This window comes from Halorientalis pallida (genome assembly GCF_004118325.1).
In the GTDB taxonomy this organism is placed as follows: domain Archaea; phylum Halobacteriota; class Halobacteria; order Halobacteriales; family Haloarculaceae; genus Halorientalis; species Halorientalis pallida.
Genome location: NZ_RDFA01000001.1, coordinates 9994 through 64247, shown reverse-complemented (window position 1 = coordinate 64247; position 54254 = coordinate 9994). Strand labels below are relative to the sequence as shown.

Sequence of the window (54254 nt, the reverse complement as noted above, 5' to 3'; positions counted from 1 at the left end):
GTCCGCTATCCTTACCGACTGCGGCGGAGCGACTCCCGCTCCCGGCGTCGCCGGAACGGCTCCGGGACGCCGCCAGGTCGGGTGGCCCGTCCAAAGACGGGATTCCCTCGATCGACGATCCCGAGTTCGTGGCCTCGGACCGGGCCGGGTTCCTCGCCGACGGCGATCCGGTGTTCGGCGTCGTTCGCGACGGCGTCGCGAAGGCCTACCCCCAGAAGATACTCGCCCAGCACGAGATCGTCAACGACGAGCTCGCCGGCGCGCCGGTCAGTGTCACCTACTGCCCGCTCACGGGAACCGTCCAGGGGTTCGAGCGGGGAAACACCACCTTCGGCGTCTCCGGACGGCTGATCAACAGCAACCTGGTCATGTACGACCGCCACACAGAGACCTGGTGGCCGCAGATACTCGCCACGTCGATTCCCGGTCCCTGGAACGGTGACCCCGAGATCCGGTCGCTCCGGGAGTTCCGGCTGATCTGGACGACCTGGACCCAGTGGACCGACCAGCACCCGGACACGCGAGTCCTCTCGACCGATACCGGACACGCGAAAAACTACGGCCGTGATCCCTACGGTTCGTACAACCCCCGCGGCGGCTACTACGCCAACGACAACCTCCTGTTCGGGGCGCTCAACGAGAGCGACCGGTTCGCGCCCAAACGCGTCGTCATGGGACTGCGGACGCCCGACGGCGCGGCGGCGTTCCCGAAGGACACGCTACGGCAGGCGGGGCAACTGGACGGGACCGTCGGCGGAACACCCGTCCTCGCCGTCTACGACGACCGATACGACACCGGATTCGCTTACCTGAACCCGGACGGGCAGTCGTTCGACCGGGATGGCACCCAGTTCGTCGACGCGACCGGCACGAGCCACGATCCGGACGCGCTCCCGCTGACGAGCGTCCACACCTTCGACGCGATGTGGTTCGCGTGGGCGGGCTACTACCCCGAGACCGATGTCTTCCAGTGAGTTGTGCCCGCGTGACCGCGTCCGGCGCGCGCTCGGCCGGACACGGTCGGCGACGAGACTCGTCTTCCGACGCCGGGACAGCCAGGTCGCGTTCGTCACCGTCACCGCCATCTATCTCCTCCTGTATCTCTGGGCAATCGGGCACCTCTCGGCGGGACTCGGCGGGTTCGATCTGCTGGTCGTGTCCGACCCGCTCTCGAAACTTCTGCGGCCGGAACTCGGGCCGTTCTCGTTCACGCCGGTCGCCCGGTTGGCCCTCGGCCCCGTGACGTACCTGTTCTCGCTGAACAGCGTCCTGGGGCTCGTGCTGGCCGGGCTGGTGGGTGTCAACGGCGCACTGACGTACCTCGTGTGGCGACAGCCCAGGGCCTGTGGGATCGGTCGCTCCTCGACCGGCCTGCTGGCGAGCATCCCAGCACTGCTGTCGGGGACGGCCTGCTGTGGCCCGGTCGTTTTGCTCGTCGTCGGCGTGCAGGCCTCCGGCGTCCTCCTGACCGGGTTCCAGTTGCTCCTCCCGGTCGCGGTCACGGTGTTGCTCGGGAGTCTGGTCCTGGTCGGCCGGCAGGTCACAGTGCCCGAGTAAAAAGACGCGAGCGTGCGGTCGTCGTCAGTCCGACCTGAACAGCGCGTAGCCGACGGCGACCGGCACGGCGTAAACGACGTGGCCGAGGAGGCTCACGACTGTCCCCGGGATCGCGATGTTGGGGAAGGGTGGCGCGCCGGCGAAGCCGACCGCCGAGAGCCACAGCGGCATGACGAACACCGGCAGTGCCGTCGTCACGATTCCGTAGCCGACGCCGAGTCCGATACTACCGCCGATGCGACCCGCCGTCTCGCGCAACGGTCCGAACTGGACGAGCGCGACGTAGACGACGCCGAGGACGATTCCGTGGAACAGGTGGAGTAGCCAGCCGGCGAGCAGTGCGGGTCCCTGGATCCCGTACATCGCCGGGATCGCCATTTCGAGCACCGGTTGTGGCATGACGAACTGCATCACGAGCCCGAACAGCACACTGCCGATCAGTCCACCCACGATTCCGGATATCCACTCGCCGCCGTGGACCGTCCGGAGTGCGGGGCGAGCTTCAGTTTTCGTTGTCATTGATTGCACCCGTGTCGAACGGACCCCAGCGGCAGGAATAACGGTATTCGAACCCCGACGTAAGACGGTTACCTGCGGGAAATCGTCACTGGCTTCGTTTCGTAGACGACTCGGTCCGGTATCGTTCGGGATGGGTTCCAGATCAGTTCTCGTGGCCGATCTCGACAGGGCTGGATCGTCGCAGTGACTCCCGCCCACTTCGGCTCCTGGGACAGACACCGTGAATCGCCGTCCTCACTCGTCACCCGGGCGGGGCCACTCACGAGCGTCTGCTTCGACGAGACCGAGGAGTCGCTGTCGTCGGCTCGTCACTTCGGTGAGCGACCGGGAAAATGCGTCGTCGGAGACCGTGGGCACGTCTGCTGCACGGAGACGGTGCAGGTCGGGAGTCGGCGGTTCCTGCGTGGAGACGCGAGCGAACGAGGCGGTCACCGTGTCGAGGTAGCTCTCGACACTCGCTCGGGCGGCTCCGAGAACGGATTTGCTCGGTCGTTGTTCCGCTCGAACGCCGAACCGCAACAGCGTCAGCGCATCGTCGAAAGCGACCACGGCGACTACTGCCGCGTACCGCCGCTGACCGGCGTAGAAGTAGTGGAGGATCGGATAGGCCTGGTGGTTCGTCGTCAGTTCGTTGATCTCGGTCGTGAGCGAGTCGAACTGGAGCGCCAGCCCGTCGAAGGAGTTCCCGTCCCACGCGGTCCGGACGATTCGCTCACCGCTCTGACCGAGCCCGCTAACGCTACTGGCGAGGGCTCGTTTCTGCGTGACGGCGTCGAGGACCGAGACGACGTAACTGACGATCAAGGTCACGAAGAGCATCCCGCTCGCGGTCGTGAGCGCGGTCGCGACCTGCCACACGCCGTCTTTCGGAGTGAAATCACCGTTGCCCATCGTGAAAAGCGAGTATCCGACGAAGTAGAACCGTTCAGTCCACGAGATCGGGCCGGTATCGCGCGTATCGACCAGTGAATCCTCCACGCCGGCGAAGACGAACGTCCACCCCGCCCAGAGCAGGCCGATCCACGCCGCGAGACCGAGCAGGAAGACGGCGGGTCCGGTGACCCGCAGGATCCGCTGACGATCCCCACTCAGTCGCCGCAGCAGTCGCCACGTCCACGCCATCATCTGACTCGTCAGCGGTCCCGCGCCGCCCTCGACCCACAGCGTCGTCCAGAGGATGTCGACGATCGCGACACCGAGACACAGGACACCCAGGAGTACCAGCAGTACGCTCACGGAGTCCCTCCGTGGAACCTGTCGGTAGAGCGCCACGCATTGCTGTGGCCGGTCGACCAGTGTCTGCTCTCGGCGCCCGCTCCTGTCACGCCACCGTTCGTAGCGGGGGGACGTCCCACTCCACAGCAGCGGCCGTGGGCCGTCTGTCGGTCCCTGTGACGACCCGCAATGTGTTTGACAGTCATCTGTGGCGTGACTCTCAAAACGGGAGCCACCCGGAAAGACTCTGTTCGAGTGCGAAGACTGGTAGGAACCGGGCTCGACGGTCGTTCGATCCAGTCGGCGTCCGGCCGAAGTACGTGAGGCCGGGCTCGGGAGTCGAGCGAAGCGAGTCTGCCGGCGTCCGGTCGAACTGCGTGAAGCCGGGCTCGGGAGTCGAGCGAAGCGAGTCTGCCGGCGTCCCGTCGGGGTGCGTTTCACGACGCGATAGTGCCCGGTGGCCAATCCGGGGTCACACCCTGCCTCAGCCGTGATGGCCGTCCTGGGTGTCGTGATGGTCGGCTTCCGTCCCGTGATCGGACCCATCACTCGATTCGCTGTGTCCAATGGCATCTATTACCGTACCGTTCAGGCTTCGGATCTTCTCGTGGGTCGTTGCGGGGACTTCGGTCGGCTCGGACAGTCCCGGCTGATCGCTCGGCTCGGGTTGGCCCACGATGACGCTTCCGATCATGCCGCTGGATTCGTGCGGGATACAGTAGTAGTCGTAGACGCCCGGCGTGTCGAGCGTGACTTCCTGGGTGCTCCCCTGTGTGTTCATCACGCCGCTGTCGAAGGCGCGTCCGCCGGCCGGGATCCGCCGGGGTCGGTCGTTGCTTGGCGCGTAGGCCGTCGCGGAGTGGCGCCCGGAGGCGTTGACGAGCGTGACGGTCCCGCCCCTTCGACCCAGACGACGTGGGGATCGAAGTGGGTGGACCCGTCTGCCGTTCGCGTCCGCACTTCGGCCGATGGCGACGGCGAGTCCGGAACACCGCCGTGCCCGTGTCCCGCGCTGGCTGGACCGGCCGTCGGTTCCGGGCTGGTCCTCTCCGTGGACGTCCCGTTCTGTTGGCTACAACCGGCGAGTGTAACAGCCGTCACGCCGACGACCGCGTGGAGGAGTCGCCGCCGCGTCGCGTGATTCGCGCTCATCGACTCCTTTCTACGGCAACGATCGGCGAAATAACGTGGGCGGTTCCGGTTCCCGATGTCGGCCACGCGACTGGTTCGGCGAGTGGCTTTGGTATCCACAGTATCGCCGCCCAAACTCTTTCGATTATTAGTGATAATTGCATTGAAGCAGGCCGGAGTAGGGACGACCGAACCGAGTGCTCGGGCACTCCGGGAGTGTGATACACATGGTTCGGAACAACGCGGACAGTCAGCTACTCAGAATCGGGCTCCTCATCGTGGTCGCGCTGGTCGTCGTCCCGGTCCTTTTCATGGGCTTCGGAATGATGGGCGGCGGGTACATGATGGACGGAATGTGGCGGAACGGCTGGGCCGGCGGGGCCGCCCCGGCGTGGCTCTGGATCGTCGCACTCGCGTTGCGACTGCTCTTTCTCCTCGTGATCGTCGGCGCGGTGTATCTCCTCTACCGGTCGCTCTCCGGGTCCGGGGACGAGGCAGACCGTGCCCTCGAAGAACTCCGCCTCGCGTACGCCCGCGGCGAGTTGAGCGACGACGAGTACGAACGTCGGCGGGAGACGCTCGAACGGGACCGGTGAACTGAGAGGATGACCCCCTCACTCACACCGCAGGTGATCGAGGCACTCCGCATCGGTGTCGGCTTCCTGTGGACCGCCGCCTGGGCGATCATCATGGGGCTGGTGATCACGAGCCTCGTGCAGGTCTACGTCTCGAAAGAGCGGATGGCTGCGGTCCTCGGCGAGGGGGATTTCGAGGGGCTGGCGAAGGCGACGCTGTTCGGCGCGGCCAGTAGCGGCTGTAGTTTCGGTGCGGTCGCGATCGGCAAAGGCCTCTTCAAGAAGGGCGCGCACGTCGTCAACTTCCTCGCGTTCATGTTCGCGTCGACGAACCTCATCGTCGAACTGGGATTGATGATCCTGATCCTGCTGGGGTGGGAGTTCCTCGTCGCGGAACTGCTCGGCGGGCTCGTCCTCATCGCCGTGATGGCGGTCCTCGTCCATCTGACCCTCCCCGAGAGCCTCTTCGAGGAGGTCCGAGCGGCGCTCGAGGAACGCGACCGGGAAGGCGGGGTTTCCGAGGACCCGACCTGTGGCATGGAGGGGATGGAGAAGTACTCCCTCGTGACCGACGGCGGTGAGACCCTGACCTTCTGCTCGGAGGGGTGTCTGGAGACCTACCGACAGGACATCGCCGGCGCCGGCGGCTGGCAGGAGGAGTTGCGCTCGTGGGGCGGCTGGTACCGCATCGGCAACCAGTACCGCAAAGAGTGGGCGATGATCTGGACGGACGTGATCGCGGGCTTTCTGATCTCCGGGTTCGTCATCGTGTTCGTGCCACAGTGGGTGTGGAACGCCCTCTTCCTCCGCGGGGACGGCCTGCTGGTCAGTGCCGAGAACGCGGTCATGGGCGTGACCATCGCCGTCGTCAGTTTCGTCGGGAGCATGGGCAACGTCCCCTTCGCCGTCGCGCTGTGGGGCGGTGGCATCAGCTTCGCCGGCGTCATCGCGTTCGTCTATGCCGATCTGATCACCGTTCCCGTTTTGAACGTCTACCGGAAGTACTACGGCTGGAAGGTGACGGGATACATCCTCGCCGTCTTCTTCGTGACGATGGCCTTCACCGGATTTCTCATGGAGCAACTGTTCGACACCCTCGGTATCGTCCCGAACCTCGCCGGCGGCGAGACGGCGACCGAACAGACGTACTTCGAGTTGAACTACACGTTCTACCTCAACCTCGTCGCGTTCGCGCTCTCGGGGTTCCTGCTGTACGTCTACCGGCGCGGACTTGGGGCCCCCGGGCAGTATCGCGATCCCGTCTGCGGGATGCGGACCGACGACGAAGGCCCGAGCGCGAGCCACGACGGCGACAGCTACTACTTTTGTTCGGACACCTGTCGCCGGGCGTTCCGCGAAACGCCCGCGGCGTACACCGACCGCTCACCGACCGTCTCCTCGGGGCACGGAGCGGGTCACGAGCATCACTGACCCGTCTCGGCAGTCGTGTCCGTGACCGTCGCTGCCGAAATTGGATCACCGCGACGCGAGGAATTCCTCTGCCCGCCCCCGTCCCAGTTCCATCAGCTCCGCGATGAAATCCGGATCGCGGTCGACTTTCGTCGCGTAGCCGTACCGTCGCCCCATCTCGATGCGGTGGATCTCCGTGTGGGAGAACTCGGATTCGGGGAGATACCCGGCCTCGATCCAGTCGTTCACCCGCTCGACGAAGTGTAACTCCTGGTTGAGGGAGATGTTCCCCGACAGCTCGTTGCGCCGGTCCGCGATGGCCTCGACGGTCGCCGGCACGCCTTCGAACTCCTGGGGATTGATCTGGATCACCCAGAGTTCGTCGGGCTTTTGAACCCCGTCGCCGGACATCAGGTCGTTGATCGGCGGGTTCTGGGAGAACAGGCCGTCCCAGTGGTAGTGGCCGTCGATTTCGACACCCTCGAACACCAGCGGGACGGCCGCCGACGCCAGCACCGCCTCGGGTGTCACGGCCTCGTTCGTGAACGTCTCGAAACAGCCGTCGTTCACGTCGACCGTCCCGACCACCAGTTCCGGGGCCGTCCGCGTACAGAGATCCGGGAGGGAACCGAAGTCGACGTGGCGTTCCAGAATCTCGACGATCCGCCGTTTCCCCAGGTCCGCCCCCGGAATCTGGTACGGACTGACCATCGGTAACGGGAGGCCGGTGCTCTCGAGTCGGTTGAGCGCGGTCACCCACTCGTTCGTCCAGCGGTCGGACCACTCGTTGGCGGCGATGTCCGCCCAGATCCGGTCGAGCAACGCCACGGATTTCGACTCGTCGCCGGTCACCAGCCCGTACCACGTCACCAGCGCGTTGAACGCGCCGCCGGAGGTGCCGCTGATTCCCACGAGCCGGTGATCGTCGTCCCACTCCTCGAGGAGGTGCTGGAGGACGCCCGCCGTGAAGGCGGTGTGGCTGCCCCCGCCCTGGCAGGCGATGGCCACGTTCGTGGTGTCGGGCGTCTCGGTGTCGCTGGCTCCCGTGTCGGACTCACTCATACTATGTATATCGATTCCAGCGAACAAGAGCGTCGGGTCGGTGAACTGGTCGAAACGCCGTTCGATGTCCGCCCGTCACGGCGGATGCTAGAAATCTTGCCGCAACCTGTGTCGCCGCCGATAGGGGAGTTCGCCCACCCTGGCGGTCCAGAGCGCCCAGATGCATCGGTTCGGCCGACGTGGGCGCTCACGGACTGGGACCCGTTCTTACTGGCAAGTACAGATGAAAACGGCCGGGGCGGTTACACCGGACAACCGACGAGCCGATCTCGCTCGTCAGTCTCTGCATGGGTACGAGCAACACGCACCTCGACGTGGCACAGTTCCTCGCGAATCTGCGGGCCTTCCGCTACCGCGAGGTGATGATGGTATTCGCGACCGCGATGGTCGTCGCCGGGTCGGTCGTCTTCTTCCCGGGCGTCGACAACGTCACGAAGGGGCTCCAGTCGGACGTGTCGGGCGGCTTGCTCGCTGCGTTCGTCCTCGTCGCGGTCGTCGCGGGCGCTGTCAAGGGGATGATCGGCTTCGGGTACGCGCTGCTCACGACGCCGATCTTCGCGTCTGTCATCGACCCGACGCTAGCGGTCGTCGTCCTCGCGATCCCGCCGTGGATGCTCAACATGTTCCAGATCGGCGAGACGGACACCGGACTGGCATTCGTGCGTGAGGAGTGGGCGCTCCTGGCGCTCGCCGTGATCGGATCGGTCGTCGGCGTGGTCTTTCTCGCCGAGTATAGTGCCGGTCCGATCGTCCCGTTCCTGATCGGCCTGATCATCTTCGGCTACGTCGGCTTCCAGGTCGTCCAGAACTTCGTGACGGTCCAGGAGGCGCATCACCCGGTGGCGCTCGGGACAGCCGGGTTCCTCGAGGGGTTCTTGCTCGCGGTGGCCAACCTCGGTCCGCTCCTGCCGGCGTACTTCCACACCTTCGAGCGTGACGTGGAGCGGTACATCGGCGGGCTCTCGATGGTGCTGGCGACCATCTTCACGGTCCGGATCGTCCAGATGACGCTCTTTACGGACCTCATGACGACCTACCGACTGTGGCTCGGATCGGTCATCGCAGTCGTCACCGTCGTCGGCCTGCTCATCGGGACCTACCTCCGGCGACTGGAGATCGACGAGGCGAAGTTCAACTGGTTCGTCGTCGCCCTGCTGTTCGTGATCTCGCTCAACATCTTCCGGAACACGATCCCGGCGCTGTTTCTCTGACCGTCAGGCCCGGGGCTCACTCGCCACGCGTCGCCAGCCACTCCTCGATACGCTCGTCCAGCGCACCGACCATATCGTTGAGATGAGCTGTGCCCCAGGTCGCGACGATCACCGCGCCCACCGAGTCGAACACCAGATCGAGCATCGTGTCCTCCAGCCCGTACTGGGTGAGGAAGGTTCCGATGCCGAACGCGGCCGTGGTCTCGGTCAGCAGGAACTCCAGGACTTCCCAGAGGACGCCGAAGGCCAGGACGAACAGCAGGATGAACACGAACATGAACTTCGGCGGGAGGACGACGCCGTCGGCGTGCTCGTCGAACGACCGGGCGGTCGCGTAGCCCACGGCGGCGACGACCGAGGCCGACAGGCCATGCGTGAGGTGATCCCACCACCAGATGGACTGGTAGAACGAGAGGTCGGACCAGGGCAGGCCGAGTGTCCCCAGGGCGTGCAGGAAGACGGCCGTCGTGATCCACAGCGTCAGCGCCGGGTCCATCGGGATCTCGAAGTCCCGTTCGAGCAGCGGCGGGAGCTGGGTGACCGCCAGCGCGATGGCCGTGTTGACGACGACGCCCGGGCCGCCGCGGTAGAGGCCGACCAGCAGGATCCCGACCAGCGTCACCTCCATCGCCCAGGAGAGGCGGGCTTGTGTGCGCGTCGAGATGCCCACGATGTCGCGGAGTCTCACGACAGATCGACCTCCTCGGGGACGCGTTCGCCGGGTCGGATCCGCCGTCGCAGGTAGAAGACGTACACGAGACCGGCGACGGTCCCGACGGTGGCCGAGCCAACGAATTCGAGCATCAGTGCGTGTTCGGAGGCCAGGAAGCCGGTGGCGAACAGGCCGTCGGCAGTCCAGCGGACGACCGCCCAGACGCCGGCCGTCGCGAGCGTCGTGACGACGACGAACAGCGCGCCGAACCCCTCGTTCATCTCGACGGCGGTGAACCCGTCGAGGTCGACCGCGACGAGCAGGGCCAGCGCCGCGACCGAGACGTACCGGCCGGTGTTCCCTGCCTGTCCCGTCAACAACTCGATCGCGAACAGGTGCGCGAGGACCGGCGCGGTCGCGAGGAAGACGATCTCCCACGGCGGCATCACCCAGACCGAGCGCAACTGCAGGGGCGGCAGGAGCGCGATGGCGGCCACGACGACTGTGAAGGCGGTCCAGAGCAGGTTCCCGGTCGCCACGCTCGCCAGACTCGTGATCAGTACCAGACCGACCAGCGCCCACGCCAGCACCGCGTTCCCGCGACGGCTCCGGAGGAGCCGGCTCACTCCCACCTCGTCCATACCACCGACGTATGGCGCCCTGCTGTGAAACGTTACCGGCTCAGACCACGAGGTAGGCGAGCGTGTAGCCCGCGGCGGCCAGCGTCACGGCAGTCAGCCCAGTCACCAGCGCCGTCGGCCAGTCCGAGACGGTCGGCCGGAATCGGCGGAACGGGGACCGCCCCATCCGTCCGCGTGTGGCCCCCAGGACGCCGACGGATGCCAGCGGCAGGATCGAGAACACGAACGGGTACGACGTGGACAGAGTCGGCGCCGGGATCGCCAGCGCCGCCGCGGCGTACCCCGCCCCGATACCGGCCCGGGGACTGAGGTGGTCGCGAAAGCGCCGGTCTGTGAGCGTGAAGAGCGCGTACGCGGCCAACCAGATCGTCGCCAGCTCGACCGCGAACGCGCCGAGCAGGTGCAGCGTCGGGTCGGGGTGGAGCGTCACGCGCTCGGCGAAAATCGTCACGTCGAACGGGTAGAGCATCGCCGGTGGCTCGCCGGTGAACAGGTCGCCAAACGGGTGGGTCGCGAGTCCCAGCACCGCCGTCGTACCGACGAGGCGGGGGGCGACACCGCGCCTGGCGGCGACGAGCGTCACTGCGAGCCCCGCGAGACAGAACAGCGCGACGACGACGGCCGCGAGGCCGCCGCTGACGGCGGCTGCGGTGACCACGAGTCCGACGAGCAGTGTGCCGCCGGCAGTCACGGCGGCCAACCGAGAGCGGCCCGGAACCGTCGAGCGATACCGGACGGCGACCAGGCCGTACGCGAGCGCCGCGACGACACCGAGGGCCAGCGAGTGGGTCACCGTGCGGTGGACGACGGCGCTGGCGTTCCAGAACGCCTCGGAGGCGTCGAGGAGGCCGTTCGCGCCGCCGAGCAACCCGATCGGGGCGTACAGCATGTCCACGTCGGGGACGGTTGCGAAGGCACCGGCGAGGACACCGAGCCACAGCGCACGCTCGCTGGACCACCCGACCGCGTTGCCGAGCAGGGCGACGAGAGCGAACGCGAACAGTCCGTGGCCCAGAAACATCAGCGGTGCTTCGAGACGCGCGTATATAAGCGACACGTGGGACACCCTCACTCGGCGCTCTCTACTGGTCGTTCGGCACTGCCTACCGATCTTTCGGCACTGCCCCATGACAACTGTTCTCTCACACTACTTTTGGTGGTGTCTCTCACAACGACCAGGTATGGACCGACCGAGGGTTGGGGAACTGTCGCCGCCGGACAGGCTCTTGATGGGCCCCGGGCCCAGTGACGTACACCCCCGCGTGTTGCGGTCGATGAGTACGCCGCTCGTGGGCCATCTCGACCCGTCGTTCGTCGAGATCATGGACGACGTGCAGGACCTGTTGCGGTACGTCTTCCGGACGGACAACCAGTGGACCATCCCGGTGAGCGGGACCGGCTCCGCGTCGATGGAGGCCGCCGTCGCCAACCTCACCGAACCCGGCGACACGGTACTGGTCCCGGGCAACGGCTACTTCGGACAGCGCATGGCCGCGATGGTCGAGCGTGCCGGCGGGGAAGCAGTCTTCGTCGACGCGCCGTGGGGCGAACCGCTCGACCCGGCCGCGGTCGCGGACGCCTTCGACCGCTATCAACCCGACGTGTTCGGGTTCGTCCACGCCGAGACGAGTACCGGGACCCTCCAGCCGAACGTGCCCGAACTGACGGCCATTGCCCACGAACACGACGCGCTGGTGATCGCCGACACGGTCACGTCGCTGGGTGGCGTCGAGTTGCGCGTCGACGAGTGGGGGATCGACGTGGCCTACTCCGCGAACCAGAAGTGTCTCTCCTCTCCACCGGGTGCCAGCCCGCTCACGCTCAACGACCGGGCGATGGACAAAGTGTTGTCCCGCGAGACACCCGTACGGTCGTGGTACCTCGACCTCTCCCTGCTCCAGGAGTACTGGGGCGACGAGCGGGCGTATCACCACACCGCGCCGATCACGAACGTCTACGCCCTCCGGGAGGCGCTCAGGCTGGTCGCCGAGGAGGGCATCGAGAATCGCTGGGCGCGCCATCGACGTGTGGCCGGCGCGCTCAAGACCGGCGTCGAGGCGATGGGTCTGGAACTCAATCCCGACGAGGACTGGTGGCTCCCGAGTCTGAACGCCGTGCGCCTGCCCGCAGGCGTGGACGACGGGACGATCATCGACGCCCTCCTCGAGGAGTACGGTATCGAGATCGCCGGCGGCCTCGGCGACCTCTCGGGTGACATCCTCCGCATCGGCTGTATGGGCCACAGCGCTCGTGAGGAGAACGTGCTGGCGCTGGTGAGCGCGCTCGGCAACACGCTCGAAGTGCTGGACGCTGACGTGGACGCGGACGCAGGTGCGAGTGCGGCCCGCCGGGCGCTCAAGCGCTGACGTTCGCGTCCGGTGCGTGACAGACCTCGTACTCGCCGTTCTCTTCGATCCCGATGACCGCCCACTCGTAGTCCGGGTCGCGCCGCTGTAACCGGTCCCGGACCTCCGGCGCCTTCTCGTGCCAGGTGACGAGACAGTGGAAATCGCCGGATTCCCGCGGTGTCGCCGGCTCGTCGACCGGTGTGACGTTTACGACCCGCCACTTTCGCTGTGCGCGTAATTCGCGTCCATCGCGTTCGACGACGTATCCCAGGTCGGTGAAAATGGCCTCTGCCTTCTCGGCTAGTGGCGTGGTAACAGTCGCCATCCACCTTGCGGTACAACTCGCGCTTGCTTAAGTGTATTCACTTGACAGTAATCCAACAGATGCTGTGGCTGGGCGTCGAGATCGGGTGGGACGGCGGCGTGAGTGTCGGTTTCGACGCCGGGTTACTCGTGAGCGGCGTCCCACTCGTCGGCTTTGCGGATGTTACTGCAGACGTTACACTGGATGCGCCCCATCGAGTCCATCGCGTTGTCGAAGGTCTCGCAGTTCGAACAGAAGTAGCCCCAGCGGTTCTCACGGTCGGGGTCGGTGTAGACGGCGAAGAAGGGGCCTTTCGAGCCGGTTTCGGCCTCGTTGCGGGCAACGTAGCGCTGTTCTCCGTCCTCGGTCGTCCGGGTTTCCATGGAGCACACTGGACGTTCCGGCCCTAAATCCCTGCCTCCTCGGGACGGGCCGAAGGGGATTTGCCGACCGACGGCGTACTGAATACCGAATGCCGCCCCGCCTCCTCCACTACTCGGACGTGGAGAACGCCTACGACGAACCCGATCGGATCGGCCGCCTCGCCGGGCTCGTCCGGTCGCTCCGCGACGACGACGCGCTGGTCCTCGGCACCGGTGACGACACCGCGCCGGGCGTCCTCTCGATGGTGTACGAGGGTCGTCAGGCACTGGACTTCTTCGGGGCCGTCGCGCCCGACGCGGACACTTTTGGCAACCACGACTTCGACTACGGACCCGACGCGATCACCGACATCGTCCGCGAGTCGCCCCAGACGTGGGTGAGTGCCAACGTCGAGTGGGGCAGTTCGGCCGCCGACCACGACGCGGGCGACCGCTTCGCCGCCGAAGCGGGCGTCGTCCCGTCGACGGTGGCCGAGATCGACGGAACCACCGTCGGGCTGACCGCCGTCACGGAACCGAAGACCGGGTCGATGTGTCCCGGTGCGACCGGGCTGGAATTCACCGATCCGGTCGCCGCGGTCCGTCGGGAAAGCGCCCGGCTCCGCGATCGGGGGGCCGACGCCGTCGTCGTCCTCTCGCACCTGGGGAGTGGCGACGACGACCTCGCACGCGAGACCGACGTGGACGTGATCCTCGGCGGGCACGTCCACTCCAGACGGCTGGACTGCGTTGCCGACACACTCCTCACCCGTCCTGGCGCGAACGCTCGCGGCCTGCTAGAGATCGACCTCGCCAACGCGCCGGCGACCGACGCCGTCACCGTCCACGAGGTCGCGGACGGTCCGCTGGACGAGTCCGTCGCGGACGCGATGGAGACACGCCGCGCAGAGGCCGGGCTGGACGAGGTGGTCGGTCACGTCGACGAGCCGATCACGCGCGACCGGGCGGTGAAACACACCGGCGAGTGCCGGATCGGTAACTTCATCGCCGACGCCTACCGGTGGGCCGCCGACGCGGACGTGGGCCTGCAGAACTCCGGCGGCATCCGCGAGGGACCGCCACTCGCCGGCGACGTGACAGTCGCGGACCTCGTGAGTGTGGTCCCGTTCGACGAACCGGTGACCGTCGCGGAACTGTCGGGTCGGGAGCTCCGACAGCTCTGTCGGGAAGCCGACGGGGAACACGTGCAGGCAGTGGCCGACCGCTGGCACGCACACGTCAGTCGCGGGCTCACCGTCCGGCGCAACGGCAGCGGCATCGAGGCGGTCCACCTGAACGGCACGCCGCTCTCCGCCGACGAGACTTACACCGTCGCGACGACCGACTACCTCTTTCACACCGACCACGAGTTCCCGGTGCTGTCGGATCACCACCGGGTCGACCGCCTGTCGACCCAGTACGAGGTCCTGGCCGCGTACGCCCGCGAACGGGGCATCGACCCGACCGTCGAGGGACGGATTCGACACGTCGACGGCTGACGGGACCGTCCCGGACGACCCAGTACGGCGAGTCTCCTTGCACCTGAGAGGGAAAGGTTGACACTACGGGCGAGCGTCCCCCCGCACGATGACGCAGGTCGTCGTGCCGGTGCGCTACCCGCTCACCGAGCACTCCAGAGCCACGCTCGGTCGGGCGATCGATATCGCGCGGGAAGAAGCCGCCAGTCTGACAGTGCTTCACGTCAACCTCTACCACAATTCCCGGCGCATCTCCCGGAGCGAACTAAAGGGCGCCGTCGAAGACGCGTTCGACGACCTGCCGGACGTGCGCTACGTCGTGCGGACGGGACTGCTGGTCGAAGAGACGATCCTCGAGGAGGTGGCCGACTCGCGGGCCGACATCGTCGTCATCGGCCGGAAACAGGCCAGCCGGTGGCGACAGATGATCCGGCGGGTCGCCGACGACCCCGACATCGAGCAGTTCCTACAGAACGAACTCGACGCCAAAATCGTCACGGTCTAACCGGCCGGACCGGACCCGCCCGGTTCGTCGGGATCCGTACTCTCGCCGTTCAGCGCGTCCCCAGAGGGGTCTCGCTGGCGTGTGCCGGGTCCGGTCCGTCGCCGCGGGGGACTGACTGCCACGTCCATCTGCCCGCTGGTCTCGTCGAAGACCACGTGCTGGTGGGGATAGGCGATCTCCACGTCCGCGTCTTCGAGCCGCCGCCACACGTTCGTCTGCACCTCCGACTTGGTCGCCAGCAGTTTGTACGGCTCCGCGAGCCAGTACCGGAGCCGCAGGTGGACCCCGTGATCGCCGAACGTCTCGATGTAACAGGTCGGCGCGGCCGGGTACCGGGCGCTTCCCACGCGGATGTCCGGTCCCCCCTCGATCACGCGGTCGACCTCCTTGGCCGCCCGCTCGATCAGGTCCCGGGCCTCGGAGAGGTCACCTTCGTAGGTGACGATCACGTCGAGCGTCTGACGAGTTCGGGGATCCTCTGCGGAGTAGTTGATCACGTCACGGGATCGGATCTCGCCGTTCGGCACCACCACGAACGTGTTGTCCAGCGTCATGATCTTGGTGTACCGGAGGGTGATGTCGTCGACGAACCCGCGTTGCTGGGTGTCGACGATCTCGATCATGTCGCCGATCTCGTAGGGCTGGTCGGCCAGCAGAAAGAACCCGCTGATGATACTTCCCACGATCGGGGCTAGAACGACACCGATGGCCGCCGAGATCACGGCCACGGAGAGCGTGATGTCGCCGAGGCTCACGCCGTAGATCGGGAGGATGGCCAGGACCGCGAAGACGAAGATCGCGATCCGAATCCCACGCAGGACCATCCGGGTGATACTCGGCCGTCTGAACCGTCTGGAGATGCGGCGGCCGAAGACCGCCACCACCAGCCGCGAACCGGCCCAAGCCAGCCCCAGGATCAGCAGGGTCGCGACGACGTCCAGGGCCCACCCCGGGACCGGAAACGGGAGCCACGACGTCGGGAGGAGGTTCTCGACAGACTGGGTCGCTGCCGGGGTCGTCGCGTTCGCGGCCGCTCGCGTCACCTCGACTGTCGTCGCGCCGTCCGGCGCCCCCGTCGGCACCTGTGTCGACGCCTGGGCCACGGCGTCCCCACCCGCTGCTCCGGCATCCAGTGGCCCGCTCATATCTCCCCATCCGGTCCTGCTGACTTAAGTACAGGGTTGTCGTTGGCGCTCGAAAAACAGGTGCAACGGTCGACAACGTGCCCACTGTATGTCACGATTATTCAGTATGCCAACAGGATTTTAGCCGTTCGGCGCGTACCTGTCAGTGATGAGCTCTCCCGACCTTCGTGGGTCGCAGTTACCGGCAGACGGCGGCCGGACGCCCGGCCGCAGAAAGGCCGTGTTGTTCTGCCCGAGCTGCGGCCACGAGAGCCTCGTCGGCGGCGACTGGATCGCCGCCGACGATTATCTGACACGCACCCGACACGTGCGCTGTCCGGAGTGCTCGACGACGATCACGGACCGCCCGCTTCCGACCGACAGTGCCGCCAGCGACACCCCACGGGCCGACACCGTAGTGGCTGGCCCGTTCAGCCGGACGGTCGAGACCGTCGCGCGCCTCTGGCAGCACTCGATGCAACACTGGATGGAGTGGTCACGCCGTGCCGACGCCTAGAACTCCCGGACGCCCTCGTCGGTGACGACCGTATCGAGGAGTCGCGTCGGGGTCGCGTCGTAGGCCGGGTTCTCGACGGTGAACCCCTCCGCCGGTTCCCGCATCACCTCGCTGGGTGAGCGAATCTCGTTCTCGAAGGCGAACCCACCCTCGATGATCTTCGCGCCCGACCCGACGACCGTCATCGGGACGCCGACGTCGCCGGCCGCGGCGGCGATGGGGTAGGTGCCGACTCGGTTGTACAGCGTCTCCTCGACGATGCAGGACATCCCTGTGACCACCCGGTCACAGTCGGCGAGGAAGTGGCCGGCCGCCCCGTCGACGATCAGGTGGGGATCGACGCGGTCGACGCCCGCGAGCACGCGCGCCGTCTTCCGGCCGAGGTACCGTGGTCGCGCCTCGGTGACGTACACGTCCAGATGCTTCCCCTCCTGTGCGGCGAGTTCGATCGCCTCGAGTACCGTCGAGGAGTAGTCGTGGGTGAGGACTGTCATGCCGTCCTCGAAGACTTCCGCGCCGTTTTTCGCCGCCTCGCTCTTGGCGTTCTCGATGCGGTCGACCACGCGGTCGATGGCGTGGGCGAGGATGTCCTGTGCCGCCGTGACCGAATCGGCGTCGGCGTCTTTGACCGCGGCGACGATCTCGCGCTGTGCGTTCTGGAGCGAGGCGTGGGACGGGTTGGCTCGCTTGAGCGCGCTCGCGTTGCGCTCCAGGGTCACGACGAACTCCTCGACCGTCGGGTACTCACCCTCGGTCAACTCCCGGAGGGCGGCGGCAGCCTTCACGGCCACGACCGACGAGGAGTGGGTTTGCATCTGCTCGATCTCCTCGACCGTCTCGTCTATCATACTGGATCCGTCGGTTCCTCGGGGCAAGTACCTTTGCCATCGTGCACGTCTTCGGGTCGACCGTCGTACCCTCGAGCCGGCTACAGCGACCCGGGTCCCGTCACCGAGACGAACCAGCCACCGCGGCCGAGGAACACGGTCGACAGAACCGCACTCGCCAGGAGCGCGACGGCGACCCGACGATCGAACCCGGACCAGAACGCGAGGGTCAGACGGCCCGTGGCCACCCCGTTCGTCGTCCCCAGAAACACGTACTCGACCCCGACCGTGCGCAGCCACTCGGCCGGTTTCTCCCCGCGAACCGCGCCGACGCCGCCCCTCGCCACGAGCCCGGCACCGATCCGCGGAATCCAGGTCCCGACGAGAAGCAGGTTGCTCCCGGTCTGGACCACCCCCACGACCGACCCCAGAACGGGGAGTAGCGCCGCTATCGCGAGTTCCACCCGCGTCACCTTCCAGCCGGGGTACCGTCCAGCAAACTCGCCTGCCGACACGTTCGACGCATCAGCGGACGCTCTCGAATTAGTGTCGGATAGCTAATTCGTTTCGCGGACAGGGTGTGGCCTATATCCTTCCGGCCCCTACGGAGGATATGGTCGACGTGACGTATCACTGCCCGTACTGCGGGGCGGTGACCGGTGTCGAGCGCGAGGGGTATCTCGACGACGACTGTGTGACCCGGGAACCCCTCGACGGCTGGGAGTACGGGAGCACGACCGACGACGTGGCCGACCGGGAGGCCGCGGACGGCATCGAGTTCGTCTGTCTCGGCGACGCGGGCGAGGGAACAGCGGTCGGCCCTGGGGGTGCGAACGACCCCGATCCCGAAAAGGACGGCTGTGGCCGAACCTTCTACCTCAGCTTCCGCAAGTCCGAGGGCGGCGAGCGCGTGGAACACCGCACGCCCGACATCGACCCGCCGCGGTTCGACTTCCGCCCCTGATCAGGTCGAGTCGGCCGACTGACCGGCCCCGTCGCCGCCTGCGCTCGCACGCGCCAGCGCCCGATCCGCGTACCAGACGACGGCGAAATCCTGCGGGCTGGGAAGCGCACAGCCGAGCCAGCCGATCAGCGCCGCCTGCACGGCGAGCGGGCCACTCTCGTAGGGGTCCGGGAGCAGTCCCGCCAACGCGAGTGCCAGCGGCGTCGCCAGGGTCAGCGGTGCGAGCGCGGCACATCTGAGCGCCATCGGCGAGGCAGTCCCGTCGACCTGTGGTGTCACGGAGGCGAAGGCACTGCGGGGTCGCAACCAACCGCGTCCTCGGTTCGGCCACCACCGTATCTCACAGCGGTACCCACCAGCCCACAGGGCGATTGCGTGTGACAGTTCGTGTGCGGCCGTGCCGACCGCGACCGACCCACTCAGCGCCAGCGCGGCGACGATCAGTTCGACGGGCGTCATGCTCGACTCTACGACTCGCCTCGCCCCTGCCAGTATCAACTTACTGGTCGCTCGGATTTCCGAAAAGCACCACGCACACGCAGGCCGCAGTCTCACCGTCGCCGACCGACTACCCGAGGAGTGCTATGTCGAAGAGCCTGACACCACTCGTGATCGACACCCGACAGAACCGATCCCGCGTTCCCGGAGGCCGGTAGCCGTGGCGATACTCGAACTCGCGATCGGGTTTTTCGTCCTGGCGCTGGTAGCCGGTATCCTCGGTGCCGGTGGCGTCGCCGGCCTCTCCATGGACATCGCGAAGTGGCTGATCGTCGCGTTCGTCGTCCTCGCGATCCTGTCGCTGGTCTGGCCCGGCTGACCGGCCGGGCGTCCCCGCGAGCCGCCGGACTGAAACCCGCCGGCACAGTATCGTGGGTATGACCGACGACACCGACGACTGGGTCGAGCGTCTCCGGGCCAACCGCGAGGAGAAAGACCGATTCTTCGCCGAGCATCGCCAGTCACCGATCCCGCCCGCGGAGCGGGACGGGTTCGACGGCCTCGAGTACTACCCGCCCGACCCCGACTACCGGGTCACGGCGACGGTCACCGTCCACGACGAACCGGAACCGGTCGAGATGGACACGACCGAGGGCCGGACGGTCCGGTACCTGCGGATCGTCACCTTCGCGTTCGATCTTGACGGCGAGACCTACACACTCCACGGCTACCGACAGGAGCACGAGGACGGGGGGATCTTCGTCCCGATCCGCGACAAGACGACGGGGCAGTCGAGCTACGAGCACGGCCGGTACATGGAACTGGAACCCGACCGCGCGCTGACAGACGGTGACGAGGTCACGCTCGATTTCAACCTGGCGTACTCCCCGTTCTGTGCGTTCAGCGAGACGTTCGATTGCCCGCTCCCACCAGAAGAGAACTGGCTCGAGACGACCGTCGAGGCCGGCGAGCGCGCCCCCTGAACTACTCCTCGACGGTCAGGTCGCCTTCCTCGACGTGATACCTGAAGATTTCCACCCGCTGTGCGGCCTCCCTGATGTGATATTTGGCGGACTCCTCGTCCGCCTCCGACAGGGCCTCGTCCAGTGAATTTTTGATACGTTCGAGCTCCCGCGATGCTGAGACCATCGTGCCGACTGAAGTTACTCTCAGACAACACATAACTTCTCCGTTTCCAGCAGTTTATCCTTCGGGTGGCCGGATTCCCGGAGGGACGGGGCCGACCCGTCGCCGTCTCCGGACGGACTTCACGGAAGTCGCGTCGTGTCTGACCACCGTCCGGTCCGATCGGCCCCGGACTCGGCCTGGCCATCGTCGAGAGTATCGCCGACGCCCACGGCTGCTCGATCCGCGTCGCGGACCCTATCGGGTCCGGTGGCACTCGCTTCGAGGTGGCCGGCAGCGAGACCGTTCGATCCCCCGAAGTCCGCCACTGTCGGTGACTACCCCTTGATGTTACAGACCGGGTAGGTGCGAGCCACTTTGTCGCCGATGCCCAGCGCGTCAGACACCCGGACCACTTCGTCGACGTCCTTGTAGACGCCCGGTGCCTCCTCGGCGATGGTCGCGCCCGACTGGGCCTTGACGTAGATCTCGTTCTGTTCGCGGAGGTCGTCGCGCACGTCCTCGCCCCAGAACTCGTTTTTCGCCTGCGTGCGGCTCATCAGCCGACCCGCGCCGTGGGCCGTCGAGCCGAACGTCTCCTCGAGGGAGCGCTCGCCGCCACGGAGGACGTAACTGCCCGCGCCCATGCTCCCGGGGATGATGATCGGCTGACCCACGTCACCGTAGGCCGCCGGGACTTCCGGCCGGCCCGCCGGGAACGCCCGCGTCGCGCCCTTCCGGTGGACGAACAGTTCGCGCTCCTCCCCGCCCTCCACCGTGTGGACCTCCTTCTTGCCGATGTTGTGGGCCACGTCGTACAGCAGGTCCATCTCCATCGCCTGCCAGTCCCGGTCGAAGACGCGCTCGAACACCTGCCGCGTCCGGTGCATGATGAGCTGGCGGTTGACCCACGCGAAGTTGATCGCCGCACACATCGCCTCGTAGTAGTCCTCGGCCAACTGGGACCCGGCGGGCGCGGCCGCGAGTTCCTTGTCGGGCAACTGGTTCAGCATGCCCTGGTGGGCCTGCTCGATGTCGCGCAGGTAGTCCGTACAGACTTGGTGGCCCAGGCCGCGCGACCCACAGTGGATGAGGACGACGATCTGGTCCTCCTCCAGGCCGAACGCCTCGCCCACGTCCTCCCGGAACACGTCGGTGACTCGCTGGACTTCGAGGAAGTGGTTGCCCGACCCCAGCGAGCCGACCTGGTTGGCCCCGCGGTCCTTGGCCTTCTTCGAGACCTTCTGGGCGTTGGCTTCCGGTCTGTAGCCTTCGTCCTCGCAGTGAGCCAGGTCGTCCTCGACGGCCCAGCCCTCTTCGAGCGCCCAGTCCATCCCGCGTTCGAGGATCGCCTCGATCCCGTCGCCGTCGACCTGCACGACGCCACCCCCACCGAGACCCGACGGAACGTTGCTGAACAGGTTCTCGACGAGTTCTTCCTCGCGGCCCTGGAGGTCAGTGTACGACAGATTAGTTGTCATCATTCTGACGCCGCAATTGATGTCGTAGCCGATCGCTCCCGGGGAAATACAGCCGTCCTCGGCGTCGATGCCCGCGACGCCGCCGACGGGGAAGCCGTACCCCTGGTGGCCGTCGGGCATGCAGATGGCGTGTTTGCGGACGCCGGGGAGGTGCGCGGAGTTCTTCAACTGCTGGAGGGCCTTGTCCTGCTGGATCTCCTCCAGCAGGGCCTCGCTGGCCAGGACGCGCGCGGGGGCGTTCATCCCGCCTTCCTGTGGGATCTCCCAGACGTAGTCCCGTACCTTTTCGAGGGTGATGCCGTCGGCGTCGAAGGTAGTCATGTGTGAGGGTGCGACGCCGACGGCGGAATATATTTCGACTGTCCCGCGTCAGTCGTCCGCGACCTCCCGCTCGCCCAGCGAGGGACGGCCGGCCTCCGAGTCGGCGTCGGCCAGCACGCGGTCGAGTGCGAGCGGCCCGCTCCCCATCGTGAACACGGCCGAGGCCAGGCCGAACATCGTGATGTGGGCGAGGATCGGGTCGTCCGGGATGCCGAAGAGGGTGAGGGTGAAGACGACGAACGCGGCCGCGGCGACGCCCCGGGTCAACAGCCCGGCGATCAGGAGGACGCCGAGTGCGATCTCCGCGAGGCCAGCACCCAGGACCCACGCGCCCGGATCGACCGGGATCACGGCCGTCAGGTCGTACTTCGCCACGACGCCGAGGGTGCGCGCCGGCTGGAGGAGCTTCTCGACCAGCCCCAGGTAGACGAACACGACGCCGAGTCCGACCCGGATCACCGTCGGCGCGTAGCGGGTGTACGGTTCGATCGAAGCCCGGAACCGGCCGGCGATCCGGTGGACGGGATCGATCCGGCCGTAGTAAGTCCCCGACGCGCTCGCGATGGCACCCAGCATGTGGTCGGCGCTAGGTCGCCCGCCGCCGACGAGGACGATGGCCAGCAGTCCCGGTACGTACTCCATGGCCAGCAGGAGTTCGGGCCAGCGGGCCAGGCCCGCGAGGTAGGCCACGAGTCCGAGGGCCGCCACCGCGCGCGTCGCCAGGCCGAACAGCAACAGGAAGCCAAGGCCGAGCAGGAGGAGGCGGGGCTGGCCGTCGACGGCCGGACTGAAGTAGTAGCCCGCGAAGCCCGCACCGACCAGCGGCAGGCCCATGCTGAGCCGGAGCATCCACGGGACCAGGTCGTCGTACTCCGCGAGCGTCTGACGGAGCACGTCCAGGTCGGGGATCGTCGGTCGCGCCCAGACGTAGCCTACGAGGGCCACCGTACCGAGCAGTGCCGTCCCACCGAACAGGACGGCGTTGGCCGGTTCCGAGAGGACCTGCACCGCGAACTCGACGGGATCGGTCGGGCGACCGTCCCCCTCGGCCACGTACCTGACGTGCGCCCGGGCAGGGCGGCTCGCGAGGACTGTCAGACAGAGCGCGCTACAGAACGCGAGCGTCCCGGACAGGAGCGGGGAGCGTGTTCCGGAGGTCACACCAGCCCTAGGGGATCGGACGTGGTAAACCTCGCCATCGGCTTAGACGTCGAAGACTACGTAGGCACGCCAGCCGTCGGCCGTCGCTTCGAGAGCCATCTCGGAGTAGGTGACGGCCTTCACGTCGCGGGCGTCGACCGCCGACAGCCGGACGCCACGGGCCGACGCCTCGCAGGTCCACGTTCCGTCTCCCGTCTCCGCCACAGTCGCCTGGTGTTCGACCGGGAGGACGCCGCGCACGTCGCGCTCGTATATCAACTCGTCCAGATAGTCGAACAACAGTGCCTCCCGGTTCTCGGCCCGCACGTCGAGGTCGAACCGCTCGCCGTCGTCGGGGATCTCGTCACACATCGCGGCGGCGAGGCCGTCGGCGACGGCCCCGAACACGGCATCGAGGGTGGCACCGGTCGCCTCGACGGCCACGTCCGCAGTGTGTTCGCGGAGTTCGTACCCCATCACTCGGCCCCCGTCGCGGTCCCCATTTGGGTCGTCTCTTCGGTTTCCTCGACGGCGACGCCGCTGGTCACGATGGACTGGAGCCCCTCCTCGACGCTCATGTCCACGTCGAACACCCGGTCGTTCGGGACGTGGATGACGTGCCCGCCCATCACGGGGTTGGGGGCCATCGGCAGGTACAGCGTCGTCATGGCGTCGTTCTCGGTCGCAGTCTCGATGACGTCCGGCGTGTCCGCGGTGACGAACGCGACCGCGTAGGAGTCCCGATCGGGAAATTCCACGAGCTTCACCTCCTGGAAACTCTCCGTCTCGCTGTTCATGAGGAGTTCGCTCATCTCGTCGACGCTCCGGTACAGCGATCCGACGCCGGGGATGCGGGACACGACCTGGGTGACCGTCTCGTCGATGGAGCCGTTGGCCGGATGCTGCTCGGCGACGAGACCGACGACGAGAATCGAGACGAGGACCACACCGATCACGACACCCTCGGCCACGACCTCGGGGAGTTGCTCGGTTCCGAACGCCGCGTCGACGACGCCGACGAAGGGATTGACCGTGTTGGTGAGGAAGTTGACTGCGAACCCCAGTACGAGCAGCGTCACGATCAGCGGAATCGTCACGGCGAAACCGGTAAGAAAGGCGCTCCTGAGACGTTGACGCGGGTTTACCCGCTCGATCCCGTCGACCTCTGGAGACAGCCGCATACCAGACCCGACGACGCTGTGCCGAAAAACGGTTGTGGCTGGGATGGTCCTTCTCCGAGGCGCGGCGTTGCCGGTGGAATTATAGTGGTCTACACGCAACACGGGGGTAGTGAGCGCCACAGTCGAGAGCCGGGTCGTGGACGCCGGGGACGACGCCTACGTGGACGACGCTTGGGCGCTGAAAGAGTCCATTCGACAGGAGGAAGGGGTCCTCCGCCAGCGCCGTGGCTTCTTCAGGGACGCCTATCGGCGGTCGACTGTCTACCTCTTCCTCGAGAGCGGTCCCGTCGACACCGAACGGCTGGTCGGCTTCGCCGCCGTCCGCCGCGACGGGTACATCCTCTTCCTGGCCGTCGCCGACGGCTACCGTGGCGAAGGCTTCGGCGAACGTCTGATCGCCCGCGTCGCCGACGACCACTCGTCGGTCACCTGCCACGCCCGGACCACCAACGAACCCGCGATCGGTTTCTACCGTCACCTCGGTTTCGAGGTCAAACGGCGCATCGACAACTACTACGAAGACGGCGGCGACGCCTACTACCTCAAACTCGGCACCGGCGGCGGGATCACCGAGCGGTTGCAGAAACTCCTGCGCTGAGTCAGTCGAGTCGTGGGAGCTCGTCGTTCAGCTCCCCATGGATCACGTCCCGGCCGAACAGGCCGCCCGCGACTGGTCGTCCTCCGGAAGGGAACCCTTTTCTCGGACTGTTGACTATGGAGGTGATAGCATGGAGGAGCGAACCCGCGCGTATCTCCGGGGCCGGTTCGGCGACTACTACCGCCGGGCCGAGATCACGCCGCCGCCCGACGCCAACGAGCGCGAGTGGGGGTACATTCCCTGGACCTCGGGGCCGGGGACGACGATGGTCCGTCACAAGTCGCTGCTGGACCTGGGCGACATCGAGGGGTTCCTCGAACGCGAGCGCCCGCGCCACGTCTACTTCTCGGCGGGCCGCTACGACGACCCCAGCGCGGGGTCGATGAGCGAGAAGCACTGGCGCACCTCGGATCTGGTCTTCGACCTGGACGCCGACCACCTCCCGTCGGTGACGCTCGGCGAAGACTCCTACGCCGAGATGCTGGCAAAGTGCAAGGACGCTCTGTTGCGCCTGCTGGACTTCCTGGAGGACGACTTCGGCTTCGAGGAAATGACGATCGCGTTCTCGGGCGGGCGGGGCTACCACGTCCACGTCCGCGATCCGGGCATCCAAGAACTCGAACGGGAAGCACGGCGGGAAGTGGTGGACTACGTTCGCGGGATGGGCATGGAGTTCGACGCCGTGATCGACGAGGAGGCGGTCGGCGGCGAGGTCGGGCGGAAGAGTCCGGCCCACAACGAGTACCTGCCGACCGACGGCGGGTGGGGTCGACGGATTCACGAGCGCCTGCTCGCCGAGTTCGAGCAGATCAAATCGCTGGACGAGGACGCGGCCGTCGAGCGCCTCCAGGAGTACGACGGCGTGGGCGAGAAGAAGGCTCGCGCGGCCTGGAATATCGCCCAGGATCGGTTCGTCGAGATCGAGCGGGGCAACCTCTCGGCCCACCCCGTCGTCAAGAACTTCGCCGAGCGCATCGCCGCGTCGGTCGTCGAGGAAGACGATGCGCCCATCGACGAGCCGGTGACGACGGACACGAACCGGCTGATTCGCCTCCCCGGAACGCTCCACGGGGGGAGCGGACTGGCGGTCAGACGGATCGACCGCGACGCGGTCGACGACTTCGACCCGCTGGTCGACGCGGTACCCGACACCTTCGTGGGCCACGAAATCGCGGTGGAAGTGACAGACGGCGGGCTGATCGAACTCCTGGGCGATAGTTTTACACTCTCGGAGGGAGAGCATACCGTTCCAGAGCACGTCGGCGTGTTCCTCATGGCCCGGGGGCGCGCCGAGAAGGGGCCGGAATAGCATGAACCTCGACGAACTCCAGTCGGTCAGGGACCGAGAGCGACAGAGCGACAGCCTCCAGCAGTTGCGCGACTCCTTCTACGCGGACGCGGGCGAGCTGATCCAGGAACTGCGCGAGGAGCGGGACCTGGCCGCCGAGCGGGCCGACGACCCCTTCGACGATCCGGAAGTCAACCGGATCACCGACAACATCAACACGGCCGAGCAAACTGTGGAGGCTATCTACGAACGCCGCGTCGGCAAACTCGTCAAGATGGCCTCCTTCGCCGCGGCGGACATGCCCACCGAGGACGAGGGACTGACCGCCGAGGAGCGCGAACTGTTCGAGAGTATGGTCGCGTCCATCGAGAACAACCGCGACCGGGTGTTCGCCATCCTCGACGGCGAGGACCCCGCCGCCCTCGACACGCCGGACGTGACGGCGGACACGACACCCGACGACGGGGAGACTGGGACTCCCGAGCCGCCGAGGGCCGACGCGACGGACGCGACGGACCCGCCGGAACCGTCCCCCGAGCCGGACCGGTCGACCAGCGTCGACGCCGCGGACCTGATGGGCAGCGGCGAGGACGCGCCGACGGCCGGCGCACCCGGATCGGCGGGGTCGGCGGACTCGTCGGACTCCGACCGGCCCGTGCCGCCACAGGAACCGCCAGCGTCCGGCGAGTCGGACGACGCGGGCGACGTCGAGACGGATGCGATCGAGGCCGACACGCCGAGTCCCTCGAGCGCCCCCGGCGGAGCTGACGGGACGACAGCGTCCGACCCGGCGGGAGACGACGCCGCCGAACCGACGCCCGACCCGCGTTCGGACGGCGGGGCGAAAGCGGGGTCGGGCGGGGAGGGATCCAGTATCGACCGCCGGACGGTCCGGATCACGCGCGACGTGGGCGAGATCCTCGGCATCGACGAACGGGCCTACGACCTGGCCAGCGAGGACGTGGTGACGCTCCCAGCAGCCAACGCCGAACCCCTCGTGGAACGCGACGCCGCGGAACCGCTGGATCGGTGAGTGAGTCGAACCGTTCGACGCTCCCACGTTCCGGGCGGTATCGGCGTGGTGTGGTCTCCGGACGATTGATACCGCTGGAGGCTGTCAGTGACGGGCAATGCCCGCCGCCATCGAGACGGAGGCGCTGACGAAGACATACGGTGACGTGACGGCCCTGTCGGGGCTGGACCTCTCGATCCCGCAGGGCACCGTCTACGGCTTTCTCGGCCCGAACGGTGCGGGAAAGACCACTACTATGCGGATCCTGACGACGCTGACCGATCCCAGCGGCGGTGACGCCTGGATCGAGGGCGACCACGTCGCCGACCGGGACGCCGTCGTGGACCACGTGGGCTACCTCCCCGAACAACCGCCGGTCTACGACGAGTTGACCGCCCGGGAACAGCTCTCCTATCTCGCGGACCTGCGCGACCTCGGTGCGTCCGCCCGCGACCGGATCGACCCCCTGCTGGAGCGGTTCGAGCTGCTCGGTGACGCCGACGAGCCGATCCGGACCTACTCGAAGGGGATGCGACAGAAGACGGCGCTCGCCGGGACTGTCCTGGGCGACCCCGACGTGCTCTTTCTGGACGAACCGACCAGCGGGCTCGATCCGCGGGCCGCCCGCACGGTCAGGGACCTGCTCGCGGAACTCGCGGCCCAGGGGCGGACGGTCTTTCTCTCGACGCACGTCCTCCCGGTCGTCGAGGAACTGGCCGACAGCGTGGGCGTCCTCAACGAGGGGCGACTCGTCGCCCAGGGGACGCCGACGGAACTGGAACACCGGGCCGAGACCGGCACAGAACGGGGACTGGAGGACGCGTTCCTCGACCTGACGGCCGAACTCGGGCACCCGGGCGAGGCCGTCCTGGAGGACTGAGATGGCAGGACAACTGGCGAGGGACCTCCGGCACGGAGTCCACATCGCGACCGTCGAGATACGCCGCAGCGTCCGGGCCGTCCTCGCCAGTCGCCGGCAACTCATGGGCATCGCGCTCCTGCTGGTGCTGTTCTCGCCGGTCCTGTTCTCCCTGTTGTCCGGGGGGTACGCGCTGGGCCTCAGGTTTCGGACCGGGACGGACCTGCCGGTCGTCGAACTGCTCCGGCCGCAGGTCGTGGCCTGGATCGGATCGCTCTCGATCGTGTTCGGTCTCCGGGCGCTCGAACGCGCCGGTGACGCCGACCACGCCGACCTGTTGTTGACGCTCGTGCGCCCTCGGGCGGTCGTCACGGGCCTCGTGCTCGCGGAGTACGTACGCGTCGTCGCCGTGTTCGGGAGCCCGATCGTGGCTGCGGTCGCGGCTTTCGCGCTGGGTGCTGGAACCCCTCTCATGATCCCGGTCGCCGTCGTCGGTGTCCTGCCCCTGCTCGCACTCGGGCTGACCGGCGGATTCACCCTCGGCTATCTCGTGCGCCTCGGGTACCGACGGCTGGGCTGGTCGAACCCATCGGGCGCGTGGGCGAGCCTCCTCGTCGCCGGGGCGATCATCGTCGGGGTGAACGTGTTCGCGCCATCGAACCCGGTCAGACTGTTGGAGGCACTCGCCCCGCTCGGGGCCGTCCCGGTCGGTCCGTACGCCGATCTGTTGCTCGTCGCATCGCCGGTGGCCGTCACCGTCGGCACGCCGTCGCTGGTCGCCGCCGGCATCGTCCTGGGGTCGATCCCGCTGCTGTTCGGGGCCACCTGGCAGCTGGCGCCGGTCGTCTGGTACGCCGATCCGGTCACGAGCGACGGGACCAGCGTCCGGGCGCGGCTCTCACGCGCGGCGATGCCCTCCGCCCTCGCCGGTCGCCGGGTCACCCGCCTCGTCTGGTGGCAGTGGGTCCGCGGTGTGCGTGCACCCGCCCAGTTCGTCCACCTGACCTACTTCCTGTTCATGGCCTTCCCCATCGCGCAACTGGCGGTCTCCAACCCGCGGTCGCCGATCATGCCAGTGTTCGTCGCCGTGCTCGGCGCGTTCCTCGCCGGCGGGACCTTCGGGCTGAACCCGCTGGGTGCCGAGGGATCGATGCTGCCAGCCGTTCTCACGACACCTTCGCCCGGCAGGACGCTGGTCCGCGCACGCATCCTCGCCGGCACCATTCTGTGGCTCCCGGTCACCCTGCTGGGCGTCGTGCTGACCGGCTGGTACAGCACCCTCGGGTCGGTGAATCTCGCGTACGTCCTCGTGTACGCGATCGTCCTCACGGGCTTCAGCAGTCTACTGGCGCTTGGGTTGGGGGCGTTCGCGCCGCGGTTCGAGGCCGTCCGCGCCTTCGGCGGTGTCGAGGCCCCGACGCCGACGACTGCCGCCCTGCTCGGCCACTCCTTCCTCACGACCGTCGTGGCCGTCGCCGGTATCGCGGCCGTCTTCGTCCCCGTCGTGATCGACGCCCCGCCGTTCGCCGGGGGGTCGGCGCAGCTGGTCCGGGCCGTCGGCTTCCTCGCGTGGGCCACCCTGCTCGCGCTCGCCGCCGCGGGCTGTTACCGCTACACCGTCGCCCGCCTGGACGGGTACACGTACGAGTGATCGTGTCAGCGGATCGAAATTACTTTGATCGGCCGTGGAGATCCACCGGCCACGGATGGCCGCCCGCTCTCTCACGCCCGCACGGCGAGACGCGCTCACCTGCGTGTTCGCGCTCGTGCTGTTGACGGCGCCGCTCTGGAGCCTCCCCCTGGACTTCGGCGAGCAGGTCCACGAGTACGAGCGCGCCGAGGTGACGGTCAACGGGAGTACCATCGAGTACGCGCCCGAACTGGAGGACACGCCGTATCAGGTTCCGATCAGTGACGAGATCGGTTGCTCGGCCTACGACGACCTTCGAGTCTGTGCCTTCGAGTCGTACCTTGCCACCAACCACACCGTTCCCACTGACTGGCAGGCGTCGCCCGAATCAGGTGAGTTTGCTGGCCCTGCCGACGAACGCTACCGTTACGCCCGGGTCGAGGGCAGAATCTACGAACCGATCTACACCACGACCCCTTCGCCCGAACCCGAGAATGCCTCCGATGGCTCCCTGGTTCGGATCTACCTCGATCTCGAACCCGTCGATCCACGAGAGACACTGGCGGCCGTCTCGGTCGATGCCGCGGACGTACCGCCGACGGTCCGCCGGGCTGCCTGGACCGGCTCGGCCAATCACACCGGGTCCGTCGAGGTTCCCGAAACGCCAGTCCGGACCAGCACCGGCTACTATCGGGTGTTCGAGGCGGGCGTGAACGAGCCATCGGTTCTCACCGGCTTCTTCGGCCTCCTGCTACGATTTTTCGCGCCGGTCGTCGGGCTCGGACTGCTCGTCGGACTCCGCGAGCGGTTCCAGTTACGACACGTCTCGAAAATGGACGAGCGAGGCGGTGAAAACTAGTCCGCCGCGATCAGCGGTCCAGCGATCTCGGCGAGTCGATCCTGTCCGAGCGAGCCGGCGACGCCGTAGGTCCGGCCGTCGGCCTCCCAGAACAGGACCGTCGTGTCGCCCCGCGAGACGACCGTGACGGTCTCGTTGCCGACCGCCAGCGACTCGCCGTCCGTGTCGAACCGGGAGAGCGGGTTCCGTTCGGACGCCACGACGACGAACTCGGCCGTCCCGTTACCGTAGACGCCGGTCACCGTCGCACGGTCGCCCTGCGAGCCGACGACGGCACTCTGGAGCTCGAAGCCGGCCGGCACTGCGGGCTCGGTGACGCTGAAGTCCACGGCCGCGTTCGCATCGGCGAGCGTGTCGTAGCTCGTCCGGTCGAACGCGCCCGACACGACCCGGCGGTCGGTCGGCGGCTGGAACGAGCTCTCGTGGATCGCCACGTCGAACCGGAACGACTCGAAGCGCATCGTCGTCGTCATCGTTCCCTCGTCCCCGGTCACGACGGCTTCGACCTTGTGGAGCCGGTAGTCGTCGGTGTCGACCCAGACTGTGAGGTTCGTCTCCTCGATCCGATCGAGTTCGTCACTGAGGTTGGCGTAGCGCTCGTCGTCGGGCAACTCCGTCGAGCCGGTGTATTCCACGTCGAGGACGTAGGTCTCCTCACCGTCGACGGTCGCCGTGCCACGGTTGGTCACCGACGTGTTCGCGTCGAGTTTCTCCACAGTCCTGGAGACGTTCACCTGTTCGAGCCGTTCGGACTGGCTGGCGTTGGGCGAGCGGACGACGGGCGGGCCGGCCGGGCCGTCGAGCCACATCACCGAGCCGTTCGTGGCGACTGTCGTGTTCGCTACGCGGTCGGGGGCGAGAACGTCCATCCGGTAGCCGTCCGGCGCGAGGTACTGGACCTGCGCGCGGGCCGATCGTTCGACCCGGTCGGTCTCGTTCTCGAAAGTTACGTCGACGGCGACGGTGCCGACGAAGCTGTCGGCGTCGGCGTACCGTTCCGCGGTGCGGTCGAGGACGTCCTCGCCGCTGGGCGCGGTCGTCGCGTCGGGCTGGACGGCCATGCCCACGGCGACGCCGGCCCCCAGCAGGACGGCGACGATGGCGGCCAGCCGGAGGGACAGTACCCCTCGGTCCGTATCACTGGCGGGAGGTGTCACGGAATTGCCTAGGGGAGAGAACCGCTTAACCCTTCGGCTGGTGCGCGTAGCGTTCAATTGTCTGGAGCCCCTGGTTCGGTCGATGACAGGCGACGTGGCCAGCGCCGAGCAGCCGGCCGTCGAACTCGACGCGGTGTCCCGCACGTACACCCGCGGCGAACCGGTCTACGCCCTCGACGACGTGTCGCTCACGCTCGCCCGAGGCTCCTACACCGCCGTCATGGGGCCCAGCGGGTCGGGCAAGAGTACCCTCCTCAACCTCGTGGGCTGTCTCGACACGCCGACGGCCGGGACCGTCAGCGTCGCCGGCGAGGACGTGACGGCGCTGTCGGCCGGCCAGCGCGCACGGGTCCGCGGACAGGAGGTCGGCTTCGTCTTCCAGACGTTCAACCTCATGCCGCGGCTGACCGCCGAAGAGAACGCCGCCCTCCCGCTGGTCTTCCAGGGCGCCGCGCGCGCCGAGCGCACGGAGCGAGCCCGGGACCTCCTCGACAGGGTCGGGCTGGGCGACCGCACCGACCACCGGCCGTCGGAACTCAGCGGAGGCCAGCGACAACGGGTCGCCATCGCCCGCGCGCTGGTGACCGATCCGGCCATCGTCCTCGCGGACGAACCCACCGGGAACGTGGACACCGAGACTGGCGAGCGGATCATGGCCCTGCTAGACGACCTCCACGCGGCCGGCAACACCATCCTGCTGGTCACCCACCAGCGATCCATCGCAGACCGGGCCGAACGCATCGTCAGGCTCCGCGACGGCGAGATCGAAGGGATCGACGCCGTGGACCCGACGGGGGCGGCCTGATGGACGCCGCCGAGAGCCTGCGGCTGGCGGTGCGGTCGATCCGCGGCCACAAACTCCGGGCGGCCCTGACCGCGCTGGGTATCGTCATCGGCATCGCGGCGGTCATCACCTTCGTCACGCTCGGGGCGAGCGTCAAGGCGGAAGTCGTCGGGCAGTTCGACGACTCGCCGGCCAATCGCGTCTTCCTCGTCGCCACGCCCAGCGACGACGGCGGCCCCCCCGCCGCGCTCTCCCAGCCCGTGTTCACCGAGCACGACGTGAGTCGGATCGGCGAGATCGAGGGGGTTGATCGGGTCGTCCCCCGCGGCACCATCGCCACGTCCGCGCTCACACACGGGGGTGAGACTGTCGCGAGAGACCAGGTGACCGCGACCACGCCCGCGCTGTTCGAGAGCGTCACGTTCCGCGAGGGAGACGCCTTCGCCGATGCGGGCTCGGGTGCGGCCTGCCCCGCCGAGATGGTCGTGACGCCCTCCGCGGCCGCGCTCTTCCCCGGTAATCTCTCGGTCGGTGATCAGGTGTCGATCACCCAGCGCGGGAACCGAACGCGGAACGTCACCGTCGTCGGCGTCCTCGGGGACGACGCCGGGCTGAACCCGCTCGCCGGCTTCGGCTCCCAGCCACGCTTCTACCTGCCCACCTGTGCCTACGACACCGTGGTCACGAGTCCGACCACGGGCACCCGACAGAACGTCTTCCCGCAGGTGACCGTCGTCGCCGCGAATCCCGGCGATACCGCCGCCGTCCAGGACCGCGTGCAGGACTACCTCGAGGCCGAGTCCGACGCCACACAGCTGGCTCCCGGGAGCTACGAGGTCAGCGCCCGGACGAACGAGGACATCGTCGAGCGCATCGAGAACGTCGTCGACCGGCTCACCCAGTTCGTCACCGGCATCGCCGTCATCTCCCTGCTCGTCGGCGCTATCGGCATCGCCAACATCATGCTCGTCTCGGTGCGCGAGCGAACCAAGGAGATCGGGATCATGAAAGCCGTCGGCGCGACCAACCGCGACGTCCTCCAGTTGTTCCTCGTCGAAGCGCTCCTGCTGGGCGTCGGCGGCGCACTGCTCGGCGTCCCCATCGGCGTCGCGGGCGGGTGGGTCGCCGTCACGTACGCGGAACTCCCCCTGACCCTCCCGCTGGTCTGGGTCGGGGCGGCCATCGGCATCGGACTGGTCGTCGGCGTCGTCTCCGGGCTCTACCCCGCCTGGAGCGCGGCCCGCGTCGACCCCATCGACGCGCTCCGCTACGAGTGACTGGCCGACACCGGGTTCGAGTACCGACACGCTTTCGACGGCGACGGGCGAGACGGAACCCGTGCCCTCCACAGTCACGCTCGGTCGAACCATCGACGAGCACGGCGACCCGATCCCCGACACCGGCATCGACGTCGACCCCGACGGTCCCATCGCGGACCGCCTGGCCGACCGCACCGGCCCCCTGATCTCGAATCCGCTCACCGGTGAGTGGGTGACGGAACTGGTCCCCGCCACGGAGACCGACGGCGAGACTGCGACCGGCCTCGGCGTCTTCGCCGCCGGCAACGACGGGCCGCCGGAACACTACCACGTCGGCTACGAGGAATCGTTCGAGGTGATCCGCGGCGAGTTCCACTTCGAGGTCGACGGCGACGTTCGACACGCGACCGCGGGCGACGAACTCACCGTCCCTCCGGAGGTTCCACACAGTTTCCGGAACGTCGGCGAGGAAATAGGCGCGACGGTGACGACGACCCGCCCCGCCGGACAGACGCAGGACGTGATCACGACGCTGTACGGCCTCGCCCACGAAGGCAAGTTAGACGAGGACGCCGAGCCCGGGCTCCTGCAGGGGCTGGCGATGACCGCCGCGACCAGCGACGACACGGTATTCACCTCGCCGCCGCCGGCGGTCACGGTCCCCATGGCGAAAGTCCTCGGGCCCGTCGCGAACGCGCTGGGCTACCAGGCGACCTACCCGAAGTATCTATCCGAACTGTTCTGGAACAACCACGTCGAACAGCCCACACTCTGAGCGGCTGGACTACTGGCTCGTGACCGCGGGAAATTCGAGGTCGAGCTGGCCGTCGAGCGTGTAATCGCTCGCCAGTACGCCCCCGCCACCGAGTTCGATGGTCGTCGCGATCGAGAGCGGTCCCGAAGCCTCGGGATGTGGCCTGACGAGCAGAGTCAGCGTGCTGATCGTCTCGTCGGCGAGATCGTCGAGGTCGGAAATCCCGATCAGCTGGCCCTGTCCCCTGTCCGGTACCGAGAGTGTCACCTCGGGCGGCGGGGAACTGTCGCCCGAAACCGGCGACTCGACCGCCACCGTCGCGGGGGCGTCCCGCGGTGGCATCCAGACCCTGAGCGTGATCGACTCGACCCTGGTTCCGTCCCGGTGATAGATCTCGATTGGCAGTTCGACAGTCTCCCCGGAGACGCGACCGTCGACGCCGAACGTCGCCACTTCCTCGCCGTCCGCGGTGAAACCGAGATGCTTCCGCCGATCCGACTCGCCACCGACCGTGGGATCGGAGAGCGTCTGTGCCCTCCCCAGTGCGCTGCACCCAGCCGTCGCGACGACGCCGGCACTCCCTGCGACACCGAGCAACGTTCGTCTGTCCATAGCCGATCCGAAGCAGCCTCCGGGGAAACCACCACCGGATAGTCAACTGAACGTTCGAGTCACGGTCGCTTCGAGGGCCAGCGCTCAACTAGGACCGGACGACGGCGGTGCCGGCCATCCGGTCTCCGAGCCGTCGCTGGCCGTCGGAGACGACGACTGCGCCGATCCCGACGAGGTAAAACAGGGGCAACCAGTCGACGAGTCGGAGGACGTTACGCCCCAGGACCGCGCCGAGTGACGGCACGGTTCCGTCGTCCGCGACCACCCGGATGCTCACGAGGTACTTGCCGAGCGTCTTGCCGTACCGCCACTCGGCCAGCGTGTGGTAGCCGATGGCGAGCGCGAGACAGAGCCCCAGCGCGATGGCGGCGGGCGTTCCGGTGAGATCCGTCTCGACCCCGCTCGCAGTAGTTACCGTCTGACCGGAGACCGCACCCACGGCCGAGACGGCGATCATGAAGAGGGCGATCCAGACGACCGAGTCGATAGCCATCGCGACGCCGCGGATGCCGACGCCGCACCGCTCCGAGTCGAGTGCTTCCATGTTTGCCCCGTCGAGCGGGGAGATCAATAACCCGAACGCAGCGTCTCACGGCGGGAAACACCGGCGGCCCCGGTCGATCAGGGGAACTTCTCCCGGGCTATCGTCCCGGTGGTGCCGTCGACGGTGGCGGTGACGGCGACTTCGTCCCCTTCGGGGTCGATGTAGACGTAGAAATAGAGTCCCTCCTGGGGTGTCGTCGTCGAGCCTTCCCATCCCGATTCGAGCGCCCGCATCGTCACCTTGTCCACCGCCATATCGGCGGTGAGTCCGACCTTGACCTTGCGGTCGCCGTCGTAGCTGAACTCGACTGCATCTTCGGGCACGGCCTCGGCGACTTCGGGCGGGGGATCGCCCGACGGCACTTCGGTCTCCGGGGTCGCGGGCGTCTTCGAAGGCTGGCTGAAATCGACGTCGAGCACACGACTGGTGTACGTCCCGGTCGCGGAGAGTCGTCTCTCACCGCCCGTGAACGACGTGTCGCCGCTCGACGTCCCCAGTTCGGACTGCAGGCGGTCTCTCCCCGATCCGTCGAGTCCGGCGTCTTGCACGGCCAGTTCGGCGGTGATCTCGTCCTCGTCCGGCGCGAAGTCCACGGCGCCGAGTACGTGATCGCGGTCCGTCAGCAGGTCGTTCGCGATCACGCCGTCCGTGTCGCCGAACATGTATTCGCTCGGGTCGACCGACCCATTCCAACCGGCCACGAGGTCACCCCGGCCCCCTTCGTCGACCAGCCACTCGAAGGTCCCGTCCTCGTCGACGGCGAGGCTGCCGTCGCCGCGTTGGGCGTCGACGGCCGCTTCCAGTTCCTCGCGCGTGTTCGCGACCACCACACTCGACTCGCCGAGGGCCGTGACGCCGTCGAAATCGTCGACGGTCGGCTCGTAGATCGTGAACCCACGGTAGTCGCCGCTGGGCTCGAACGGCATCCGGCCGATGAGGTCGTCCGTCCCCTCCCGAAGACTCTCGTCGGCCTCGCTCTCGTCGATCTCGCCGACGCCCACGGCGACCCCGTCGGCCACGAACAGTTCGTCGACGATTTCCTCCGGCTTCTCCGGGTCGACGAGGTAGCCGAGGCCGCCGGCGGCGATCCCGATGGCGGCTCCGGCGATCAGCCGGCCTCCGACTTGGAGCGGCCAGCCGAGCAGGGGGTCGTCGATTCCGTCCAACCCCGAGAGCTCCGGGACGAACTCGGCGGCTTCGCCGCCGTCTCGCGACGGGAGGAGGAGGGGGAGCAGTCGGTCGGCCCGCGGGGAGTCCCGCGTGACGCGGAAGTCGATGTACCCGACGAGGAGTCCCTCGTCGCTCGGCGGGATCCAGTCGGCGTAGCCCGGGTAGTCACCGCCGCCGAGACCGAAACAGCCGCCGAGCGCGGCCGCCACGGCCCCGGCACCGAGCCCCAGGAACTGACGGCGACCACACGACGATACCACTGACGGAGCGCTGTAGGGACGAGTCATCTGTCGGGGAGGGCGTTTGTCCGACATCGTTCGGAAGAGTGTTAAAGCGTGTCATTCGTGTTCGCGTACGGCTCCGAGGTCGGGGAGGTGGACGGTGACGGTGCTGCCGCGAGGCTCGCGGTCACCGAAGGACAGCCGGCCACCGAGGCGGGTCACACCCCACGAGACGAGCCAGAGGCCGACGCCTGTACCGTGCATGCCGGCAGTCTCCTCGCCTTCGAGCAGGACGGCCCGTTCGTGTTCGGGGATGCCGGGACCGGAATCGTGAACTGCGAGCGCCCCGCCCTCCCCGCTCGGCTTGACGGCGACGACCACCGGATCGTCCGCCGTGTGTTCGAGCGAGTTCGTTACCAGTTCTTCGAGGACCAGCCCCACGATCTCCGGATCGGATCGTATCTCGACGGTGTCGTCGGGGGAGTCGACGGTGACTCGCTCGCCGCCGGTCCGATCGGCGACCGATTCGGCGACAGCCGACAGATCGCAGCGCTCCCGTCGCGGCGTCGGATCGGACACGAGCCGTTCGGAGCGCTCGATGGCCGACGAGAGGTCGACGAGTCCGTGCGCGAGCGTCTCGATCCGCTCGAAGTACCGTTCCGTCTCGGCGGATTCGAGCTCCTCGTCCCGGACCGTCTCGGCGAACCCACGGATCGCGTCGAGGTCGTTGCGGAGGTTGTGACGCGTGATCCGGTTGAGGACCTGCAGTCGCTGTTCGCGGGTCTTCCGGTCGGTCACGTCCCGGAACCGATAGGCGTACCCGAGGACGGTCCCGGTCCCGTCGTCGATGGCGCTTCGGTCGACGAGGAACTCTCGACGACCGCCGGCAGTCCGGATCGTGAGCGGACCGGACAGGTCGGTCTCGTCGTCGACGCCCGCGACCGTCTCCAGCGACTGCTTCCGGAGCCGCGTCCGATCGACCGCGAACGTCTCGGCGGCGGCATCGTTCAGGTCCAGCAGGCGGTTCTCACGGTCGACGACCGCGACGGGTGATGCCACCGTGTCGAGCACCGTCTCCCGCGCGAGGTGGCCGGCGGTCGCCCCCGTCTCGAACAGGCCACCGGCCAGTTCTACTGCGGCGAAGAGCCCGGCCACGAGACAGAGTTGCAGGAAGGCCACCCGTACCGTCGCTCCCGGCGCGAACAGCCGACCGAAGCCGACCGTCAACGGGAGGAGCGTGATGCCGAGGCCCGCGACGGTGAAGACACTCGCACGCGGGAGCGACAGGTCGTCGTAGACCGTCGCAGATCGGGCGATCAGGACGACCCCGAGTAATCCGAGCGAGAACACCGAGACCTGCAGGAAGAAGGTGGCCAGGTACGATACCCGCCCCACCGTCCCCAGCGGAACCCGGCCGATCTCGTGGAGCCAGGTGGCGGCCGTACTGGCGACGGTGAGACAGCCGAGTGCGACCAGCCCTGCCCAGCGCGTCGTGGTGAGTACCGGCCCCCGACCGGTATACTCGAAGACGAACCCGATCCAGAGCAGGGACGTGAACGCGTACCCACCGAGGAGGAGCGCCTCGACGGTCACCGTCGACCCGGCCGGCACGATTCCGGTCTGCCACAGCGACACCGCGACGGCCAGCGTGCCCAGCAGACAGGTGAGGACCGCGAACGGGACTGCCCCCGGCCGATCGCGGTGCCAGGCGGTCCGGACGACCCCCGCGACGCAGACGCCCGCGACCGCGACGCCACCGAGTATCCAGCCGGCGTCCATCAGCGGTCACCTCCCGAGCCGTCCGCGGCCGGGAACCGCGTCGTCACTCGCCGTCGGTCCCCGTCCCGCGTCACCGAGACCGACCCGCCGGCCCCTTCGACCGCGAGTCGAACGACTGGAATCGTCACTTCGTCGCTCCGGGTCGCATCCGACCGCTCTCCCGACGCCGCCGGGTCGGCGCTGACCCGGACCGTCGGCGGCTCCACCGTGCCCTCGACCGTCACACGCCCCGGGGCGCGTTCGAGAGCGTCCTCGACGACGAGTTTCACTACCGCCTCGAAGAGTCCCGGCGAGAGATCGGACGAGAACGGTTCGTCCGGCACCTCGACGACCGGTTCGGCGGCGTCGCCGTCCGATCCGCCGTCGACGGCCCGCTCGACGGCCTCGCGTATCCGAGGCCGCAGATCCGTGTCGCTGGCGGTTCCTTCGCCGTCGGCGATGGCCTGCTCGACCTCGCGTGCGTGTGCGACGAGCGTCGTGAGGTCGGTCGCTCGCGACCAGACGCGGTCGGCCACCGCGGTCGCGTCTGCTGTCGCGGTTCCGTCGGTGACGGCGGCGGCGTCCCCGGCTACGTCGACCATACGGTCGTCGACGACGTCCGCGACGAACCGGGAGAGCAGGGTCAGCTGCTCCTCTCTGGTCCGGCGCTCGGTCACGTCCGTGCAGAGCAGGACCGTTCCAAACGACCGATCGTGTCGGTCGCTCACCGGCGTCCCGGTCACCGCGACGGCAGCGCCCTGGGTCTCGACCAGGATCGGCTCTCGGGCCGCGATGGCATCGTCCGGATCGACCCGCTGGTCAAGGACCGCCGACACCGACTCGCCGGCGACTTCCGCACGGGAGACGCCGAACAGACGTTCCGCGGCGGGGTTCAGATCCTGGACTGTTCCAGTCCGGTCCGTGACGACGACGCCGTCGGTCAGTTCGTCCACGACGCGGTCACGGCCGGCGACGCGCGCGGCCGGGAGCGTCTCGAAGATCGGGTACCGCCACACCGGGAAGAGCAACGACCCGCTGGCGAGTGCCAGCGACGCGGGATAGAGGACGGGACGAGCGAACACCTGTGCGACGTGCACGCCAGACAGCAGGACGACGACCCCGCCGGACAACAACAGTGGCTCCCGGACGGGGAAGGCGTTCGCGCCGACCGAAGCCCACAGCAACAGGAAGATCCCGATCGTCACCAGAAAGCCCACGAGCAGATATCCCACCGTGAGTACGTCGACCAGCGCGATGGAGGGCCCGGCGGTCGCGGCCCGGACGGCGACGGCGACGCTCCCCAGCGAGAGCAGAGCCACACCTGCCGCGACGACCCGGAGCGACCGAGTGTCGCGGCCGGTGTACCGGAACGCGAACAGCGACCAGAGGCCCCCAGCGACGACGCTCGTGGCGGCACCGAAGACGACCCAGCGCAGGTCGCCTGGCTCCGGCCCGGTCAGGACGGGGACCACGTTCGGCCCGCCCGGGGCCACCACGAGGAGGTGACACAGACTCCCGGCGAACAGCGCCAGTGCGACGCCGAGAAGCGAGCGCGCGGTCGCCTCGTCGCGGCGCGGCCACAGCGAGGCCGCGAGTGCACCGGCGACCACGACTGCCATGCTACCGACTGCGAGGCGGCCGGCGCTGGCGGTCATCGGCCTCGCCGCCCCTGTCGCGTCGGTCGAACACACTCCCGGTTCCGTGGCACCGTATCGATCTTCCAGCCGTCTAATCGTCCGCCGGCGCGCGAGCGGGTACTCGATCCCGGGCGCGTGTGCCGTCGGTGTCGACGGTAACCTCGAATCCCTCTTCCCCGAACGTGACGGAAAAAGTATCGATCACCGCGTGGTAGCGCTTGTGGTGGTGTCCGTCGTCGGGATCGAGGTGGTACTCGGTCTCGACGAGGCCCAGTTCGGCCAGGTCGTTGAGACGACGGAACGCCGTCGCCCGGGAGACACCGGTCGCGTCCGCGACCGCCGCACCGCTGCGCGGACGGTCGAGAACCGCCTCCAGAACCGCTCGGGTGTACTCGTCGCCGAGCAGTTCGAGCAGTTCGTCGGGGGACAGGTCCGCAGTCCCAGGCATGGTCGCGTCATCGTCGTTCCGTTCGGTCCGTACGCCACCGTTCGTTCCGTACTGCCGCGTGTCTCCGGTCATCGTGTATCGACAGAAACGCGCCAGCGTGCTATCGATCGATGCTAGCTATACAGACGGGCGACCGTCGCACCCTCTAGTAATACAGACGCCGTTCCTGTCGAGCAGAACGACAGGCGTTATGACCGTGACCGAACAATAGCAGAACCGAAATGGGTGACGGGACCGACGAGGACTGCCCGCGGGCGCTGGTCGTCGACGACGAGCGGGAAGTCGCCGACGCGTACGCACTCCGGTTGCGCGGCCTGTGCGAGGTCGAGACGGCCTACGGGGGTGAAGAGGCGTTGCGGGCCGTCGAGGATCGGGAACTCGACGTGGTTCTTCTGGACCGGCACATGCCGGGGCTGTCGGGCGACGAGGTGCTCGACCGATTCGACGAGGGCGACTTCGACGGCCGGGTGATCATGGTCACCGCGATCGACCCGGATTTCGGTGTCCTCGATATGCCGTTCGACGACTACCTCTGCAAGCCGGTCGACCGCGAGGACGTGCAGGCGGCGGTCACCCACCAGTGTACGGTGCTCGGCTACGAGGTTCTCGGCGACTACTTTGCCGTCGAGTCGAAGCGCCGAGTCATCGAGGCCGAACTCTCGGCCGAAGAGCGCGAGTCCCACGACGAGTTCCAGGCGACGAAAGCGAGAGCCGATCGGCTGGAGCGACGCGCCAGGCGCCTCCTGGGCGACGAGGCGGACGCGCTCGACGAGTTCGAGGCTATCGGCCGTGAGGGCGAATGATCGACCGCGACCAGTCGCCGTTTCTCGCCCGGAAACGTCGCCCCCCGTTTATTATCTTCGCGGCGGCGAGACGATACCATGGACGTCGACCAGTTCAAATCCGAACACGCACCGACCGACTCGGACGAACGGTTCCAGCGCGAGAACAGCTACACACTCGACGCGGCCGTCGACGGATCACTGCTGGCCAAGGCTGGCGCGATGATCGCCTACACGGGCGATCTCTCCTTCACCGGGCAGGCCTCGGCCGAGGGTGGCATCACCGGCTTTCTCAAGGAGGCCGCGACCGGCGAGGGAACGCCGGTGATGACCGTCGAGGGCGAGGGACAGGTCTACCTGGCCGACCGGGAGAAGAAGGTGCAGATACTCGAACTCGACGCCGACGAGTCGGTCACCGTCAACGGCGAGGACGTGCTGGCCTTCGAGTCGGAGCTGGACTACGAGATCAGTACCATCGACAGCCTCGCGGGTTCGTTCGCCGGCGGGTTCACGAACGTCCACCTCGAAGGTCCCGGCTACGTGGCGCTGACGACTCACGGAGACCCGCTCGTGATGGAGCCCCCGGTCACGACCGATCCGAGCGCCACCGTCGCCTGGAGCGGGACCACGCCCGACGTTTCGGTCAACACCAACCTCTCGGACATGGTCGGGCAGGAGTCGGGCGAACGCTTCCAGATGGAGTTCACAGGCACCGCCGGATTCGTCGTCGTCCAGCCCTACGAGGAACACGCCTGATAGGGCCCGCGAGACACTCTCCCGCTCCATCACCGTCCGCCCATCTGCATCGGGCGGCTCTGTATGCCTAGCGACACCGACTAAAACGACCCCGCCTGTAACACCACAACGTCAATGTTCGCCGAGACACCGACCGCCGCGCCGTCGCCCGCGACGGGGGACGCGAACGCATGACTGGGGACCGAACGGACACGGACCCGATCCGGATCGAGCGATGGCCCGATCCCGCCTGCCGGTTCGGTTTCGAGGATAGTACGGCGATCGTTCGCGCCGTGAACGCCCCGTTCGAGGCCGCCTTCGGGGGGGCGACGGTCGGCGACCCGGTGGCCGCCGTGATGGCCGACCTCGGCGTCACTCTCGTGTCGGCCGACAGCTTCGAGGCGGTCCTGTCCGGCGAATCGCCCGTCCGGGTCCGGACCAGCGGGACCGGCGGAGCGGAGCGATACGTCGCGAGGACCGTCCCACCAGCGCCGGACGGCGACGGGGCTCTCGTGTTCGTGGCGATTCCCGAGGCGGGGGGCAACACATCGGTAGCCATCGACGTGGACCACGTGGCGAGCGTGGTCAGTCACGATCTCCGGAACCCGCTCGACGTGGCGACGGCCCGGCTCCGGGCCGGACGCGAGACCGGCGAGGACGAACACTTCGAGCGGGTCGCCGATGCACACGAGCGCATGGAGCGGATCATCCGGGACGTGCTGACCCTGGCCCGGGGTGAGGACGTGGTCGATCCGGACGAGTCGGTTTCTCTCGGCGAGGTCGCCGAAGTCGCGTGGGGGACCGTCGAGACCGACGACGCCACGCTCTCCATAGACGGCCCGCTCCCGACGACGACCGCCGACGCCGATCGGGTCGGCCGACTCTTCGAGAACCTCTTTCGAAATGCAGTGGAACACGGCTCCGCGCACCCCGACACGGACACCGAGACCGTGGACGGCACCGTCACCGTGACGGTCGGCCCCCTCGACGGCGACCGGACCGGTTTCTACGTCGAAGACGACGGCCCCGGGATCACGGAGGCGGACCGCGAGCGCGTCTTCGAGCCGGGGTACAGCACCGACGACCACGGCACCGGGCTGGGGCTTGCAATCGTCGCCCGCATCGCCGCCCTCCACGGCTGGTCGATCGAAGCCAGCGAGTCTGCACCGGGTGGAGTGCGATTCGCGGTGACCGGGATCGAGCCGGAGTGACGCCGTGAGTCTGAAGTATCGCTGCTCGGAACCGGAGAGGCGAGGGACATGAACGACCGAGCCCGGAACGCGCCGATCGGGATGCTCGACCTCACACCCGACGGGACCGTTCGGGACCTGAACCCTGTCGCCCGCGAGTTGCTGGACCTGGGCGCGACCGACGCGGCCGGCGAGTCCATCGACACGGTGTTCCCCGAGTCCGTCGAGGCACGGGTGCCGGGAGCCTTCGAGACGCCGCCCGAGCGCGAGCGGTCGTTCGACGCCTACTATCCCGACCTCGACCGCTGGCTCGACGTGTCCCTCGTCCCGGATGGAGACACCGTCTACCTCTACCTGCGCGACCGGACCGAGCAACGCCGGACAGAGCGACAGCTAGCAGACGCCCGCGAAGACGTAGACCGGCTGACGGTCACGAGCGAACTGATAGCGGACGTGCTGGGGGAACTGGTGGCGGCCTCGACCCGGGCGGAGATCGCGGAGACGATCTGTGCGCAACTGGGCGAGACGGCCCTCTACGAGTTCGCCTGGGTGGGCGAACGCGCCGTCGGGAGCGACGACCTCGTGATGCGCGCGGCGGCGGGGGTGGACAACCGGACGCTCGACCGCATCGCGGACGAACTCGACGGTGACGGCCGCGTGCCCGAACGGCGGGCCATCGAGAGCGGCGAGCCCGAAACCGTCCAGTCGCTCGGCGAGGCAGACGCCGTTGCCGAACCGATCCGACGGGCGGCCTTCGCCGACGGCGTGCAGTCGCTGCTCGCCGTTCCGCTGACCGGCGGCGAGAGCGTCCACGGCGTGGTCGGCGTCTACGCGTCCGACCGGGACGCGTTCTCCGAACGCGAGCGACGCAACTTCGGCACCGTCGGCGAGATGGCCGGGTTCGCGGTCACCGCCGCCCGAAACCGCTCGCTGCTGTCGGCCGACAGGGTCGTCGAACTGACGTTCTCACTGACCGACTCCGAAGCGCCGCTGGTCGCGGCCGCGGAAGAAACGGAGACGACGCTGTCCGTGACCGGTCTGATTCCAGACGGCGACCGGCTCGTCTGCTATCTCGACGCCGAGGGCGACGCGCCCCGTACAGTCGAGCACGCGCTCGATGGCGAGGCAGTCCTCGGGACACGCGTCGTCGCAGCGGGTGAGGCGGGCGGGTCGCTCGAGCTGATTCTCGACGATTCGACGCCACTCGGGCAACTCGTGGGCCAGGGCGCGACGTTGCGGACGGCGACCTACGATGCGGGCGAGGGTCGCATCGTCGTCGAGTTGCCGCCGGCAGCCGACGTCCGTCGAATCGCGGACGCGTTCACACGAGTCCACCACGCGACTGTCGTCGCGAAACGCGAGCGCCGGCGCGAGGCGACGACCGTCGGTGAGTTCCGGGACGCGCTCGGCGACCGACTCACCGACCGCCAGGAGAACGTCCTCCGGACCGCCTTCTTCGCCGACTACTTCGAGTCACCGCGCGGCAGTACCGCCGAAGAGGTCGCCGAAGCACTGGGGATCACCGGCCCCACACTCCTGCACCACCTCCGGGCCGGCCAGCGGAAGCTCCTGGACGAGTTCTTCGAGACGACCGACTGATTCTCCGTCGAAGTTGTCCGGGGCCGCTGTCCCGATACAGCTGGTGTGAATGCGTGATACTGACCGATGTGCCCGTCGTGAGTGGAACCTGCCCCTTCGCAGGCGTCAGAAGGCGACGACGAGCACGACGAAAAACGCCAGTCCGACGAGCAGCGAGACGAGACCGTATCCCGCCCAGATGAGCCGCCTGGTCCGTGTCTGCTCGACGGAGACGAGTCCCAGATCGGCACCCCAGTCCGTCGGCGGACGAAGGTCCTCGTGGGAGCCGGTGCGTGACAGACAGAGCAAAAACAGCCCGATAGACGATGCAGCGGTGCCGAGTGCGGCCGTAACGAGCCAGTCGGCCGAGACCATGCGGTAACTCGACAGCGCACCAACAAAAACAGGATGCTCCAGACGCCCGTTACACTGAGCACCAGCATCCGGCGGCGAAGCCGCCGGTTCACAGCTCGCGCTCCGCGCGAGCGGCTCGTTTAACGTAGATCCTTCGCGGGCTGGGTCAGCGACCCACCCCGCAAAAAAGGTACTATTGGAAGGTCCGGCTGACCGTGTCTTCCTCGACGGCGGGCTCGGCCGTGTCGAAGCGCTCTTCGATCTCGTCGTAGCGCTCGCGGGTCTCGTCGTCGACGCTGGGGCCGACTTCGTCGAGCGCGTTCTCGAAGTGCGCCATCGTCACGCGAACGTTACCCACGCTCTCACCGACCTCCTCCGGGGAGACGCTGTCGATGAACTCCCGGGAGGCGGCCATGGAGGCCTCGCGAGTCAGTGCCTCGATGTCGGCACCGACGTAGCCCTCCGTTTTGCGGGCCAGCTTGTCCAGATCCACGTCGTCGGCCAGGGGCTTGTTACGAGTGTGGACATCGAGGATCTTCCGGCGGCCGTCCTCGTCGGGGACGGGGACGTGGACGTGGCGGTCCAGCCGCCCCGGGCGGAGCAGCGCCGAGTCGATCAGGTCCGGCCGGTTGGAGGTCGCGATGACGACCACGTCCTCCAGGGCCTCGATCCCGTCGAGTTCGGTCAGCAACTGGGAGACGACGCGCTCGCCGACGCCCGAGTCGCTGGCGTGGCGGCCGCGTTCGCCCGCGATCGAGTCGATCTCGTCGAAGAAGATCACGGTCGGTGCGTTCGACCGCGCCTTCTCGAAGATCTCGCGGACGCCCTTCTCGGACTCGCCCACGAACTTGTTCAGCAGTTCGGGACCCTTGACCGAGATGAAGTTGGACTGGGCCTCGTTGGCGACGGCCTTCGCGAGCAGGGTCTTCCCCGTGCCCGGCGGCCCGTACATGAGGACGCCCTTGGCGGCCTGCATGTCCATCGTCTCGAACACCTCGGGGTACTCCAGCGGCCACTGGATGGTCTCGCGGAGCCGTTCCTTGGTGTCGCCGAGGCCGCCCACGTCCTCCCAGGTGATGTCGGGCACTTCGACGAACACCTCGCGGAGCGCGGAGGGTTCGATCCCCTTCAGCGCGTCCTTGAAGTCACTCTCGGAGACCTGCAACCGGTCGAGCACTTCGGCGTCGATCTGGTCGGACTCCAGATCGAGTTCCGGCCGGATGCGCCGGAGCGCGTTCATCGCCGACTCCTTGGTCAGCGATTCGAGGTCCGCGCCGACGAACCCGTGAGTGTTCTCGGCGTACTGGTCGAGGTCGATTCCCTCGGCCAGGGGCATCCCGCGGGTGTGGACCTGCAGGATCTCCTTGCGGCCGTCCTTGTCCGGGACGCCGATCTCGATCTCGCGGTCGAAGCGGCCGCCACGGCGCAGCGCCGGGTCGATGCTGTCGACCCGGTTGGTCGCCCCGATGACGACCACGTCGTTGCGCTCGTCGAGGCCGTCCATCAGCGAGAGCAACTGGGCGACGACCCGGCGCTCGACGTCGCCGGAGGTCTCGCCGCGCTTGGGCGCGATGGAGTCGATCTCGTCGATGAAGACGATGGCCGGGGAGTTCTCCTCGGCCTCCTCGAAGACCTCACGGAGTTGCTCCTCGGACTCACCGTAGTACTTCGACATGATCTCGGGGCCCGAGATGTTCGTGAAGTACGCGTCGATCTCGTTGGCGACGGCTTTCGCCATCAGCGTCTTCCCCGTGCCCGGTGGCCCGTGGAGGAGGACGCCCTTCGGCGGTTCGATGCCGAGTTGCTGGAACAGTTCCGGGTGACGCATCGGGAGTTCGATCATCTCCCGGACCTGTTCGAGTTCCTCGTCGAGGCCGCCGATGTCCTCGTAAGTGACGTTGGGCGTCTCCTGGCTCGCGGCACCGCCGGCACCGGCTTCGCCGGCGATCTGCTCGGCGGGCTTCTCGCTCACCTGGATGTCCGTCGAGTCGGTGACCACGACCGTCCCGGACGGGTCGGTCTCGGCGATCTTCAGCGGGATCTTCTGACCCGACATCGAGGACAGCGGACCCAGGCCGAGCGAGAACGGCACCGTCTGCCCCGTCGTAACGGCCTGACCGGAGAGCTTGTTTCGGATGTGCGGGCCGACGTTACCCCGGACCCGGAGGTTCTGCGGGAGCGCGACCGTGATGGAGGTCGCGGGCTGGACGTCCGCGTCTTCGACCTCGACGGAGTCGTCGATCCCGACGTTGGCTTCCTGGCGGAGCTGGCCGTCGATCCGCACGACGCCCTTGCCCTCGTCCTCGGGGTAGCCGGGCCAGACGCGGGCGACCGCGCGGCCGCTGTTCTTGCCCTCGATGACGATGTAGTCGCCGTTCTCGACGCCCATCTCGGACATGGCCGCGCGGTCGATGGCCGCGAGTCCGCGACCCGCGTCCTTCTGTTTCAGGGGCTTGACGGTGAGTCTCATGCGTTCACCTCGACAGTGAGGACGCCGTTTTTGATAAACGCTTGCGCGTTCTCGCCGTCCCCGATATCGAACTCGTACTGCTCGTCGTCCGCGACGACGATGGCCGTGTCACCGACCACGTCCACGCTCGCCTCCCGACCGACACCGACGTCCGCGACGAACACGACCGCACCGTCGGCGTACTCGCGACGACCGACGGGGCCTTCCGCCTCTCTGAACTGCTCTTGACCGTTCATACTAACTCTAAGTTAGTCGCTTTAGTATATAAATGTTTTGCCGCCAAACCGGCAAACGGCGTCGGGTCGGCTGCTGAGCGGCTGTGTTGCGGTTCAGGCTGTCGGGCCGTTCACGGGTCCGCGCCGGGATTTAAACCCCTGTCGGGACAAGGGGCTCCTATGGCGACGGTGACACACGACGGTCGCGAGACGGCCTACTGGAGCGACGAGTCGACGGACGACCCGGTCGTCCTGTTCGTCCACGGCAGTGGACAGCGCCACGACGTGTGGCGCGAACAGACCGGCAGAGACGGCTACAGCGCCGTCACCGTGGACCTCAGCGGCCACGGCGAGTCCGAGGACGTGGATACCGCGGCCGGCCCGGAGACGATGGCGGCCTACGTCGATGACGTGGCGGCCGTGGCCCGCGAGGTGGACGCGGACGTGATCGCCGGGCACTCGCTGGGGGGGGCCGTCGTCCAGACGCTGATCCTCGACGGCGCCTACGACCCGGAGGCCGTCGTCCTCGCGGGCACGGGCGCGAAACTCGGCATCGGCGAGGACGTTGGCGCGCTGCTGGGCGACGACGTGGAACCGATCCTCCAGTTCATGCGGTCGGCGAACGTCCTCTTCGAGGACACCGACCACCCGGCTGCGGGCCCGACGGACGACCTCATGCGGGAGGTCGGCATCGAAATGCTGCGACGCGATCTCTCGACCTGTGACACCTTCGACGTGCGCGACCGACTGGACGAGATCACCGTGCCGGCGCTCTGTATCGTCGGCGACAACGACTCGCTGACGCCGCCGACGTTCTCGGAGTACCTCGTCGAGAACCTCCCTGATGCCGAGTACGCCGAGGTCCCCGGGACGAGTCACATGGCGATGCTGGAGAATTTCGAAGCGTTCAACGAGGGCCTGGACGCGTTCCTGGCGGATCGGGTCCGTTGAAGCGGGCGAACAGTCGCGAGTTCGCCCGATTGACACGGTGGATGCGTTCAGTAAACGAGGCTAGTGCCGACCGATGGCTCGACGACTTGGCCGGAACAAATTTGCCGCTCGCTGGCGGACGGTGTACTGATGCGGCTCGTTGCCCACCGCGGTTTCGACGAGCAATACTCCGCGAACACGGTCGCGGCCATCGAAGGTGCGATTCCACGTGCAGACATGATCGAACTCGATATTCGCCGGTGTGCGTCGGGTGAACTCGTCGTCGCACACGACGCTCTCGTGGACATCGACCTCGACGGCATCGATCAGGTAGATGAGTTGACTGCGTCCGAACTCGCCGCGCTCGACGCCCACAACGGCGAAGGTATCCAGACCCTCGGTGCTGTCCTCGACTCCATCCCCGCCGACGTGGGCGTCAATCTCGAACTGAAGGACCCAGAAATAACCGAACAGGCCCTCTCGATGGCCGAATCGACGCCGCACGAAGTCATTATTTCGTCGTTCGATCCCGAGGCACTTCGTGGTGTCCACCCCGAGACGCGTGCGGACGTGGAACTGGCATACGTGCTCGGAGTGACACCGAACGACGACCTCGCGGTCGCAAAGAATCTCGACTGTGGGTACGTACATCCGAACGCGTGGCTGTGTCTGTTGACCGGTGTCGTCGACGACGCTCACGACGCTGGACTGGGGGTCAACGCGTGGACCGTCGACTCCAGACCCGGGGCCTGGGCGCTCGAACGGCGTGGCGTCGACGGCCTCATCGCCAGTTCTCCCCACGTGACAGGCTGGATCGAATGAGAGAGACGGGCGACGGCCGGCCGGCTCCGAATCCGCATCGAATGCCGTTTGGCTCGGTCCAGTACGAGCCCGGAGACCGACCACTAGGTGAATCCCGATACTGGCCCGTGGTCGGTCTCAGTACACGTCGTCGACCTCGTCCTCGTAGTGGCTGTGTTCCTCGGCCGGGAATTCGCCGTTCTCGACGGCCGACGTGTAGCCGTCGATGGCCTCGCGCATCTCGGAGCGCACGTCGCCGAAAGCCTTCGAGAAGGGGGCCACGTCCTCGCTCAGCCCGATCACCTCGTCGACGGTGAGGACCTGGCCGTCACACTCCGGGCCGGCACCGATGCCGATGGTGGGGATGTCGATGGCCTCGGTGACGGCCGCGCCGACGTTGGCCGGGACGTGTTCGAGGACGAGCGAGAACGCGCCCGCGTCCTCGTGGCGCTCGGCCAGGTCGATAATCCGCCTGGCGGCATCCTCGTCGGTCGCCTGCCGGAAGAGGCCGGTTTCGTTCTCGCGCTGGGGAGTCAGCCCGAGGTGCGCCTGCACGGGCACGCCGATCTGTGCGAGCCGGCGAGTCAACTCGACGGTGTGGGGGCCGGACTCGAGTTTCACCCCGTCGGCGTCGGCTTCCTTGAGCATCCGGCCGCAGTTCTCGACGGCCTCGTCTTCGTCGGCGCCGAAGGATAGAAACGGCATATCGGCGATCAACATGGCGTCCTCGGTGGCGCGCGCGACGGCGGCGGTGGCGCTCTCGATCTCCTCGACCGTGACCGGGAGCGTCGACTCGTAGCCCAGCCGGAGGTTCCCGATGGAATCGCCCACCAGAATAATGTCGACGCCGGCCGCGTCGACCAGTTCGGCCGTCGGGGCGTCGTAGGCTGTCAGCATCGTGAGCGGCTCCTCGCCCGCTTTCTCCCGGATGTCCTTCGCTCGCATACCTCCGAGTCGGTCGCCCGGGGTGGTAAACGTGTCTGAAAAGACGGGACCGACAGACGCATATTCCGACCGTCCCCAGCCGGTGGTGTGGCACCGATCGACCGCGAACCGGCCGAGACGACCGATCCCGACGGTGTCGACTACGGCTGGGTGATGCAGGTCACCTTCGTCACGACCATCGTCGTCGGCGCGCCGCTGGTGGCCCTGCTCGCGATCGTCGTCGAACTCCAGACCTGGGCCGCCCGCGCGAACTTCGCCGTCCGGGTCGGCGCTATCGTCTGGTTCTGTACCGCCGTCGCGGTCTATCTCTACGCCCGCCGCCAGCAGACCTAGATCTCGAACTCGCGGACGTACACGTAGTCCGTGCCCGCTCGACGCGCCGTCTCTTCGTCGCGCTCGGAGTCGCCGACGAACAGCGTCGACTCCGGCGCGACCCCCAGCCCTTCGACGGTCGCCAGCAGCGGTTCCGGGTGGGGCTTCTCGGTCGCCACGGAGTCACGACCGACGATCACGTCGACGCACCCATCGAGTCCGTAGGTCTCCAGCGCGATCCGGCAGGCCGACTCCGAATTCAGCGAGCAGACGCCGATCGGCCGGTCGGCGGGGACCGTCCGCGCCGGCGGAAGTCGACGCGACGTGCGCGCCCCTTCGCGCTCGAACTCCGCGATGGTCTCGTCGACGAGCCGGCGATACCCCGCCGCCTCGGACAGTTCGAGCAGCGTCCAGAGGTCCGCGCCGTCCACGTCGACACCGCGGGTGCGCAGGACCGCGGCGACCTCGTGATGCACTTCTTCCCAGTCCACGTCGAGGTGGACCAGCGTCCCGTCGAGGTCGTAGACCAGCGCGTCGTACTCCTGAATCACGGTCTGCGGTAGGACCGGCCCGAAAATAGCCCCTTCGGTGGACCAGTCGGCCCGTCGACCCCGGACGTTTTGGTCCGTTCACACGAACCGAAGAGTCGACCGGCACGAACGAGTCCGACGCGACCGTCCTCCGGATCCGGTTCGTGTGTGAGGTTGCCCTCCTCTGGGCGCTGTTCGGACTCGTCGCGGCCACGTTGGTCGGCATCGACACGCCGGCCTCGCCGTACAGCCGGACGCTCAGGCTGGGGGCGCTCGGATTCCTGGCCGTCGAACTGCTGATCCCACTGTGGGTGTTTCTCGACCTGCGCGGCCGGGAAGAGGTCGGTGAAATCTGGTCGCACGTCTCGGCGATGCCCGTCGTCAACGTCTTCGGTCTGCTCGGGTACGTCGAAGCCCGTAATCGACAACGCGACTAGGACAGCTCCTCGGCGATGACGCGCTTCTGGATTTCGGTCGTCCCCTCGTAGATGGTCGTCACTTTGGCGTCCCGGTAGAACCGCTCCACGTCGAAATCTTTGGTATACCCGTACCCGCCGTGGATCTGGACGGCCTCGTTGGTCACGTCTACTGCCCCTTCGCTGGCGAAGTACTTCGCCATGCTCGCCGCGCCGCGCACGCTCTCACCCGCGTCCGCACGGCTGGCGGCGTCGAGCGTCAACAGCCGACCGGCCTGCACTGTCGTGTGCATCTCTGCGAGTTTGTGCTGGATGGCCTGGAACTCGGAGATCGGCTGGCCGAACTGCTCGCGCTCGTTTGCGTACTCGATCGCGGCGTCGAGCGCGGCCTGTCCGAGGCCGACCGACTGGGCGGCGATGCCGATGCGCCCGCCGGTCAGAATGGACAGCGCCGCCGAGAGCCCGCGGCCTTCCTCGGTCAGCCGGTACTCCGCGGGAATCCGCGCGCCGTCGAATTCGAGCGTCGTCGTGTCGCTCGCTCGCAGTCCCAGTTTGTCCTCCCGCCTCCCGACGGAGAGTCCGTCGGTGTCTTTCGGGACGAGAAACTGCGTGACGCTTCCGGGGTCGTCGCGGTCGGTCTTGGCGAACAGGACGACGACGCCCGACCGCTCGCCGTTGGTGATCCACTGTTTGGTGCCGTCGACGACGTACTCGTCGCCGTCGCGGCGCGCTTCCGTCGTCATCTCGGCGGGGTTCGAACCCGCCTGGGGTTCCGAGAGCGCGAACGCGCCGACGGGTCGCCCGTCGACCATCTCCGGGAGCCACGCCTCGTGGAGCGATTCGTCGCCGAACTCGCGGATGCAGGAGGTCGCGAGACAGTGGACCGAGAGGGCAGTCGCCACCGCGAGCGCGCCGTAGGCGACGGCCTCGTTGACGACGGCGTACGTCACGCGGTCGGCGTCGAAGCCGCCGTACTCCTCGGGCACCGTGAGTCCGGTCAGGTCGAGGTCGGCCAGTCCGTCCCAGACGCCTTCGGGGAACTCGCCGGTCTCGTCGGCCTCGCGGGCGACCGGCTGTATTTCGGCCTCGGCGAACTCCCGGACCGTGTCGCGGATGGCTTCCTGTTCGGGCGAGAGGTGCATGCCGCCATCAGGTGGGCGCAGCACAAAAACGGACGGGGCCGCCGGACCGGGTCAGGTCGGTCAGGATTCGGCGAGTTCCACGTCGAGTCGGTCCTCGAGTTTGGAGATGACGGAGCCGCCGACGCCGGCCTGGGTGGCACGGCCCTGTTCGACGGCCAGCAGGTCGGCCTGGTCGATGCCGACTTCGTCGGCGAGTTCTTCGAGCTGGAGGCCGGCGTCCTGGCGTGCGGCGGTGAGTCGTTTGCCGTAGTCGGTGACCAGGTAGGGTAACTGGTCGTCCTCGTAATCTGTGCCTTCCTCTTCCCAGTGAGTCGGGTCGCCCTTGCGCGCGTCGTCCATGCGGGCGGCGTTCTGGGCCGCGCGGCGCTTGCGGTCGCTGTCGCTTCTGCTGCCGTCGTCGGAACTCTCGCTCGTGTCGTCCCCGTGCTGTGCGCAGTCCGCGCAGACCTCGAGTTGGGCCCCGGCGACGTTCGCCGTGCGGAGGTCCTCGTCCTCCGCGCCGCAGAGTTCGCAGCTCCCGCCGGCGTTTCCGCCCGCGCCGCCGGTCGAGTATTTCGCCATACGAGCGGTAATAGCTGCCCCGTATTTGAAAGGTCCGTTTCCGACACCACTGTCACCCAGGCACCGTGTCGGGACCGCGACCCGATCGGACCCGTTCGCCGTCGGCAAACGAAAGCCCTTTTATCCGGCCACGGATACCGATGGAGTGCAGACAGACACACAGTGCGTGGGTAGCCAAGCCAGGCCAACGGCGCAGCGTTGAGGGCGCTGTCCCGTAGGGGTCCGCCGGTTCAAATCCGGTCCCACGCACTCAACTGCGGGCGATGCCCGCACCCTTCGGCGGCGATGCCGCCGATACGAGTGCAGGTGCACTCCCCTTGGGACTGCATCCACGCATATTCCTTTCCGGTGCAAACCCGCGAGCAACAGGAACGGCTCTACGATCTAGCTCGCCGCCGGCACAGCGTCGAGGGCGCTGTCTCGTAGGGGTCCGCCGGTGAGCGGTCGGCTCGCCGACCGCGAACGTCGTCACGAGCGAAGCGAAGTGACGGAAGTTCAAATCCGGTCCCACGCACTCAACTGCGGGCGATGCCCGCACCCTTCGGCGGCGATGCCGCCGATACGAGTGCAGGTGCACTCCCCTTGGGACTGCATCCACGCATATTCCTTTCCGAC

General features: G+C 67.6%; 61 protein-coding genes and 1 tRNA gene (1 of these 62 running past the window's edge). 30 read left to right on the top strand and 32 right to left on the bottom strand.

What is annotated here, in order from left to right; all coding sequences use genetic code 11:
* Both EAF64_RS00365 and EAF64_RS00360 read left to right on the top strand, forming a co-directional pair.
* Window positions 1-974, top strand: partial view of a DUF3179 domain-containing protein gene (locus EAF64_RS00365; RefSeq protein WP_129067006.1) — the 3' portion only. The gene continues 91 nt to the left of window position 1, outside the view; the window shows 974 of its 1065 coding nt (coding positions 92-1065); its start codon lies off the left edge, out of view; its stop codon occupies window positions 972-974.
* A complete protein-coding gene (locus tag EAF64_RS00360; protein ID WP_129067005.1) occupies window positions 961-1557 on the top strand; it encodes a hypothetical protein in 597 nt (198 codons plus the stop codon). Before EAF64_RS00365 ends, EAF64_RS00360 begins: the two co-directional genes overlap by 14 nt.
* 24 nt (window positions 1558-1581) lie before the next feature.
* Here the strand turns inward: EAF64_RS00360 and EAF64_RS00355 are convergent, their stop codons facing one another.
* The 3 genes from EAF64_RS00355 to EAF64_RS00345 form a co-directional block, all read right to left on the bottom strand.
* On the bottom strand, window positions 1582-2076 hold the full coding sequence (locus tag EAF64_RS00355; protein WP_129067004.1) for a hypothetical protein: 495 nt from the start codon (window positions 2074-2076) through the stop codon (window positions 1582-1584).
* A gap of 234 nt (window positions 2077-2310) precedes the next feature.
* Window positions 2311-3312, bottom strand: a complete 1002-nt coding sequence (locus EAF64_RS00350; protein WP_129067003.1) for a potassium channel family protein — start codon at window positions 3310-3312, stop codon at window positions 2311-2313.
* Window positions 3313-3775: 463 nt separating this feature from the next.
* Window positions 3776-4072 carry a plastocyanin/azurin family copper-binding protein gene (locus EAF64_RS00345; RefSeq protein WP_129067002.1) on the bottom strand — a complete coding sequence of 99 codons (297 nt, stop codon included), beginning with the start codon at window positions 4070-4072 and terminating at the stop codon, window positions 3776-3778.
* A gap of 577 nt (window positions 4073-4649) precedes the next feature.
* Between EAF64_RS00345 and EAF64_RS00340 the strand changes: the two genes are divergently transcribed.
* Both EAF64_RS00340 and EAF64_RS00335 read left to right on the top strand, forming a co-directional pair.
* Window positions 4650-5018: an SHOCT domain-containing protein gene (locus EAF64_RS00340; protein WP_129067001.1), complete on the top strand. Its 369-nt coding sequence runs from the start codon at window positions 4650-4652 to the stop codon at window positions 5016-5018.
* Window positions 5019-5027: 9 nt separating this feature from the next.
* Entirely contained in the window at window positions 5028-6428 is a 1401-nt protein-coding gene (locus EAF64_RS00335) for a permease (protein ID WP_129067000.1), read from the top strand.
* A 45-nt stretch (window positions 6429-6473) separates the two neighbouring features.
* On the opposite strand, the gene EAF64_RS00330 is transcribed toward EAF64_RS00335, so the two are convergent.
* The gene (locus tag EAF64_RS00330; RefSeq protein ID WP_129066999.1) at window positions 6474-7469 is read right to left on the bottom strand and encodes a patatin-like phospholipase family protein; all 996 of its coding nucleotides are present in this window, start codon (window positions 7467-7469) and stop codon (window positions 6474-6476) included.
* 287 nt (window positions 7470-7756) lie between these two features.
* On the opposite strand from EAF64_RS00330, the gene EAF64_RS00325 reads away from it, so the two are divergent.
* The gene (locus EAF64_RS00325; RefSeq protein WP_129066998.1) at window positions 7757-8680 is read left to right on the top strand and encodes a sulfite exporter TauE/SafE family protein; all 924 of its coding nucleotides are present in this window, start codon (window positions 7757-7759) and stop codon (window positions 8678-8680) included.
* A 16-nt stretch (window positions 8681-8696) separates the two neighbouring features.
* On the opposite strand, the gene EAF64_RS00320 is transcribed toward EAF64_RS00325, so the two are convergent.
* Genes EAF64_RS00320 through EAF64_RS00310 form a run of 3 tightly spaced genes read right to left on the bottom strand, consistent with a single transcriptional unit; the run spans window position 8697 to window position 10994 of the window.
* Window positions 8697-9368: a hypothetical protein gene (locus EAF64_RS00320; RefSeq protein ID WP_129066997.1), complete on the bottom strand. Its 672-nt coding sequence runs from the start codon at window positions 9366-9368 to the stop codon at window positions 8697-8699.
* Window positions 9365-9973: a hypothetical protein gene (locus EAF64_RS00315; RefSeq protein ID WP_129066996.1), complete on the bottom strand. Its 609-nt coding sequence runs from the start codon at window positions 9971-9973 to the stop codon at window positions 9365-9367. The genes EAF64_RS00320 and EAF64_RS00315 overlap by 4 nt, the downstream gene beginning before the upstream one ends.
* A 40-nt stretch (window positions 9974-10013) precedes the next feature.
* Window positions 10014-10994 carry a metal-dependent hydrolase gene (locus EAF64_RS00310; protein ID WP_129066995.1) on the bottom strand — a complete coding sequence of 327 codons (981 nt, stop codon included), beginning with the start codon at window positions 10992-10994 and terminating at the stop codon, window positions 10014-10016.
* A 160-nt stretch (window positions 10995-11154) separates the two neighbouring features.
* Here EAF64_RS00310 and EAF64_RS00305 point away from each other — a divergent pair, with 160 nt between their 5' ends.
* On the top strand, window positions 11155-12339 hold the full coding sequence (locus EAF64_RS00305) for a pyridoxal-phosphate-dependent aminotransferase family protein (RefSeq protein ID WP_129066994.1): 1185 nt from the start codon (window positions 11155-11157) through the stop codon (window positions 12337-12339).
* Here EAF64_RS00305 and EAF64_RS00300 read toward each other — a convergent pair.
* Complete coding sequence (locus EAF64_RS00300) at window positions 12329-12646, bottom strand: DUF7116 family protein (protein WP_129066993.1); 318 nt, start codon at window positions 12644-12646, stop codon at window positions 12329-12331. The two genes, EAF64_RS00305 and EAF64_RS00300, sit on opposite strands and share 11 nt — an antisense overlap.
* 122 nt (window positions 12647-12768) lie before the next feature.
* A complete protein-coding gene (locus tag EAF64_RS00295) occupies window positions 12769-13008 on the bottom strand; it encodes a DUF5816 domain-containing protein (protein WP_129066992.1) in 240 nt (79 codons plus the stop codon).
* Window positions 13009-13097: 89 nt separating this feature from the next.
* On the opposite strand from EAF64_RS00295, the gene EAF64_RS00290 reads away from it, so the two are divergent.
* Together EAF64_RS00290 and EAF64_RS00285 are read left to right on the top strand one after the other, a co-directional pair.
* Window positions 13098-14486: a bifunctional metallophosphatase/5'-nucleotidase gene (locus tag EAF64_RS00290; protein ID WP_129066991.1), complete on the top strand. Its 1389-nt coding sequence runs from the start codon at window positions 13098-13100 to the stop codon at window positions 14484-14486.
* 88 nt (window positions 14487-14574) lie between these two features.
* A complete protein-coding gene (locus EAF64_RS00285; protein WP_129066990.1) occupies window positions 14575-14970 on the top strand; it encodes a universal stress protein in 396 nt (131 codons plus the stop codon).
* On the opposite strand, the gene EAF64_RS00280 is transcribed toward EAF64_RS00285, so the two are convergent.
* Window positions 14967-16115, bottom strand: a complete 1149-nt coding sequence (locus tag EAF64_RS00280) for a mechanosensitive ion channel family protein (protein ID WP_129066989.1) — start codon at window positions 16113-16115, stop codon at window positions 14967-14969. The two genes, EAF64_RS00285 and EAF64_RS00280, sit on opposite strands and share 4 nt — an antisense overlap.
* A gap of 148 nt (window positions 16116-16263) precedes the next feature.
* Here EAF64_RS00280 and EAF64_RS00275 point away from each other — a divergent pair, with 148 nt between their 5' ends.
* Window positions 16264-16611 carry a hypothetical protein gene (locus EAF64_RS00275; protein ID WP_129066988.1) on the top strand — a complete coding sequence of 116 codons (348 nt, stop codon included), beginning with the start codon at window positions 16264-16266 and terminating at the stop codon, window positions 16609-16611.
* On the opposite strand, the gene EAF64_RS00270 is transcribed toward EAF64_RS00275, so the two are convergent.
* The gene (locus tag EAF64_RS00270; protein WP_129066987.1) at window positions 16608-17459 is read right to left on the bottom strand and encodes a translation initiation factor eIF-2B; all 852 of its coding nucleotides are present in this window, start codon (window positions 17457-17459) and stop codon (window positions 16608-16610) included. The genes EAF64_RS00275 and EAF64_RS00270 overlap by 4 nt on opposite strands.
* Before the next feature lie 80 nt (window positions 17460-17539).
* A complete protein-coding gene (locus EAF64_RS00265; protein ID WP_129066986.1) occupies window positions 17540-17953 on the bottom strand; it encodes a hypothetical protein in 414 nt (137 codons plus the stop codon).
* Between the two features lie 98 nt (window positions 17954-18051).
* Here EAF64_RS00265 and EAF64_RS00260 point away from each other — a divergent pair, with 98 nt between their 5' ends.
* Window positions 18052-18402 (top strand): hypothetical protein, encoded by a 351-nt coding sequence (locus tag EAF64_RS00260; RefSeq protein WP_129066985.1) that lies wholly within the window; start codon window positions 18052-18054, stop codon window positions 18400-18402.
* On the opposite strand, the gene EAF64_RS00255 is transcribed toward EAF64_RS00260, so the two are convergent.
* Complete coding sequence (locus EAF64_RS00255) at window positions 18403-18861, bottom strand: hypothetical protein (protein WP_129066984.1); 459 nt, start codon at window positions 18859-18861, stop codon at window positions 18403-18405. It lies immediately after the preceding gene.
* 205 nt (window positions 18862-19066) lie between these two features.
* On the opposite strand from EAF64_RS00255, the gene EAF64_RS00250 reads away from it, so the two are divergent.
* Both EAF64_RS00250 and EAF64_RS00245 read left to right on the top strand, forming a co-directional pair.
* On the top strand, window positions 19067-19219 hold the full coding sequence (locus EAF64_RS00250; RefSeq protein ID WP_129067877.1) for a DUF1328 domain-containing protein: 153 nt from the start codon (window positions 19067-19069) through the stop codon (window positions 19217-19219).
* Between the two features lie 58 nt (window positions 19220-19277).
* Complete coding sequence (locus tag EAF64_RS00245; protein WP_129066983.1) at window positions 19278-19823, top strand: DUF1684 domain-containing protein; 546 nt, start codon at window positions 19278-19280, stop codon at window positions 19821-19823.
* Window position 19824: 1 nt separating this feature from the next.
* Here EAF64_RS00245 and EAF64_RS20680 read toward each other — a convergent pair whose 3' ends face one another.
* The 5 genes from EAF64_RS20680 to EAF64_RS00225 all read right to left on the bottom strand — a co-directional run bounded on the left by EAF64_RS20680 (window position 19825) and on the right by EAF64_RS00225 (window position 24088).
* Window positions 19825-19989 (bottom strand): hypothetical protein, encoded by a 165-nt coding sequence (locus EAF64_RS20680; protein WP_193767519.1) that lies wholly within the window; start codon window positions 19987-19989, stop codon window positions 19825-19827.
* Between the two features lie 314 nt (window positions 19990-20303).
* Window positions 20304-21767, bottom strand: coding sequence for an RtcB family protein (locus tag EAF64_RS00240; protein WP_129066982.1), 1464 nt, complete (start codon window positions 21765-21767; stop codon window positions 20304-20306).
* Window positions 21768-21815: 48 nt separating this feature from the next.
* The gene (locus tag EAF64_RS00235; RefSeq protein ID WP_227738842.1) at window positions 21816-22928 is read right to left on the bottom strand and encodes a DoxX family protein; all 1113 of its coding nucleotides are present in this window, start codon (window positions 22926-22928) and stop codon (window positions 21816-21818) included.
* A 42-nt stretch (window positions 22929-22970) separates the two neighbouring features.
* Window positions 22971-23384, bottom strand: coding sequence for an archease (locus EAF64_RS00230; RefSeq protein ID WP_129066981.1), 414 nt, complete (start codon window positions 23382-23384; stop codon window positions 22971-22973).
* Complete coding sequence (locus EAF64_RS00225) at window positions 23384-24088, bottom strand: DUF502 domain-containing protein (protein WP_129066980.1); 705 nt, start codon at window positions 24086-24088, stop codon at window positions 23384-23386. Before EAF64_RS00225 ends, EAF64_RS00230 begins: the two co-directional genes overlap by 1 nt.
* 109 nt (window positions 24089-24197) lie before the next feature.
* On the opposite strand from EAF64_RS00225, the gene EAF64_RS00220 reads away from it, so the two are divergent.
* The 6 genes from EAF64_RS00220 (at window position 24198) to EAF64_RS00195 (ending at window position 30334) form a co-directional block, all read left to right on the top strand.
* On the top strand, window positions 24198-24686 hold the full coding sequence (locus EAF64_RS00220) for a GNAT family N-acetyltransferase (RefSeq protein WP_129066979.1): 489 nt from the start codon (window positions 24198-24200) through the stop codon (window positions 24684-24686).
* A gap of 130 nt (window positions 24687-24816) precedes the next feature.
* Entirely contained in the window at window positions 24817-25995 is a 1179-nt protein-coding gene (priS, locus tag EAF64_RS00215) for a DNA primase small subunit PriS (protein WP_129066978.1), read from the top strand.
* A 1-nt stretch (window position 25996) separates the two neighbouring features.
* The gene (locus EAF64_RS00210) at window positions 25997-27007 is read left to right on the top strand and encodes a hypothetical protein (protein ID WP_129066977.1); all 1011 of its coding nucleotides are present in this window, start codon (window positions 25997-25999) and stop codon (window positions 27005-27007) included.
* A 97-nt stretch (window positions 27008-27104) separates the two neighbouring features.
* On the top strand, window positions 27105-27866 hold the full coding sequence (locus EAF64_RS00205) for an ABC transporter ATP-binding protein (RefSeq protein WP_129066976.1): 762 nt from the start codon (window positions 27105-27107) through the stop codon (window positions 27864-27866).
* Window position 27867: 1 nt separating this feature from the next.
* Window positions 27868-29496, top strand: a complete 1629-nt coding sequence (locus EAF64_RS00200) for a hypothetical protein (protein WP_129066975.1) — start codon at window positions 27868-27870, stop codon at window positions 29494-29496.
* 55 nt (window positions 29497-29551) lie between these two features.
* Window positions 29552-30334, top strand: coding sequence for a hypothetical protein (locus EAF64_RS00195; RefSeq protein WP_129066974.1), 783 nt, complete (start codon window positions 29552-29554; stop codon window positions 30332-30334).
* Here EAF64_RS00195 and EAF64_RS20675 read toward each other — a convergent pair.
* The gene (locus EAF64_RS20675) at window positions 30331-31491 is read right to left on the bottom strand and encodes a LolA family protein (protein WP_193767518.1); all 1161 of its coding nucleotides are present in this window, start codon (window positions 31489-31491) and stop codon (window positions 30331-30333) included. The two genes, EAF64_RS00195 and EAF64_RS20675, sit on opposite strands and share 4 nt — an antisense overlap.
* A gap of 82 nt (window positions 31492-31573) precedes the next feature.
* Here EAF64_RS20675 and EAF64_RS00190 point away from each other — a divergent pair, with 82 nt between their 5' ends.
* From EAF64_RS00190 to EAF64_RS00180, 3 genes are all read left to right on the top strand, one after another.
* Window positions 31574-32296: an ABC transporter ATP-binding protein gene (locus tag EAF64_RS00190; protein ID WP_129066973.1), complete on the top strand. Its 723-nt coding sequence runs from the start codon at window positions 31574-31576 to the stop codon at window positions 32294-32296.
* Entirely contained in the window at window positions 32296-33552 is a 1257-nt protein-coding gene (locus EAF64_RS00185; RefSeq protein WP_129066972.1) for an ABC transporter permease, read from the top strand. The genes EAF64_RS00190 and EAF64_RS00185 overlap by 1 nt, the downstream gene beginning before the upstream one ends.
* Window positions 33553-33613: 61 nt before the next feature.
* On the top strand, window positions 33614-34309 hold the full coding sequence (locus EAF64_RS00180) for a cupin domain-containing protein (protein WP_129066971.1): 696 nt from the start codon (window positions 33614-33616) through the stop codon (window positions 34307-34309).
* Window positions 34310-34318: 9 nt separating this feature from the next.
* Here the strand turns inward: EAF64_RS00180 and EAF64_RS21265 are convergent, their stop codons facing one another.
* The 6 genes from EAF64_RS21265 to EAF64_RS00150 form a co-directional block, all read right to left on the bottom strand.
* Window positions 34319-34900: a hypothetical protein gene (locus EAF64_RS21265; protein ID WP_227738841.1), complete on the bottom strand. Its 582-nt coding sequence runs from the start codon at window positions 34898-34900 to the stop codon at window positions 34319-34321.
* 88 nt (window positions 34901-34988) lie between these two features.
* The gene (locus tag EAF64_RS00170; protein ID WP_129066970.1) at window positions 34989-35444 is read right to left on the bottom strand and encodes an RDD family protein; all 456 of its coding nucleotides are present in this window, start codon (window positions 35442-35444) and stop codon (window positions 34989-34991) included.
* A gap of 77 nt (window positions 35445-35521) precedes the next feature.
* Window positions 35522-36874: a hypothetical protein gene (locus tag EAF64_RS00165; RefSeq protein WP_129066969.1), complete on the bottom strand. Its 1353-nt coding sequence runs from the start codon at window positions 36872-36874 to the stop codon at window positions 35522-35524.
* 78 nt (window positions 36875-36952) lie between these two features.
* Window positions 36953-38614 carry an ATP-binding protein gene (locus tag EAF64_RS00160; RefSeq protein WP_129066968.1) on the bottom strand — a complete coding sequence of 554 codons (1662 nt, stop codon included), beginning with the start codon at window positions 38612-38614 and terminating at the stop codon, window positions 36953-36955.
* Entirely contained in the window at window positions 38614-40248 is a 1635-nt protein-coding gene (locus EAF64_RS00155) for a PAS domain S-box protein (RefSeq protein ID WP_129066967.1), read from the bottom strand. The genes EAF64_RS00160 and EAF64_RS00155 overlap by 1 nt, the downstream gene beginning before the upstream one ends.
* A 73-nt stretch (window positions 40249-40321) precedes the next feature.
* On the bottom strand, window positions 40322-40750 hold the full coding sequence (locus EAF64_RS00150) for an ArsR/SmtB family transcription factor (RefSeq protein WP_227738840.1): 429 nt from the start codon (window positions 40748-40750) through the stop codon (window positions 40322-40324).
* Between the two features lie 149 nt (window positions 40751-40899).
* On the opposite strand from EAF64_RS00150, the gene EAF64_RS00145 reads away from it, so the two are divergent.
* The 4 genes from EAF64_RS00145 (at window position 40900) to EAF64_RS00130 (ending at window position 44984) form a co-directional block, all read left to right on the top strand.
* Window positions 40900-41481 carry a response regulator transcription factor gene (locus tag EAF64_RS00145; RefSeq protein WP_129066966.1) on the top strand — a complete coding sequence of 194 codons (582 nt, stop codon included), beginning with the start codon at window positions 40900-40902 and terminating at the stop codon, window positions 41479-41481.
* A gap of 78 nt (window positions 41482-41559) precedes the next feature.
* Window positions 41560-42216, top strand: a complete 657-nt coding sequence (locus EAF64_RS00140) for an AIM24 family protein (protein ID WP_129066965.1) — start codon at window positions 41560-41562, stop codon at window positions 42214-42216.
* 170 nt (window positions 42217-42386) lie between these two features.
* Window positions 42387-43406 (top strand): sensor histidine kinase, encoded by a 1020-nt coding sequence (locus EAF64_RS00135; protein WP_129066964.1) that lies wholly within the window; start codon window positions 42387-42389, stop codon window positions 43404-43406.
* Window positions 43407-43454: 48 nt separating this feature from the next.
* Window positions 43455-44984 (top strand): bacterio-opsin activator domain-containing protein, encoded by a 1530-nt coding sequence (locus EAF64_RS00130; RefSeq protein ID WP_129066963.1) that lies wholly within the window; start codon window positions 43455-43457, stop codon window positions 44982-44984.
* Between the two features lie 105 nt (window positions 44985-45089).
* Here the strand turns inward: EAF64_RS00130 and EAF64_RS00125 are convergent, their stop codons facing one another.
* The 3 genes from EAF64_RS00125 to EAF64_RS00115 all read right to left on the bottom strand — a co-directional run bounded on the left by EAF64_RS00125 (window position 45090) and on the right by EAF64_RS00115 (window position 48023).
* A complete protein-coding gene (locus EAF64_RS00125) occupies window positions 45090-45338 on the bottom strand; it encodes a hypothetical protein (protein WP_129066962.1) in 249 nt (82 codons plus the stop codon).
* Between the two features lie 172 nt (window positions 45339-45510).
* Window positions 45511-47787: a CDC48 family AAA ATPase gene (locus tag EAF64_RS00120; protein WP_129066961.1), complete on the bottom strand. Its 2277-nt coding sequence runs from the start codon at window positions 47785-47787 to the stop codon at window positions 45511-45513.
* Window positions 47784-48023: a DUF7127 family protein gene (locus EAF64_RS00115; protein ID WP_129066960.1), complete on the bottom strand. Its 240-nt coding sequence runs from the start codon at window positions 48021-48023 to the stop codon at window positions 47784-47786. Before EAF64_RS00115 ends, EAF64_RS00120 begins: the two co-directional genes overlap by 4 nt.
* 159 nt (window positions 48024-48182) lie before the next feature.
* Here EAF64_RS00115 and EAF64_RS00110 point away from each other — a divergent pair, with 159 nt between their 5' ends.
* Both EAF64_RS00110 and EAF64_RS00105 read left to right on the top strand, forming a co-directional pair.
* Window positions 48183-48953 (top strand): alpha/beta fold hydrolase, encoded by a 771-nt coding sequence (locus tag EAF64_RS00110; protein ID WP_129066959.1) that lies wholly within the window; start codon window positions 48183-48185, stop codon window positions 48951-48953.
* A gap of 129 nt (window positions 48954-49082) precedes the next feature.
* Complete coding sequence (locus EAF64_RS00105; protein ID WP_129066958.1) at window positions 49083-49754, top strand: glycerophosphodiester phosphodiesterase; 672 nt, start codon at window positions 49083-49085, stop codon at window positions 49752-49754.
* Between the two features lie 117 nt (window positions 49755-49871).
* On the opposite strand, the gene panB is transcribed toward EAF64_RS00105, so the two are convergent.
* A complete protein-coding gene (panB, locus tag EAF64_RS00100) occupies window positions 49872-50678 on the bottom strand; it encodes a 3-methyl-2-oxobutanoate hydroxymethyltransferase (protein ID WP_129066957.1) in 807 nt (268 codons plus the stop codon).
* A gap of 153 nt (window positions 50679-50831) precedes the next feature.
* On the opposite strand from panB, the gene EAF64_RS00095 reads away from it, so the two are divergent.
* Entirely contained in the window at window positions 50832-51011 is a 180-nt protein-coding gene (locus EAF64_RS00095; protein ID WP_129067873.1) for a DUF5822 domain-containing protein, read from the top strand.
* Here the strand turns inward: EAF64_RS00095 and EAF64_RS00090 are convergent.
* Window positions 51008-51538, bottom strand: coding sequence for an HAD family hydrolase (locus tag EAF64_RS00090; RefSeq protein ID WP_129067872.1), 531 nt, complete (start codon window positions 51536-51538; stop codon window positions 51008-51010). The genes EAF64_RS00095 and EAF64_RS00090 overlap by 4 nt on opposite strands.
* A gap of 146 nt (window positions 51539-51684) precedes the next feature.
* Between EAF64_RS00090 and EAF64_RS00085 the strand changes: the two genes are divergently transcribed.
* A complete protein-coding gene (locus tag EAF64_RS00085) occupies window positions 51685-51957 on the top strand; it encodes a hypothetical protein (RefSeq protein ID WP_129066956.1) in 273 nt (90 codons plus the stop codon).
* On the opposite strand, the gene EAF64_RS00080 is transcribed toward EAF64_RS00085, so the two are convergent.
* Window positions 51954-53078, bottom strand: a complete 1125-nt coding sequence (locus tag EAF64_RS00080; protein WP_129066955.1) for an acyl-CoA dehydrogenase family protein — start codon at window positions 53076-53078, stop codon at window positions 51954-51956. The two genes, EAF64_RS00085 and EAF64_RS00080, sit on opposite strands and share 4 nt — an antisense overlap.
* Before the next feature lie 60 nt (window positions 53079-53138).
* Window positions 53139-53639, bottom strand: coding sequence for a helix-turn-helix domain-containing protein (locus EAF64_RS00075; protein WP_129066954.1), 501 nt, complete (start codon window positions 53637-53639; stop codon window positions 53139-53141).
* A gap of 164 nt (window positions 53640-53803) precedes the next feature.
* Here EAF64_RS00075 and EAF64_RS00070 point away from each other — a divergent pair.
* Window positions 53804-53888: transfer RNA gene (locus EAF64_RS00070), tRNA-Leu, on the top strand.
* Window positions 53889-54254: the final 366 nt, after the last annotated feature.

Excerpts from the sequence above, each read along its gene's own strand:
- EAF64_RS00360 (WP_129067005.1), top strand. The coding sequence starts at position 961 with ATGTCTTCCAGTGAGTTGTGCCCGCGTGACCGCGTCCGGCGCGCGCTC.
- EAF64_RS00355 (WP_129067004.1), bottom strand. The coding sequence starts at position 2,076 with ATGACAACGAAAACTGAAGCTCGCCCCGCACTCCGGACGGTCCACGGC.
- EAF64_RS00345 (WP_129067002.1), bottom strand. The coding sequence starts at position 4,072 with ATGAACACACAGGGGAGCACCCAGGAAGTCACGCTCGACACGCCGGGC.
- EAF64_RS00340 (WP_129067001.1), top strand. The coding sequence starts at position 4,650 with ATGGTTCGGAACAACGCGGACAGTCAGCTACTCAGAATCGGGCTCCTC.
- EAF64_RS00335 (WP_129067000.1), top strand. The coding sequence starts at position 5,028 with ATGACCCCCTCACTCACACCGCAGGTGATCGAGGCACTCCGCATCGGT.
- EAF64_RS00330 (WP_129066999.1), bottom strand. The coding sequence starts at position 7,469 with ATGAGTGAGTCCGACACGGGAGCCAGCGACACCGAGACGCCCGACACC.
- EAF64_RS00325 (WP_129066998.1), top strand. The coding sequence starts at position 7,757 with ATGGGTACGAGCAACACGCACCTCGACGTGGCACAGTTCCTCGCGAAT.
- EAF64_RS00315 (WP_129066996.1), bottom strand. The coding sequence starts at position 9,973 with ATGGACGAGGTGGGAGTGAGCCGGCTCCTCCGGAGCCGTCGCGGGAAC.
- EAF64_RS00310 (WP_129066995.1), bottom strand. The coding sequence starts at position 10,994 with ATGTTTCTGGGCCACGGACTGTTCGCGTTCGCTCTCGTCGCCCTGCTC.
- EAF64_RS00305 (WP_129066994.1), top strand. The coding sequence starts at position 11,155 with ATGGACCGACCGAGGGTTGGGGAACTGTCGCCGCCGGACAGGCTCTTG.
- EAF64_RS00300 (WP_129066993.1), bottom strand. The coding sequence starts at position 12,646 with ATGGCGACTGTTACCACGCCACTAGCCGAGAAGGCAGAGGCCATTTTC.
- EAF64_RS00295 (WP_129066992.1), bottom strand. The coding sequence starts at position 13,008 with ATGGAAACCCGGACGACCGAGGACGGAGAACAGCGCTACGTTGCCCGC.
- EAF64_RS00290 (WP_129066991.1), top strand. The coding sequence starts at position 13,098 with ATGCCGCCCCGCCTCCTCCACTACTCGGACGTGGAGAACGCCTACGAC.
- EAF64_RS00285 (WP_129066990.1), top strand. The coding sequence starts at position 14,575 with ATGACGCAGGTCGTCGTGCCGGTGCGCTACCCGCTCACCGAGCACTCC.
- EAF64_RS00280 (WP_129066989.1), bottom strand. The coding sequence starts at position 16,115 with ATGAGCGGGCCACTGGATGCCGGAGCAGCGGGTGGGGACGCCGTGGCC.
- EAF64_RS00275 (WP_129066988.1), top strand. The coding sequence starts at position 16,264 with ATGAGCTCTCCCGACCTTCGTGGGTCGCAGTTACCGGCAGACGGCGGC.
- EAF64_RS00270 (WP_129066987.1), bottom strand. The coding sequence starts at position 17,459 with ATGATAGACGAGACGGTCGAGGAGATCGAGCAGATGCAAACCCACTCC.
- EAF64_RS00260 (WP_129066985.1), top strand. The coding sequence starts at position 18,052 with ATGGTCGACGTGACGTATCACTGCCCGTACTGCGGGGCGGTGACCGGT.
- EAF64_RS00255 (WP_129066984.1), bottom strand. The coding sequence starts at position 18,861 with ATGACGCCCGTCGAACTGATCGTCGCCGCGCTGGCGCTGAGTGGGTCG.
- EAF64_RS00245 (WP_129066983.1), top strand. The coding sequence starts at position 19,278 with ATGACCGACGACACCGACGACTGGGTCGAGCGTCTCCGGGCCAACCGC.
- EAF64_RS20680 (WP_193767519.1), bottom strand. The coding sequence starts at position 19,989 with ATGGTCTCAGCATCGCGGGAGCTCGAACGTATCAAAAATTCACTGGAC.
- EAF64_RS00240 (WP_129066982.1), bottom strand. The coding sequence starts at position 21,767 with ATGACTACCTTCGACGCCGACGGCATCACCCTCGAAAAGGTACGGGAC.
- EAF64_RS00230 (WP_129066981.1), bottom strand. The coding sequence starts at position 23,384 with ATGGGGTACGAACTCCGCGAACACACTGCGGACGTGGCCGTCGAGGCG.
- EAF64_RS00225 (WP_129066980.1), bottom strand. The coding sequence starts at position 24,088 with ATGCGGCTGTCTCCAGAGGTCGACGGGATCGAGCGGGTAAACCCGCGT.
- priS (WP_129066978.1), top strand. The coding sequence starts at position 24,817 with ATGGAGGAGCGAACCCGCGCGTATCTCCGGGGCCGGTTCGGCGACTAC.
- EAF64_RS00210 (WP_129066977.1), top strand. The coding sequence starts at position 25,997 with ATGAACCTCGACGAACTCCAGTCGGTCAGGGACCGAGAGCGACAGAGC.
- EAF64_RS00205 (WP_129066976.1), top strand. The coding sequence starts at position 27,105 with ATGCCCGCCGCCATCGAGACGGAGGCGCTGACGAAGACATACGGTGAC.
- EAF64_RS00200 (WP_129066975.1), top strand. The coding sequence starts at position 27,868 with ATGGCAGGACAACTGGCGAGGGACCTCCGGCACGGAGTCCACATCGCG.
- EAF64_RS00195 (WP_129066974.1), top strand. The coding sequence starts at position 29,552 with ATGGCCGCCCGCTCTCTCACGCCCGCACGGCGAGACGCGCTCACCTGC.
- EAF64_RS00190 (WP_129066973.1), top strand. The coding sequence starts at position 31,574 with ATGACAGGCGACGTGGCCAGCGCCGAGCAGCCGGCCGTCGAACTCGAC.
- EAF64_RS00185 (WP_129066972.1), top strand. The coding sequence starts at position 32,296 with ATGGACGCCGCCGAGAGCCTGCGGCTGGCGGTGCGGTCGATCCGCGGC.
- EAF64_RS21265 (WP_227738841.1), bottom strand. The coding sequence starts at position 34,900 with ATGGACAGACGAACGTTGCTCGGTGTCGCAGGGAGTGCCGGCGTCGTC.
- EAF64_RS00170 (WP_129066970.1), bottom strand. The coding sequence starts at position 35,444 with ATGGAAGCACTCGACTCGGAGCGGTGCGGCGTCGGCATCCGCGGCGTC.
- EAF64_RS00160 (WP_129066968.1), bottom strand. The coding sequence starts at position 38,614 with ATGGACGCCGGCTGGATACTCGGTGGCGTCGCGGTCGCGGGCGTCTGC.
- EAF64_RS00155 (WP_129066967.1), bottom strand. The coding sequence starts at position 40,248 with ATGACCGCCAGCGCCGGCCGCCTCGCAGTCGGTAGCATGGCAGTCGTG.
- EAF64_RS00150 (WP_227738840.1), bottom strand. The coding sequence starts at position 40,750 with ATGACCGGAGACACGCGGCAGTACGGAACGAACGGTGGCGTACGGACC.
- EAF64_RS00145 (WP_129066966.1), top strand. The coding sequence starts at position 40,900 with ATGGGTGACGGGACCGACGAGGACTGCCCGCGGGCGCTGGTCGTCGAC.
- EAF64_RS00140 (WP_129066965.1), top strand. The coding sequence starts at position 41,560 with ATGGACGTCGACCAGTTCAAATCCGAACACGCACCGACCGACTCGGAC.
- EAF64_RS00135 (WP_129066964.1), top strand. The coding sequence starts at position 42,387 with ATGACTGGGGACCGAACGGACACGGACCCGATCCGGATCGAGCGATGG.
- EAF64_RS00130 (WP_129066963.1), top strand. The coding sequence starts at position 43,455 with ATGAACGACCGAGCCCGGAACGCGCCGATCGGGATGCTCGACCTCACA.
- EAF64_RS00125 (WP_129066962.1), bottom strand. The coding sequence starts at position 45,338 with ATGGTCTCGGCCGACTGGCTCGTTACGGCCGCACTCGGCACCGCTGCA.
- EAF64_RS00120 (WP_129066961.1), bottom strand. The coding sequence starts at position 47,787 with ATGAGACTCACCGTCAAGCCCCTGAAACAGAAGGACGCGGGTCGCGGA.
- EAF64_RS00115 (WP_129066960.1), bottom strand. The coding sequence starts at position 48,023 with ATGAACGGTCAAGAGCAGTTCAGAGAGGCGGAAGGCCCCGTCGGTCGT.
- EAF64_RS00110 (WP_129066959.1), top strand. The coding sequence starts at position 48,183 with ATGGCGACGGTGACACACGACGGTCGCGAGACGGCCTACTGGAGCGAC.
- EAF64_RS00105 (WP_129066958.1), top strand. The coding sequence starts at position 49,083 with ATGCGGCTCGTTGCCCACCGCGGTTTCGACGAGCAATACTCCGCGAAC.
- panB (WP_129066957.1), bottom strand. The coding sequence starts at position 50,678 with ATGCGAGCGAAGGACATCCGGGAGAAAGCGGGCGAGGAGCCGCTCACG.
- EAF64_RS00095 (WP_129067873.1), top strand. The coding sequence starts at position 50,832 with ATGCAGGTCACCTTCGTCACGACCATCGTCGTCGGCGCGCCGCTGGTG.
- EAF64_RS00080 (WP_129066955.1), bottom strand. The coding sequence starts at position 53,078 with ATGCACCTCTCGCCCGAACAGGAAGCCATCCGCGACACGGTCCGGGAG.
- EAF64_RS00075 (WP_129066954.1), bottom strand. The coding sequence starts at position 53,639 with ATGGCGAAATACTCGACCGGCGGCGCGGGCGGAAACGCCGGCGGGAGC.